Annotated in this window: 49 protein-coding genes, 2 tRNA genes, 3 rRNA genes and 1 riboswitch (2 of these 55 running past the window's edge); of the genes, 36 read left to right on the top strand and 18 right to left on the bottom strand. The window is 55.8% G+C overall.

The window, feature by feature from the left end; translation table 11 throughout:
• The 17 genes from nrdR to AC1XYH_RS14885 form a co-directional block, all read left to right on the top strand.
• On the top strand, positions 1-396 hold the 3' portion of the coding sequence (gene nrdR, locus AC1XYH_RS14965; protein WP_483323930.1) for a transcriptional regulator NrdR. Its footprint begins 78 nt before the window's first position; only the last 396 of its 474 coding nucleotides appear in the window; the start codon falls outside the window, past its left edge; its stop codon occupies positions 394-396.
• Complete coding sequence (gene ribD, locus AC1XYH_RS14960; RefSeq protein ID WP_483323929.1) at positions 380-1,519, top strand: bifunctional diaminohydroxyphosphoribosylaminopyrimidine deaminase/5-amino-6-(5-phosphoribosylamino)uracil reductase RibD; 1,140 nt, start codon at positions 380-382, stop codon at positions 1,517-1,519. The genes nrdR and ribD overlap by 17 nt, the downstream gene beginning before the upstream one ends.
• A 12-nt stretch (positions 1,520-1,531) precedes the next feature.
• Positions 1,532-2,788, top strand: a complete 1,257-nt coding sequence (gene nhaD, locus AC1XYH_RS14955) for a sodium:proton antiporter NhaD (protein WP_483323928.1) — start codon at positions 1,532-1,534, stop codon at positions 2,786-2,788.
• Between the two features lie 28 nt (positions 2,789-2,816).
• Positions 2,817-3,479: a riboflavin synthase gene (locus AC1XYH_RS14950; RefSeq protein ID WP_483323927.1), complete on the top strand. Its 663-nt coding sequence runs from the start codon at positions 2,817-2,819 to the stop codon at positions 3,477-3,479.
• Between the two features lie 23 nt (positions 3,480-3,502).
• Entirely contained in the window at positions 3,503-4,597 is a 1,095-nt protein-coding gene (gene ribBA / locus AC1XYH_RS14945) for a bifunctional 3,4-dihydroxy-2-butanone-4-phosphate synthase/GTP cyclohydrolase II (protein WP_483323926.1), read from the top strand.
• Between the two features lie 61 nt (positions 4,598-4,658).
• Positions 4,659-5,135, top strand: a complete 477-nt coding sequence (gene ribH / locus AC1XYH_RS14940; RefSeq protein WP_123891205.1) for a 6,7-dimethyl-8-ribityllumazine synthase — start codon at positions 4,659-4,661, stop codon at positions 5,133-5,135.
• The gene (gene nusB / locus AC1XYH_RS14935; protein WP_483323925.1) at positions 5,136-5,609 is read left to right on the top strand and encodes a transcription antitermination factor NusB; all 474 of its coding nucleotides are present in this window, start codon (positions 5,136-5,138) and stop codon (positions 5,607-5,609) included. It abuts the gene before it with no gap.
• Positions 5,610-5,648: 39 nt separating this feature from the next.
• A complete protein-coding gene (thiL, locus tag AC1XYH_RS14930; protein ID WP_483326394.1) occupies positions 5,649-6,638 on the top strand; it encodes a thiamine-phosphate kinase in 990 nt (329 codons plus the stop codon).
• Positions 6,631-7,125, top strand: a complete 495-nt coding sequence (locus AC1XYH_RS14925; protein WP_483323924.1) for a phosphatidylglycerophosphatase A family protein — start codon at positions 6,631-6,633, stop codon at positions 7,123-7,125. Before thiL ends, AC1XYH_RS14925 begins: the two co-directional genes overlap by 8 nt.
• A 44-nt stretch (positions 7,126-7,169) precedes the next feature.
• On the top strand, positions 7,170-7,847 hold the full coding sequence (locus AC1XYH_RS14920) for a retropepsin-like aspartic protease family protein (protein ID WP_483323923.1): 678 nt from the start codon (positions 7,170-7,172) through the stop codon (positions 7,845-7,847).
• A gap of 164 nt (positions 7,848-8,011) precedes the next feature.
• Positions 8,012-8,635, top strand: a complete 624-nt coding sequence (ribA, locus tag AC1XYH_RS14915) for a GTP cyclohydrolase II (protein ID WP_483323922.1) — start codon at positions 8,012-8,014, stop codon at positions 8,633-8,635.
• A complete protein-coding gene (locus AC1XYH_RS14910; RefSeq protein ID WP_483323921.1) occupies positions 8,628-9,053 on the top strand; it encodes a hypothetical protein in 426 nt (141 codons plus the stop codon). Before ribA ends, AC1XYH_RS14910 begins: the two co-directional genes overlap by 8 nt.
• A complete protein-coding gene (locus tag AC1XYH_RS14905; protein WP_483323920.1) occupies positions 9,054-9,887 on the top strand; it encodes a cobalamin-binding protein in 834 nt (277 codons plus the stop codon).
• 304 nt (positions 9,888-10,191) lie between these two features.
• On the top strand, positions 10,192-10,710 hold the full coding sequence (locus tag AC1XYH_RS14900; RefSeq protein WP_483323919.1) for an Hcp family type VI secretion system effector: 519 nt from the start codon (positions 10,192-10,194) through the stop codon (positions 10,708-10,710).
• A gap of 111 nt (positions 10,711-10,821) precedes the next feature.
• On the top strand, positions 10,822-12,912 hold the full coding sequence (locus AC1XYH_RS14895) for a type VI secretion system Vgr family protein (protein ID WP_483323918.1): 2,091 nt from the start codon (positions 10,822-10,824) through the stop codon (positions 12,910-12,912).
• A 5-nt stretch (positions 12,913-12,917) separates the two neighbouring features.
• Positions 12,918-13,760, top strand: coding sequence for a DUF4123 domain-containing protein (locus AC1XYH_RS14890; protein WP_483323917.1), 843 nt, complete (start codon positions 12,918-12,920; stop codon positions 13,758-13,760).
• A 12-nt stretch (positions 13,761-13,772) separates the two neighbouring features.
• Entirely contained in the window at positions 13,773-16,322 is a 2,550-nt protein-coding gene (locus AC1XYH_RS14885; RefSeq protein WP_483323916.1) for a LysM peptidoglycan-binding domain-containing protein, read from the top strand.
• A 14-nt stretch (positions 16,323-16,336) separates the two neighbouring features.
• On the opposite strand, the gene AC1XYH_RS14880 is transcribed toward AC1XYH_RS14885, so the two are convergent.
• On the bottom strand, positions 16,337-17,329 hold the full coding sequence (locus AC1XYH_RS14880) for a formylglycine-generating enzyme family protein (RefSeq protein ID WP_483323915.1): 993 nt from the start codon (positions 17,327-17,329) through the stop codon (positions 16,337-16,339).
• 223 nt (positions 17,330-17,552) lie between these two features.
• Here AC1XYH_RS14880 and AC1XYH_RS14875 point away from each other — a divergent pair, with 223 nt between their 5' ends.
• A complete protein-coding gene (locus AC1XYH_RS14875) occupies positions 17,553-18,092 on the top strand; it encodes a type 1 glutamine amidotransferase domain-containing protein (RefSeq protein ID WP_483323914.1) in 540 nt (179 codons plus the stop codon).
• Positions 18,093-18,175: 83 nt separating this feature from the next.
• Here the strand turns inward: AC1XYH_RS14875 and AC1XYH_RS14870 are convergent, their stop codons facing one another.
• The 10 genes from AC1XYH_RS14870 to crp form a co-directional block, all read right to left on the bottom strand.
• On the bottom strand, positions 18,176-21,811 hold the full coding sequence (locus AC1XYH_RS14870; RefSeq protein WP_483323913.1) for an ATP-binding protein: 3,636 nt from the start codon (positions 21,809-21,811) through the stop codon (positions 18,176-18,178).
• Positions 21,811-22,470, bottom strand: coding sequence for a DUF4194 domain-containing protein (locus AC1XYH_RS14865; RefSeq protein ID WP_483323912.1), 660 nt, complete (start codon positions 22,468-22,470; stop codon positions 21,811-21,813). The genes AC1XYH_RS14870 and AC1XYH_RS14865 overlap by 1 nt, the downstream gene beginning before the upstream one ends.
• Positions 22,463-23,902 carry a Wadjet anti-phage system protein JetA family protein gene (locus AC1XYH_RS14860; RefSeq protein WP_483323911.1) on the bottom strand — a complete coding sequence of 480 codons (1,440 nt, stop codon included), beginning with the start codon at positions 23,900-23,902 and terminating at the stop codon, positions 22,463-22,465. The genes AC1XYH_RS14865 and AC1XYH_RS14860 overlap by 8 nt, the downstream gene beginning before the upstream one ends.
• 163 nt (positions 23,903-24,065) lie before the next feature.
• Positions 24,066-25,898, bottom strand: coding sequence for a TonB-dependent receptor domain-containing protein (locus AC1XYH_RS14855; RefSeq protein ID WP_483323910.1), 1,833 nt, complete (start codon positions 25,896-25,898; stop codon positions 24,066-24,068).
• 129 nt (positions 25,899-26,027) lie between these two features.
• A riboswitch (cobalamin riboswitch) is annotated at positions 26,028-26,231 on the bottom strand.
• A gap of 21 nt (positions 26,232-26,252) precedes the next feature.
• Positions 26,253-28,169 (bottom strand): 1-deoxy-D-xylulose-5-phosphate synthase, encoded by a 1,917-nt coding sequence (gene dxs, locus AC1XYH_RS14850; RefSeq protein WP_483323909.1) that lies wholly within the window; start codon positions 28,167-28,169, stop codon positions 26,253-26,255.
• 94 nt (positions 28,170-28,263) lie between these two features.
• On the bottom strand, positions 28,264-29,151 hold the full coding sequence (locus AC1XYH_RS14845) for a polyprenyl synthetase family protein (RefSeq protein ID WP_483323908.1): 888 nt from the start codon (positions 29,149-29,151) through the stop codon (positions 28,264-28,266).
• Positions 29,148-29,387 (bottom strand): exodeoxyribonuclease VII small subunit, encoded by a 240-nt coding sequence (locus AC1XYH_RS14840; RefSeq protein ID WP_483323907.1) that lies wholly within the window; start codon positions 29,385-29,387, stop codon positions 29,148-29,150. The genes AC1XYH_RS14845 and AC1XYH_RS14840 overlap by 4 nt, the downstream gene beginning before the upstream one ends.
• 92 nt (positions 29,388-29,479) lie before the next feature.
• A complete protein-coding gene (locus AC1XYH_RS14835) occupies positions 29,480-30,202 on the bottom strand; it encodes a 16S rRNA (uracil(1498)-N(3))-methyltransferase (protein WP_483323906.1) in 723 nt (240 codons plus the stop codon).
• A 4-nt stretch (positions 30,203-30,206) separates the two neighbouring features.
• Positions 30,207-31,559 carry an adenosylmethionine--8-amino-7-oxononanoate transaminase gene (locus tag AC1XYH_RS14830; protein WP_483323905.1) on the bottom strand — a complete coding sequence of 451 codons (1,353 nt, stop codon included), beginning with the start codon at positions 31,557-31,559 and terminating at the stop codon, positions 30,207-30,209.
• A gap of 125 nt (positions 31,560-31,684) precedes the next feature.
• Positions 31,685-32,329 (bottom strand): cAMP-activated global transcriptional regulator CRP, encoded by a 645-nt coding sequence (gene crp / locus AC1XYH_RS14825; protein ID WP_483326393.1) that lies wholly within the window; start codon positions 32,327-32,329, stop codon positions 31,685-31,687.
• Between the two features lie 180 nt (positions 32,330-32,509).
• Here crp and AC1XYH_RS14820 point away from each other — a divergent pair, with 180 nt between their 5' ends.
• A complete protein-coding gene (locus AC1XYH_RS14820) occupies positions 32,510-32,932 on the top strand; it encodes an OsmC family protein (protein ID WP_483323904.1) in 423 nt (140 codons plus the stop codon).
• A 138-nt stretch (positions 32,933-33,070) separates the two neighbouring features.
• Positions 33,071-33,346, top strand: coding sequence for a DUF1145 domain-containing protein (locus tag AC1XYH_RS14815; protein ID WP_483323903.1), 276 nt, complete (start codon positions 33,071-33,073; stop codon positions 33,344-33,346).
• On the opposite strand, the gene coq7 is transcribed toward AC1XYH_RS14815, so the two are convergent.
• Positions 33,334-33,981: a 2-polyprenyl-3-methyl-6-methoxy-1,4-benzoquinone monooxygenase gene (coq7, locus tag AC1XYH_RS14810; protein ID WP_483323902.1), complete on the bottom strand. Its 648-nt coding sequence runs from the start codon at positions 33,979-33,981 to the stop codon at positions 33,334-33,336. The genes AC1XYH_RS14815 and coq7 overlap by 13 nt on opposite strands.
• Positions 33,982-34,052: 71 nt before the next feature.
• Complete coding sequence (locus tag AC1XYH_RS14805) at positions 34,053-34,391, bottom strand: histidine triad nucleotide-binding protein (protein WP_483323901.1); 339 nt, start codon at positions 34,389-34,391, stop codon at positions 34,053-34,055.
• Between the two features lie 305 nt (positions 34,392-34,696).
• On the opposite strand from AC1XYH_RS14805, the gene AC1XYH_RS14800 reads away from it, so the two are divergent.
• Positions 34,697-36,178, top strand: coding sequence for an AAA family ATPase (locus AC1XYH_RS14800; RefSeq protein ID WP_483326392.1), 1,482 nt, complete (start codon positions 34,697-34,699; stop codon positions 36,176-36,178).
• Here AC1XYH_RS14800 and hemJ read toward each other — a convergent pair whose 3' ends face one another.
• Complete coding sequence (gene hemJ, locus AC1XYH_RS14795) at positions 36,179-36,601, bottom strand: protoporphyrinogen oxidase HemJ (RefSeq protein ID WP_483323900.1); 423 nt, start codon at positions 36,599-36,601, stop codon at positions 36,179-36,181.
• A gap of 146 nt (positions 36,602-36,747) precedes the next feature.
• Between hemJ and argC the strand changes: the two genes are divergently transcribed.
• The 4 genes from argC to erpA all read left to right on the top strand — a co-directional run bounded on the left by argC (position 36,748) and on the right by erpA (position 39,392).
• Positions 36,748-37,782 (top strand): N-acetyl-gamma-glutamyl-phosphate reductase, encoded by a 1,035-nt coding sequence (argC, locus tag AC1XYH_RS14790; protein ID WP_483326391.1) that lies wholly within the window; start codon positions 36,748-36,750, stop codon positions 37,780-37,782.
• Positions 37,782-38,546 carry a DUF6776 family protein gene (locus tag AC1XYH_RS14785; protein WP_483323899.1) on the top strand — a complete coding sequence of 255 codons (765 nt, stop codon included), beginning with the start codon at positions 37,782-37,784 and terminating at the stop codon, positions 38,544-38,546. Before argC ends, AC1XYH_RS14785 begins: the two co-directional genes overlap by 1 nt.
• Positions 38,546-38,971: a bactofilin family protein gene (locus AC1XYH_RS14780; protein WP_483323898.1), complete on the top strand. Its 426-nt coding sequence runs from the start codon at positions 38,546-38,548 to the stop codon at positions 38,969-38,971. The genes AC1XYH_RS14785 and AC1XYH_RS14780 overlap by 1 nt, the downstream gene beginning before the upstream one ends.
• 67 nt (positions 38,972-39,038) lie before the next feature.
• Positions 39,039-39,392 carry an iron-sulfur cluster insertion protein ErpA gene (gene erpA / locus AC1XYH_RS14775; RefSeq protein ID WP_483323897.1) on the top strand — a complete coding sequence of 118 codons (354 nt, stop codon included), beginning with the start codon at positions 39,039-39,041 and terminating at the stop codon, positions 39,390-39,392.
• Between the two features lie 21 nt (positions 39,393-39,413).
• On the opposite strand, the gene AC1XYH_RS14770 is transcribed toward erpA, so the two are convergent.
• Both AC1XYH_RS14770 and AC1XYH_RS14765 read right to left on the bottom strand, forming a co-directional pair.
• Positions 39,414-40,496: an anhydro-N-acetylmuramic acid kinase gene (locus AC1XYH_RS14770; protein WP_483326390.1), complete on the bottom strand. Its 1,083-nt coding sequence runs from the start codon at positions 40,494-40,496 to the stop codon at positions 39,414-39,416.
• A 24-nt stretch (positions 40,497-40,520) separates the two neighbouring features.
• The gene (locus AC1XYH_RS14765) at positions 40,521-41,942 is read right to left on the bottom strand and encodes an OapA family protein (protein ID WP_483323896.1); all 1,422 of its coding nucleotides are present in this window, start codon (positions 41,940-41,942) and stop codon (positions 40,521-40,523) included.
• A 237-nt stretch (positions 41,943-42,179) separates the two neighbouring features.
• On the opposite strand from AC1XYH_RS14765, the gene tyrS reads away from it, so the two are divergent.
• The 7 genes from tyrS (at position 42,180) to AC1XYH_RS14730 (ending at position 50,157) form a co-directional block, all read left to right on the top strand.
• Complete coding sequence (gene tyrS, locus AC1XYH_RS14760) at positions 42,180-43,379, top strand: tyrosine--tRNA ligase (protein WP_483323895.1); 1,200 nt, start codon at positions 42,180-42,182, stop codon at positions 43,377-43,379.
• Between the two features lie 533 nt (positions 43,380-43,912).
• Positions 43,913-45,449 (top strand): 16S ribosomal RNA (locus AC1XYH_RS14755).
• Positions 45,450-45,516: 67 nt separating this feature from the next.
• Positions 45,517-45,593, top strand: a tRNA-Ile gene (locus AC1XYH_RS14750).
• A gap of 25 nt (positions 45,594-45,618) precedes the next feature.
• Positions 45,619-45,694 (top strand) — tRNA-Ala (locus tag AC1XYH_RS14745).
• A 300-nt stretch (positions 45,695-45,994) separates the two neighbouring features.
• A 23S ribosomal RNA gene (locus tag AC1XYH_RS14740) occupies positions 45,995-48,883 on the top strand.
• Between the two features lie 135 nt (positions 48,884-49,018).
• Positions 49,019-49,134 (top strand): 5S ribosomal RNA (gene rrf, locus AC1XYH_RS14735).
• Together the 16S, 23S and 5S rRNA genes with 2 tRNA genes alongside form the textbook arrangement of a ribosomal RNA operon.
• Positions 49,135-49,515: 381 nt before the next feature.
• Complete coding sequence (locus AC1XYH_RS14730; RefSeq protein ID WP_483323894.1) at positions 49,516-50,157, top strand: porin family protein; 642 nt, start codon at positions 49,516-49,518, stop codon at positions 50,155-50,157.
• 80 nt (positions 50,158-50,237) lie between these two features.
• Here AC1XYH_RS14730 and AC1XYH_RS14725 read toward each other — a convergent pair whose 3' ends face one another.
• The gene (locus tag AC1XYH_RS14725; RefSeq protein ID WP_483323893.1) at positions 50,238-51,263 is read right to left on the bottom strand and encodes an alpha/beta fold hydrolase; all 1,026 of its coding nucleotides are present in this window, start codon (positions 51,261-51,263) and stop codon (positions 50,238-50,240) included.
• Between the two features lie 151 nt (positions 51,264-51,414).
• Here AC1XYH_RS14725 and glnT point away from each other — a divergent pair, with 151 nt between their 5' ends.
• The 3 genes from glnT (at position 51,415) to AC1XYH_RS14710 (ending at position 54,625) form a co-directional block, all read left to right on the top strand.
• Entirely contained in the window at positions 51,415-52,776 is a 1,362-nt protein-coding gene (gene glnT, locus AC1XYH_RS14720; RefSeq protein ID WP_483323892.1) for a type III glutamate--ammonia ligase, read from the top strand.
• An 85-nt stretch (positions 52,777-52,861) separates the two neighbouring features.
• A complete protein-coding gene (locus AC1XYH_RS14715; protein ID WP_483323891.1) occupies positions 52,862-53,956 on the top strand; it encodes a putative urea ABC transporter substrate-binding protein in 1,095 nt (364 codons plus the stop codon).
• 57 nt (positions 53,957-54,013) lie between these two features.
• A complete protein-coding gene (locus AC1XYH_RS14710; protein WP_483323890.1) occupies positions 54,014-54,625 on the top strand; it encodes a TetR family transcriptional regulator in 612 nt (203 codons plus the stop codon).
• Between the two features lie 56 nt (positions 54,626-54,681).
• On the opposite strand, the gene AC1XYH_RS14705 is transcribed toward AC1XYH_RS14710, so the two are convergent.
• A complete protein-coding gene (locus AC1XYH_RS14705; protein WP_483323889.1) occupies positions 54,682-56,646 on the bottom strand; it encodes an alkyl/aryl-sulfatase in 1,965 nt (654 codons plus the stop codon).
• A 319-nt stretch (positions 56,647-56,965) separates the two neighbouring features.
• Here AC1XYH_RS14705 and AC1XYH_RS14700 point away from each other — a divergent pair, with 319 nt between their 5' ends.
• A protein-coding gene (locus AC1XYH_RS14700; protein WP_483326389.1) for a carboxynorspermidine decarboxylase crosses the window boundary here: on the top strand, positions 56,966-57,671 show its 5' portion. 392 nt of this gene lie beyond the right edge of the window; the window shows 706 of its 1,098 coding nt (coding positions 1-706); the start codon lies at positions 56,966-56,968; its stop codon lies off the right edge, out of view.

Here is a 57,671-nt window from a genome sequence, read left to right as displayed (position 1 = left end):
CGTCGTCGCGAATGCCTTGCCTGTCAGGAACGTTTCACTACCTTCGAAACCGCTGAGCTGGTCCTGCCGCGCATCATCAAGCAGGACGGGCGCCGGCAACCCTTTGATGAAGAAAAGCTGCGTGCCGGTTTCCAGCGTGCGCTGGAAAAACGTCCGGTTAGCGTGGAGCAAATCGAAGCTGCCATTGGCCATATCAAGCACCGTTTGCGCGCCACTGGCGAGCGTGAGGTTAAGGCCATGGTAGTCGGCGAGATGGTCATGAGTGAGCTCAAGCAGCTCGACGAAGTCGCCTATATTCGCTTTGCCTCCGTGTATCGCCGTTTCCAGGATCTGAACCAATTCCGCGAAGAAATCGAGCGCCTGTCGCGCCGTGACCAGGATGATACTGATGCCTGAGTGGAGCTTTGCTGACCGTGAGTTGATGAGCCGAGCGCTGGAGCTTGCCGCTCGGGGTTTGTACACCACCGAGCCCAATCCCAGAGTTGGCTGCGTGCTGGTGCACGGCGAGCAGGTTGTCGGCGAAGGCTGGCACGTGCAGGCCGGCGAAGGCCATGCCGAAGTCAATGCGCTGGCGCAGGCCGGCGAACGGGCGCGCGGCGCCACTGCATACGTCACCCTGGAGCCCTGCAGCCATTTTGGTAAGACTCCGCCCTGCGCCGATGCCTTGATCAAAGCCGGTGTCAGCCGCGTAGTCGCGGCCATGCAAGACCCTAATCCACAAGTCGCTGGCAACGGTCTGCAGCGCCTGCGTGACGCGGGCATCGAGGTCACCTGTGGTTTGTTGGAAGAGCAGGCTCGCGAGCTTAATCCTGGCTTTATTAAACGCATGCAGCAGGGCTTGCCTTGGGTGCGAGTCAAGTTGGCGATGAGTTTGGATGGCCGTACCGCCATGGCCAGTGGTGAAAGCAAATGGATTACTGGTCCCGCCGCGCGCGCCGATGTGCAGCGTCTGCGGGCCCGCAGTGGCGCTGTGATCAGCGGCGCCGATAGCGTATTGCTGGACGACTCGGCGCTGACCGTGCGTGCCAGTGAACTCGGCTTGTCTGCCGATGAGGCGGCAGCCGCCGTGCAGCGTCAGCCGCTGCGGGTTTTGATCGACAGTCTGCGGCGTGTGCCGCTGGAGCAACGTTTTTTTCGTGAAGCCGGGCCCACATTGGTGATCAGCACCAGCGCTGAACAGGCTGCGGAATCCTATCAGAGCATTGGCAGTGAGCTGCTGGCGCTGCCCGGTGACGATGGCAAGGTGGACCTTGTCACCGTGCTACGCAACTTGGCCGAGCGCGGTTGCAACGAGGTACTGGTCGAGGCTGGTGCAGGGCTGTCTGGCGCTTTCTGGCGTGCCGGTCTGGTAGACGAACTTATTGTGTATATGGCGCCGCGCCTGCTGGGAAGTCAGGCGCGCCCATTGATGCAGCTCCCCTTCGAGAGCATGAGCGAGGCGATGGATATCGCCGTTACCGATATGCGAGCCATAGGCCAGGATTGGCGCATCACCGCACGCCCGATTTTCCCTTCCTGAGAGTGTAAGACAATGCAAAGCAGCGTACAGATACTGCTCCTGGTGATGGCAGTAGTCGCCTTTTTGGGCGTCGTTCTTGAAGAAGTCATTCATGTAAATAAAGCCAAGGTGGTGCTGCTGTTCGGCGCGCTATCGTGGATGGTGTTGTTTATCGCCGCGCCGGATGATGCCATGCGCGCGCGGGTGCAGGGGGCACTGAACGAGAACATTACCGATATCGCCAGCCTCTGGTTGTTCCTGCTGGCGACGATGACCTTCGTGGCCTACTTGAACAAGAAAGGCCTGATCGAAAACATCATTTACCGCATCCTGCCGGGCCGGATTACCGAGCGAAAGCTGCTGTTCCTGACCGGTATATTCTGCTTTGTTTTCTCTTCCATCGCCGACAATATCACCGCCACGCTGGTCTCGGTCGCTTTGGTGCTGAGTCTCAATCTGGAACTGCGCAAAATGCTGCGCTTTGCCACCCTGGTGGTGTTTGCCGTCAACTCCGGCGGCGTCTCGATGATTACCGGTGATGTCACCACACTGATGATTTTCATGGCCGATAAGGTCGAAATCACCAACCTGCTGTTGCTCAGTGCGCCGGCGCTGCTGGCGGTGTTGCTGTTGGCGGCCCTGCTGTCGGTTGGCCTTAATAGCGAAGTGGTGATTGAAAAAAATGCGTTGCATGAATTGCGCGGCGTGGACAAGGTCATTGGCGGGCTCTTTCTAGTAACGATTTTCGCCACCATTCTGTTGAGCCTGTTCTTCGCGATTCCGCCAGTGCTGACCTTCCTCACCGGTCTGGCAACCATGTTCCTGATTGCGCGCTTCTTCAATGAAGACATCGACAACGACCCGATTCTGGAATACATCCGCGTCATCGAGTTCGAGACGTTGCTGTTCTTCCTTGGCGTGCTGTTGCTGGTCGGCATGCTGCAATTTATCGGCACGCTGCAGAGCCTGACCTCGCTGTATGACGTCATGCCGACCCTGTTGGCCAATTTCTTGATGGGCATGTTGTCGGCGCTGATCGATAACGTTCCGCTGACCGCCGCATTGCTCAAGGCAAACCTGCAGATGAGCGTCGCCGAGTGGATGGGTCTGACCTATGCTGTCGGTGTGGGCGGTTCCCTGCTTATAATTGGTTCCGCCGCCGGCATCGTTGCTATGAGCAAGATGCCTGGCCTCACCTTCATTACCTACCTGCGTAGCTTCGGTCTGTTGTTGATGGCCTTTGCTTTCGGCTTTATTGGCGTTTACGGGTTAGGACTGCTGGTCGCCTGACCAGCACGGATCACGTACGAGGCAGTTTATGTTTACCGGTATTATCGAAGCAGTTGGTCAGGTTCAGAGCATGCAGCCCAGTGGTGGCGATGTACGTCTGTACGTCAAAACCGGCAAGCTGGATCTAGGCGACGTCAAATTGGGCGACAGCATTGCCGTTAACGGCGTCTGTCTAACTGCGGTGGAGCTGCCAGGCGATGGCTTTTGGGCTGATGTCAGCCAGGAGACTATTCGCCGTACCGCGTTATCGCGGCTAAAACCGGGCAGCCGGGTCAATCTAGAGAAAGCACTGACGCCGACCACGCGCCTCGGTGGCCATTTGGTCAGCGGCCATGTGGACGGCGTCGGTAAGGTGCTATCGATGCACGAAGATGCGCGTTCCTGGCACTTTCGCATTGAGGCGCCTGCTGAGCTGGCCAAGTATATTGCCGAGAAAGGCTCGATTACGGTCGATGGAATCAGCCTGACCGTGAACGCGGTAGAGGGCGCCGTATTCCACCTGAACATAGTGCCGCATACCCTGCAGGAAACCATCATGGGCGACTTCCAGAATGGTAGCCCGGTCAACCTTGAAGTTGATCTGATTGCCCGCTATTTGGAGCGCTTGCTGCTCGGCGAGAAAGCCGCAGAGCCAACCGCTGGCGGTATAAGCATGGGCTTTCTGGCCGAAAATGGTTTCCTCAAATCCTGATTAACCAGCCCCTGGAGGGCCGGATGAAACTGAACAGCATTGAAGAACTGATTGAAGATATTCGCGCGGGCAAGATGGTCATTCTGATGGATGACGAAGACCGCGAAAACGAAGGCGATCTGATCATGGCCGGCGAGGCCTGCCAGGCCGAGCACATCAACTTCATGGCGCGCTTTGGTCGTGGTCTGATCTGTATGCCGATGAGCCTGGAGCGCTGCGAGCGCCTCAAGTTGCCGCTAATGGTGCAGCGTAATGGTTCGGGCTTTGGCACCAAGTTCACTGTGTCTATCGAGGCTGCCGAAGGTGTTAGCACCGGTATATCTGCGGCTGACCGTGCGCGCACTGTACAAGCTGCAGCAGCAGCGAATGCGGTTGCCGATGACATCGTCAGCCCTGGTCATATCTTCCCGCTGATGGCACAGCCCGGCGGCGTGCTGGCGCGTGCTGGGCATACTGAAGCTTCCTGCGACCTGGCGCGCATGGGCGGTTTTGGTGAGTCGGCGGTCATCTGTGAAATCATGAACGATGACGGCAGCATGTCGCGTCGCCCTGATCTCGAGACGTTCGCGAAGCAGCATGACCTGAAAATTGGCACCATTGCGGACCTGATTCATTACCGCTTGCTCAACGAACGCACGGTTGAGCGCGCAGATGAAAAGCTACTGAAGAGCGAGCTGGGCGAGTTCCGGCTGGTGGCCTACCGTGATCGCACCGACGATGTGGTGCATATGGCGCTGACTCTCGGCGACATTCAGCCAGAAGAGCCAACGTTAGTGCGCGTGCATAACGTTGATCCGTTGCGTGATCTGTTTCTGGTGCCTGAAACGGGTCGTTGGAGCCTGCAAGATGCCATGCGCCGGGTCGCCGCTGAAGGCACCGGTGTGGTGTTGCTGTTGGGTAATCAAGTCGATGCTGATTCGCTGCTCGCGCACGTCAGCAACCTCGGTGAAGGCAATGCATCGCCACGTCGCCCTTCGACCTACAATACCGTAGGTGCCGGCTCGCAGATTCTGCGCGACCTGGGTGTGCGCAAAATGCGCTTGCTGTCTGCGCCGATGAAGTTCAATGCCATATCCGGTTTCGACCTGGAAGTAGTAGAATACCTGCCCTGCGAATAAATCCGTTGATTCACGACAATGCCCGAGCGCGTTGCCGGTTCTTTAATTGAGAGAGAGTGCTATGACTGCTATCCGTACCATCGAAGGCGATTTTGTAACTGGCCAAGGCCGCTATGCACTGGTTGTTGGCCGGTTCAACAGCTTTGTCGTCGAGAGCCTGGTAGAGGGCGCTGTAGACTCGCTCAAGCGTCACGGCGTGAAAGAGTCTGACATCACCATCGTTCGCGTGCCGGGCGCTTTTGAAATTCCGCTGATGGTCAAGAAAGTGGCTGACCTGAAGCAGTACGACGCCATCATCACCCTCGGCGCCGTCATCCGTGGCGGTACACCGCACTTCGAATACGTCGCTGGCGAATGCGTTAAAGGTGTGGGCTCGGTTTCGCTGGAGTACGGCATTCCCGTCGCTTTCGGCGTGTTGACCGTCGACAGCATCGAGCAGGCCATCGAGCGCTCCGGCACCAAAGCAGGTAACAAAGGCGCTGAAGCGGCCATGTCGGCCTATGAAATGGTCAGCGTGATCAAGCAGCTGGAGGCCTAAGTGGACAACCCCGAGCAGCAAGCAGTACCCGCTCGCCCCAAGGCATCTGCCCGTCGTAAGGCCCGCAGCCTGGCGTTGCAAGCGCTATATTCCTGGCACATGGCTGGCCAGGCGTTGAGCGATATCGAAGCGCAGTTTCGTACCGATAACGATTTCAGTAAGGTCGATAGTGCCTACTTTCACGAGCTGTTGACGGGCGTGCCGCGCAACCTGGATGAACTGGATAATCAGCTAGGTGCGGTGCTGGATCGTGATATCAAAGAGTTAGACCCGGTAGAGCTGACCGTGCTGCGTATTGGCGTTTACGAGTTGCTCAAGCGTATCGACGTGCCTTACCGCGTAGTGATCAACGAAGCTATTGAGATGGCTAAGTCGTTTGGTGCCACTGACGGCCACAAGTACGTCAACGGCATTCTCGATAAGTTGGCTCCGCGTTTGCGCAAGGCCGAGGTTAGTGCCGCGCGTAACAGGTAAAGTAGTACTGCTCAGCGGTCGAGGAGGGCGAGCATGGCCATGGATGAGTTCGCACTGATTGGCCGCTATTTTCGTACTGCGCAGCTGGAGCGCGCGGCCGATGCCTCGGCCGTTGTGCTCGGCATTGGTGATGATGCGGCGCTGCTGCAAATGGCTGCCGACCAACAGTTGGTGATTTCCACCGATTCGCTGCTGGCGGGCATCCACTTCCCAGAACGTTACCCCCCCGCCGAGCTGGGTTACCGAGCATTGGCGGTCGCTGTTAGCGACTTGGCTGCCATGGCGGCAACCCCTCTTGCCTTCACGCTTGCCTTGAGTCTGCCCGCAGTCGATGAACCTTGGTTGCAGGCGTTTTCTCGCGGCCTGGCAACCGCCGCACATGACTTTGCGATCAACCTGATTGGCGGCGATACCACGCGCGGACCACTCAACATAGGCGTGACTGTGCTGGGGCAAGTACCGAACGGCCAGGCCCTAACGCGCGCTGGTGCGCGAGTAGGTGACTTGCTCTGCATTGGTGGCCCACTGGGTGACGGCGCAGCGGGCTTGGCGGTGGTGCAGGGTAAAAACGTACCAACGGGCTTGCCGATGGCAAAGCAGGATTATCTACAGCAACGCTTCTGGCGCCCACAGCCGCAGCTGGCGCTTGGCTTACAGCTGCGCGGTGTCGCCAGCGCCGGTCTGGATGTGTCTGATGGGCTGCTGGCTGACGCTGAGCATATTGCCAGCGCCAGTGGCGTGGCCCTGCATATCGACGCTGTTCGGCTGCCAGGCAGCGAGGCCTTGGCAGCTTGGCCAGAGCTGCAGCAGCTGGACTGGATGCTGCGCGGCGGCGATGACTATGTGCTGCTTTTTACGCTGCCGGCGTTAGCGAAGCCGCGCATTGCGCACTGGCGGGCAGCAGGCCATGCAATCAGCGTGATCGGTAGTGTGCACGCCGGCAGCGGCGTGTTGCTGGATGTCGGCAAGGGCTACGCGCCGCTCACTGGAGCGCGTGGCTATCAACACTTCAGGAGTTTGGATGACTGATTCGCAGGAACGCACCCCCGCCTCGGTATGGCGCAACCCCATTCATTTTCTAGCCTTTGGTTTCGGTAGCGGAGCACTGCCCAAGGCGCCCGGTACTTGGGGCACCTTGGCCGCGCTGCCGTTTGTGCTGATCTGGCAGCAGCTGCCTTTTGGCGGCTATGCGTTGTTGCTGGTGTTGAGCACGTTGTTGGGTATTTGGTTATGCCACCGCACCGCTGCTGATCTGGGCGTACACGATCATGGCGGTATCGTCTGGGATGAGTTTGTTGGTGTGTGGATCGCGCTGTGGTTGGCACCGGTCGGATGGCTCTGGTTACTTGCTGGCTTCCTGTTGTTCCGCCTGTTTGATATCTGGAAACCTTGGCCGATAGGCTGGATCGATCATCATGTGGGCGGCGGCCTTGGCATCATGCTGGATGACATCATCGCAGGCTTTATGGCCTTGGCTGTGCTGTTGCTTGGCGAATACCTATTGGCTATGGTCTAGCTGGCCTATAGCATCATCTCCCGCACGCAGATAAGGATAACCGCATGCACCGCGCAGCCATCAGCCTCATCAGTACCGGCGCTCGCCGACTTTCAATCGCCCTGTTGTTGGCGGGCATGGCAACGGCCGCCTGGGCTGATCCCGTGGTGCGTGTGGTGGGTTTGTTTGCGAATGCGGCGGTAGTCAATATCGACGGCCAACGGCATATGCTGCGCGCCGGCAAGCCCGGGCCGCAGGGCGTCACACTGATCTCTGCCGACAGCAAGAGCGCCACTATCAGTATCAACGGCCAGCGTCGTCAATTTGGTCTGCAGCGTGAGTACACGCAAGGTTTTGCAGAGCGAGAAACACAGCAGGTGAGTATTGGGCGGGGCGACGGCGGGCACTTCATCACGCATGGCTCAATCAACGGCCAAAATGTGCAGTTTATGGTCGATACTGGCGCCACTAGCGTCGCGATGAATGCGTTTCAGGCGCGTCGGCTGGGTATCGACTTCCTGGTTACGGGTACCGAAGTACGTGCCAACACGGCCAGTGCTAACGTTAAGGCGTACCGAGTGCGGCTGGATCGGGTCAAGGTCGGGGATATCGAACTCAATGGCGTTGATGGCCTGGTATTGGAAGGAGGTTTCCCGACCGACGTACTGCTCGGCATGAGTTGGCTCAGCCGCGTGCGCATGGAAGATCAGGGCAGCACCCTGGTGCTGGAGCGCAAGTATTAAGGCCTTTTGCTGCGCAATCACGGGCGAGCTGGCTCTGGTCTTACTCGGTGCTACCGCTTTAGCTTCATTCATCGGGCTGATTCGCGTGTCTTGAAGATCGCTCGAGGGGCGTTCTCCTGCTAATATAGCCGCCCCTTTATGCAGCAGCTGTACAGGAGACCGGTGTGACAGTCACCTTCATTGCGTCATCTCAGCTACCCACTCAGTGGGGCACATTCACCATGCACGGTTTTCTCGAAGAGGGCACCGGCAAGGAGCATGTCGTCCTGACTATGGGTAACGTCGCAGATGGCGAGCCAGTGCTGGGCCGTCTGCACTCCGAATGCCTGACCGGCGATGCGCTTTTCAGCCTGCGTTGCGATTGTGGCTTCCAGCTCGAAGCCGCGCTTGCGGCGATCGCCAAAGAAGGTCGCGGCGCGCTTTTATACCTGCGTCAGGAAGGTCGCGGTATCGGATTGATGAACAAAATCCGCGCTTACCATCTGCAGGACGGCGGCGCTGATACCGTTGAAGCCAACGAGCTGTTGGGCTTTGGTGCAGACCAGCGCGATTACGGCATCTGCAAACCGATGCTCGCACACCTGGGGATCACCAGCCTCAAGCTGCTCACCAACAACCCGCGCAAGGTTAAAGCCATACAGAGCTTTGGTGTTGAGATAGCTCAGCGTTTGCCGCTTCAGTTCGGTAAGAATCCGCACAACAGCAAGTACCTGGCGACCAAGGCCGGTAAGTTGGGTCACTTGCTGGGCCAGTTACATCAGGCCGAAGCGGAGCCGGGCGATGTTTGATGCCAAGCCGCAATGGCGCACATTGCGTACCGTTTGGCGTATGCAGACGGCCAGCGCACTGCTGATTCCGGTTATCGTCGTGTGGTTGATGGGCGATTGGAACGGCGTATTTGAAGCCGCCGCCATTCCCTTGTTTACCGTCGCTATGGCCAGCTTGTTCGTTACTCTTTGGCGTTTCCGTCGCTACAAGCGCGCGCTGATTCAGGCCGAAGGCTTGGGCAATGACGACGGCGCGCAGGCGGCCTGGTCGGTTTTACACCGTGAGCAGATGTTTGGCCTGCTCGCCGCCGAGCTGCCGGGTTTCATCGGTGTGTTTCACTTTTTTTGCACCGGTGAGTGGATCCCATTGCTGTTACTGGTGATTGTTAGTCTGGGTGCCATGTTGCTCTATCGGCCGCCGGCGGCCTGGGTTCAGTAAATGCGTTTCGGGCTGAGCACCGGTTTTTTTACCTCGCTGCTCGCCTGTGTACTCAGTTTTCCTATTCAGGCTGCGTCGCAGCGTATCGTTAGTCTCGCGCCTTTCCTTACCGATATGGTGCTGTTACTGGATGCTGGCGATCAATTGGTCGGCGTGCTGGATGACGGCCAACTGAAACCTGAGCTGGCTCAGGTGCCGCGCATTGGCGCCTACCAAACGTTGTCAGCGGAAAGCATAGTCGCACAGCGCCCTGATCTGGTTCTCGCCTGGACCTCTGGCAACCCGCCAGAACTACTGCAGCGGCTACGCAGTTGGGGCATTCAGGTTGCTGAATTCGACCCACAAAGCCTCGCCGATATTGCCACCGCCACTGAAACCATGGGTGGGCTGCTAGATAAGCCTGACCGCGCTACTCAAATACTCTCCGCTTATCAGCAGCAGCTGCTGGCGCTTGAACCACCTGTTGGACAAGCGGTGCAACGGGTATTTATCCAGCTGTGGGACAACCCCATGTATACCGTTGCCGGTGGCCAATTGGTGTCAGATGCGCTGCAGCATTGCGGCGCGCAAAATGTGTTTGCCGAGCTCCCGGGGCTGGCGCCGCAGGTCGGACGGGAAGGCGTGCTGGCAGCCAATCCGGATGTGATTATCGCGCTGGCCGATCAAACTGTTTCTGCGCAGCCATGGCTGGACGACTGGCGGCGCTTTCCGGAGCTCAAGGCCGTGGCGACCAACCGGTTATACACCTTGGCGAGTGATCAACTGGTGCGCCCTACGCCGGAGGTGGTACAAGGCGTAGCAGCGCTCTGCGCATTGGTTACTCCACAGCACTGAATTTGCGAGTGGTTAGCGCGTAAGTTGGCAACAAGTTGCACAACGCCTCGCGGCTTTGCCCTCCCCAAGCCCCCTCAACCCCTTGCCGCTTCTAGGCTACAGCCAAGTGCGCAACAACTTGCACAGCAGTGCGCAGCTTCTTGCGCAACTTTGCGTGAACTCTGTCACAAACGGCTTTTTTCAGGGTTTAGTGCTGTTGTTAATCGATTGATATTAAAGCACTTTCACATCATGGCACGGCACTTGTTTGTTAATAGGCCAACCGGGCAACGCCGGTCACCCTAATCACAGCAAGGAGAGCACCATGCCAACACCCGCGTATCTCAGCATCGAAGGCACCAAACAAGGCCTGATCACCGCCGGCACCTTCACCGAAGATTCCGTCGGCAATATCTTCCAGGAAGGTCACGAAGACCAGGTTCTGGTTCAGGGCTATAACCACCAAGTCATCATCCCGCGTGACCCGCAGTCCGGCCAACCGACTGGCCAGCGCGTACACAAGCCGCTGATGATCACCAAAGTATTCGACAAGTCCTCACCGCTGATCTTCAACGCCCTGACCTCCGGCGAGCGCCTGAGCAAGTGTCGTCTGGAGTGGTACCGCACCTCCGCTACCGGTACTCAAGAGCACTACTTCACCATCGAACTGCACGACGCCATCATCGTTGACGTGCAATCGCAGATGCCGAATTGCCAAGACCCGAACATGTCGCATTTCACGCACCTGGAAGACGTCTACTTCACCTACCGCAAAATCGTTTGGACCCACGAAGTCTCAGGGACTTCCGGTTCTGATGACTGGCGCACACCCATCGCCGCCTGAGGTCTTTACAATGCCTCGCCATCGGCTAGCCGTTCGTTAATGTTCGGGCCAGTCGATGGCTTTTTGCGTTTTGTCTGTCTGCCCGTACCCGCCTAGCGAAAGGAACAATGGATGTTCTCCCCAGCCAACGAAGCCGCCTTTACCCTGCACATCGACGGTGCCGACCACGACTTCAAGGTACTGGCCTTCACCGGCACAGAGGCCCTCAACCAGCCGTTCGCCTTTGAGCTGGAGCTGATCAGCGAACGCCCTGACATTGACCTGGCCTCACTGCTGCACCATACCGCGTACCTCGACATGGGCCAGGGAGCCGGCATTCACGGCTTTATCGACCGCCTCGCCCAAGGCGAAGCCGGTAAACGCCTCACCCGCTACCACCTCTGCCTGCGCCCCCAGCTCAGCTACCTGGCGCACAGAACCAATCAACGCATCTTCCAGCACATCACGGTTCAAGCCATCATCAGCCGCCTGCTGGAAGAACACGGCATTCAGGGCGACGCCTACCGCTTTCAACTCAACGCCACTTACCCTGAACGCGACTACTGCACCCAATACGACGAGACCGACCTGCAGTTCATCCAGCGCCTGTGCGAAGAAGAAGGCATTCACTACCACTTCGAACACAGCCAAACAGGTCACATCATCGTCTTCGGCGACGACCAAACCACCTTCCCGCAGCTACAAAAAATCGGCTACAGCCAGGGCACCGGCCTGGTTGCCGATCAACCGGTGGTCAAACGCTTCGGCCTAAGAGTCGAAACCCGCCCCAGCCGCGTCACGCGCCGTGACTACGACTTTGAAAAGCCACGGCTGCTGATGGAAGCGGCTTACAAAGCCGAAAGCAATCCAGATCAGAACCAACAGAGTCAACAGCAACAAGCACCCCAACCCGATCTCGAAGATTACGACTACCCCGGCCGCTTCAGCGACCGCGAACGCGGCAAACAGCTCAGCCAAATTAACCTCGAACGCCATCGCGCCGAACAGCAACTGGCCGATGGCCTAAGCGACCAGCCGCAACTGCGCAGCGGCCACTTTATGCCGCTCACCGGTCACCCGCGCGGCGACTGGAATGACCTCTGGCTACTCACCGAGATTCAGCACGAAGGCAAACAGCCGCAAGTGCTCGAAGAAGGCGTTACCAGCGATACCAAAGAAAGTGATGGCTTCACCCAAGGCTACCGCAACCACTTCAAGGCCACGCCCTGGCAGATCATCTGGCGCCCGCAACTCAACGACAAAAAGCCCAAAATACTGGGCAGCCAAAGCGCCGTGGTCACCGGCCCGCAGGGTGAAGAGATTCACTGCGACCAGTACGGCCGCATCAAGGTGCAGTTCCACTGGGATCGCGAAGGCCAAGCCGACGACAAAACCAGCTGTTGGCTACGCGTCGCTTCCAGCTGGGCCGGCGACCGCTACGGCGGCATCGCCATCCCCAGAGTCGGGATGGAAGTGCTGATCTCATTCCTTGAAGGCGACCCAGATCAACCGCTGGTTACCGGCTGCCTGTACCACAAAGAACACGAAGTCCCGTACGAACTGCCTGCGCACAAAACCCGCAGCGTATTCAAAACCCTCAGCAGCCCCGGCGGCGGTGGTTACAACGAACTGCGCATTGAGGATAAGAAAGGCGAAGAACAGATCTACCTGCACGCGCAAAAGGACTGGGACGAGAGCATAGAGAACAACCAAACCATCCGCGTGGGCAACGAACGCCACGACACGGTCCAGGCCAACAGCTACAGCGAGTTCAAGGCCGAAGAACACCACACCACCCACAGCGATCGCAAAACCGAAATCAAAGCCAACGACCACCTCACCGTCGGCGCCAGCCAGCATGTCAAACTCGGCGACAGCCAACTGGTAAAAGCCGGCCGTGAGATTCACCTCAAGGCCGGCCAGAAAATGGTCATTGAAGCAGGCACTGAAATCACCCTCACGGCGGGTGGCTCCTTTATCAAGATTGATCCAAGTGGGGTCACGCTAATAGGGCCGAATGTGAAGCTGAATGCCGGTGGCGCGCCCGGTAGAGGCACCGGTGCGGTTCCAACTCTACCAAAACAAGCAGCGGCAGCGGAGATGGCTGAGGCCGGCATGGTGCTTGAGCAGTACCGTGCTCAGGCTTTGGCAGGCAGCCTGCTGCCAGCGGATGGCTGCGTATTTGATGCCAGCGGTAAATGCACGATTCACACGCACGGATAAGAGCGATGACCCAAGAGATTTCTTCTCCCTTCGAGCGCTCTCCTGCAGGGGTATCAGGTAAGCGTTGCGTGGTTCTGGATGCCACTGCAGATGCTGAGCTATGGCGCTGGATTTATCAGTTGGCTCCCCAGGGGACTCCTCAATGGGCGTCCTTGTTTCATGGCACTGAATATGCTGCTTTGAGCGAGCACGGCCCGGCACTCGTGCTTTCCGAGCAAGCGGGCGATTGGGATGACTACGCCAGCGCCTTGTTGGAACAGAGCAATGCCGGCTGCGTGCTGTATCTGGATACCCCGCAGGATTGGTCTGCTGCGGTTAAACATTGCCAAAGCCTGCTTACAGTGACCACGGATGACGGCTGCAAGCAGTTGATGCGTTTTTTTGAGCCACGCTGGCTTGAGCCTTTGTTCGCGAGTTTGGCGCCGGTCGAACGCGACGAGTTTCTCGGTCCCTTTTCTGGTATGGCGTGGCGCAATGAACTGGGTTGGCGGTATGTCGCACGGGCTGACACCTGGAGTGGCGTAATGCAGAAACCCGGCTGGTTGCATCTAGGCTCGCAGCGGCAACAGCGAATAACCCAGGTGCGGCTAAAGGTAATCGCAACTGAACTAGCGCTCGATTACCAATCCGTACTCAGCATGCCTGAGCCAACAGACTTTGTTTTTAACAAACTGCTTGTCGCGCAGGCTGCCGGAGCGGAAAAAAAGGCCCACTACGAGCGTTGGCTCAGATTGGCGCTTTGTAGTGAGGGTGCCGATTGGCCATCGCAGGCAGCACATGATGTGCTTGCTCGTACTGATCTGGTGATGACCGGCAAACTGGATGAACTGGAACGCCTACAGGGCTAGGGACGAAAGGATATGTCAAACAGCAACGAGTACATTGTGCAGCCCGGCGACACCCTCACCGCGATTGCTCGGAAACACGGCATCAGCTCAGGGGAGTTGCAGCAGCGCAATCCCATCATTCGCAACCCTGATAACATTCAGCCCGGCTGGAAGCTTAAGCTGCCCCCGCAGACGGCTGCAGCCAACGATGCTTCGATTGTGAGTGCTCCCGCCTCAGCAGCCCCTTCCAGGTCCTCCCTACCGCCTGCTAGACATACAAATGATTGCAGTAGCACTCAGACCCAGGCTGGTAGTCCCTGCACAGCTGAACTGGTGGATGTGGTGCACGTGACAGGTGACCCGTATCTTTATGTGCTTACCGAAGCACAGACTCAGGAGCTGAGACGCGAGATTGACCGGGTCCAGTCACTGATGGATGAACTGGAGGCCTCACTCGCTGCAGCCCGGCAGCGTGTGGACTGCCAGAAAGAGCAGAGTCCAGACGCCGAATGTGCATGTGCGCGCTGCAAAAAGGATGAATGGAGCAAGAAAGCAGAAGAGGCAGGTCTGTTGAGCGTTGATGCTCCCGCCGAGCAGCCCCAGCCCACGTTGACCAGCGAGCTGGACACACAGGGTCAGCTCACCAAACTACGCCAAGCGAAAGAATGGTATATCGCCTATAGCCCGGTGCGTGCGTTAGATACCGGCAACATGCTGGAAAGCAACTGGGAGCCACTGCGCGCAGAGAAAATTAAACAGCTGGATGCTGAAATTGTTCGGCTGCGTGGCAAGCTGAAAAGTGAGCCTGAAGACAGCTCTACGTTGGCAAATGGTGCTACGCCAAATTTAGGTCATGCGCGGCGCGGTCGCCAAACTCAGTCTGAAAGGGGCTCCAGCCGACGCAGCGGCATTACTGTGATCGAGGTCAGCGTGTTCGGCCATCCAGAACGCCGCCACTATATAGCGGCACGTTTTCACGAGCAGGTTGATTGGAAAACCAAAGTCAGTACCCGCGTGCTGAGGGGAAAGCCTTTTGGCAAACAGTTGGCCAAACAGTTGCTGGATGACATACGCGATGACCTGGGTAACGACCGCCGAGCCAGCCCGCTGGGTAGCCTGGAGGCCAAACTGGTTAGTTGGAGCAGCAAGGAAGACAACCTGCTCAACGCCCTGCACAAGGAAGCCGCATGGACCAGCAATAGTGATGATGCTGCGCCTTATGCGGTATCCGCAGAAGCGCATGCGTTGCGCTTTGCCGCCAGCGCCAGTGCTGGCGTCAATAGCTGGAATCCGGCCGAAGGGAATATTGAGGTAGGTGCCAAAGGCAGTGCTGCGTATTCGCTGGGCGAAGCTGCAGTGGCATTTACTGCTTTTTTCCCTTCTCAGGGCGGAAGAACCATGCAGTTGGCCTATCGCAACGCCAATGGTGAGACGGTGTTGCATCCGTTCGGCGTGTTCCGGCTGCAGGGCAAGCTGGAGGTGTCCTGTTTCGTGGGAGCGCAGTTGCAAGGCAGGGCTCAGGCGAAAGCGCAGTACAAACCGAGCGACGAAGGCCCAAGTGGCGCAACGGCCTTGCTTGGCTCACCACGACTCGAGACCAGTCGAGGTGGATATATCGGGGTTAAAGGCGATGCTTTTGCCGGCGCCCAGGCCGGCGGGGCCCTCAGCGGAGCGCTGCAATGGATTGAGCCAAGCAAGGTGGGGCGGGGCAAGGTGGCATCTGGGCAGTCCAATGCCGGTGGTAGTTGGACCAGTCTGGCGGAGATCAAGGGCGAGGGTAATTTAGCTTTGGGTATTGGGGCTGGTTTTGATTATGGCCTGACGATCGAAATGGATCGGCTAGCGTTTAATTGCAGCGGTCGTTTGGTATTCGGTCCTGGTGCAGGTGGTGGTTTTGCGACTGTGGTTGATCTAGAGAATACGTACAAGCTGGTAAAGCTGTTTTGTGACGCTTTGTCGGAAGTGGATTATCACTATTTGCTTAGCGTAGACGATGACGCATTCCAGTACCTCGCTCAAGGACTTTACCAAATTGCCTCCCAGCCGGGGCGCGCTGCGGTGAGCGCTTTTGATATGGGGCAACGTAAGATGCAAGCTTGGTGGCAACTGCGTCAGTTTTCTAAAGATGAGGCGGAAAATCTAGCCCGTTATTTGATTGGTCATAAGGCGGTAATAATCAATGGTCAAAGATTGGCTATAGATAAGTTGCCGCCTGAGACACTTGGTCCGATGGCCTACATGTTGAGCGAAAGATTTGTAGAGAGCTGGCACGAGGACCAAGAGGTAGCGCTCGTGCTTTTGCTTTCGCATGTCAGGAGTTGGAGACAAATGCTTAAGCTTTTGGAACACTGCTCACCAAAAGGCGAGGCAGTCAACGGGATGAAAAGCCTTGATCGCTTAAACCGCTTGGTGGATGGGTCGCAGCAACAAGAGTTTAATAGTTTCATTGAATCTCTGGCTGTGAATCACAGCTCTGCTCCCCAGTCATTGGGTATCTTGGCATGGACTCCTTCTGATCCTCTAAGGAAACGCCGGGTGCTCATGGCGGCGCGAAGCAGTGGCCTATTTGAAGGTTTGGCATAACTGCACTCTGAGCGTTATAGCTTTTGATCAGATTGAAGGGAGCAACGAAAACTGTTTCCTGGATAGTAGCCATCGCTCACGGGGTTTTCTGGCCAGCGGCGAACACTGTTGGCGTTCATCCAATTCGCTTCTGCATAGTACGATCCTCTGTGCACTTTCTGCGTACCGCTTTTTGGCCCAGCAGGGTTTCTGAGTGGGGAATTAGCGTAGTAATCCTCTGCGTACCAATCGTTTACCCAGTCAGTTGCATTGCCGGCCATATCATAGAGACCGAGGGGGGTCGGAGGAAATTGACCGACGGGGGTTACAAAAGTCTTTTCGTCTTGAAGAATGTTTTTCCCGTTATCCAAATTCCCGTCATTGGTAGGGTACTGTACGTACTGGCCGCGGTTGCGGGCTGCAAATTCCCACTGAGCCTCTGTGGGCAGGTCCACAGGATAATTGCCAAATTTACCTAGCCATAAGCAATAGTCTTTGGCCTCCTGCCAATCTTTGACTGGTGCCGGGTTATTAGGGGCGAAATAGTGAGTCAAGTCCTGGCGCTCACGCTCCTCAGCATTAAACAGAGGTAGTCCTTGGCTTGTGCGGAATAAATCAAAGTCTTCTTGACGAGTCTGATAACGCGATAGGTGATAACTGCTTAAAAGCACCTGGTGCAAATAGTCATCATTGTTAAAGCGCGTAATCGGGCAAAGCCGCTCCGGTTCCTGCCCATAGGGCCAAGTGCCCATGTTCGCCGGGTCGTACTCGCACAGCGTGCCAAAGTCGCCCATCTCAAACTCGCCGCCTTCAATAAACACCATGTCATCCAGTGAGCGCACTACGGTAGCTAGAATTTGCTCACGCAAATCGCGCGACAGGTCGGGATAGTTGGTTTCAACGCTCTCAGCGATAGCTTTGACTTTGTCGGTGCTGAGCTTTTCGCTTTCGGGGAGCGGCTGAGACTGGGCTTCGCAGCCTGTCAGCAGGGCGAAAAAGGATACCGAAAGTAATAGGCGGGCTTGCATGGACACGTCCTTGTTTTGTTGCAGGTCACTTGGGCTTTAGGTGAATGAATTTATCAGTTGAGCCGTAGAAAAACGTCGGACCTGTTCACGAATGAAAGATTTACTGCTTTGACGGTATGCATAGTTTTTTGCTGAAGGTTGAAGCGAGCAGTTAAAAAAATGTCGGAACCACTGTCTGAATACGCGGCCCTAACAAGAACATGTATCCGAACAGGGGAAGCATATGAGCAACTCACTGAAGGGCAAAAGCATCGCGTTTCTCGCCACTGATGGCGTTGAGCAGATTGAGCTCACCCGTCCCTGGCAAGATCTGAAGAACGCGGGTGCGACTGTGCATCTGGTGTCACTTGAGGGTGGTAAGGTCAAAGGCTATAACCACTTGACCGAGGCGGATTCTTTTACCGTCGATAAAAGCGTGAAGGCGGTTTCGGCCAGTGATTACGATGGCTTGGTACTGCCCGGTGGCGTGGCCAATCCGGATGCGCTGTGGATGGATAAAGATGCGGTGGCTTTTATCAAGTCGTTCTTCACCGCGGGCAAGCCGGTCGCGGCTATCTGCCATGCCCCGTGGACGCTGATCGAAGCGGGTGTGGTCAAGGGCCGTACACTGACTTCCTGGCCTAGCCTGAAAACCGATATCGAGAACGCCGGCGGTAACTGGGTAGACCAATCTGTGTGCGAAGACGCCGGGTTGATCACCAGTCGCAAGCCTGATGACCTGGACGACTTCTGCGCGAAGCTGTTTGAGGTTTTTGCTGCGTAGCCTGATCAGCACTGCTGACAGGATGAATGACAACGCCCCGATAGCGGGGCGTTGTCGTGTTTGAGCTGCGGACAGGTGCAGATTTAGATCACATCCGCCATAAACTCCAGCGCCCCCTGCTGCCGAATCACCCGACGATGCTGCGCCCACAATTCGGCAACCTTGTCGCGGTTGAGCTGTTGGCGATCCAGCAATACGCGGGTATTCAGCTCGCCAACCGGCTGGCTGCTCGGCACCTTGCTGAACACAAACTGGTTGCTGACCAGTTCCAGGAAGGGGCCAGCTTTGCTGGTGGGCATGATGAAGGTGAGCTGTAAGCCGAGGGTTTCGGTGAGGTAGCCGATCACTTCGCGTGAGCGGGTTTCATCCATGTGCATAAAGGCTTCATCGACGATCACCATGCGCAGGTGGCTGTCGCCTTCGTTGAAACGGAAGGCGCTGGTGACGGCGGCGGCGCGGATGATGTACGCCGGGGTTTCCAGCTGACCACCTGAGCCGGTGCCGTATTCGCTGAGGCGAATGGGTTGTTTGCCGGCAGGGTGCTTGAGAATGTCGTAACGGCGATAGCGGCGGTAGTCGCTGATGCGCTCGAGTTCGCGGAGCGCCTGTTGTTCGTCACCATCCAGCAGCAAGCTGAGTAATTGATCGCGGATGCCACTGGCCTTCTCCGACAAGCTGCTATCGAACAGGCTGGCACCGTCACCCAGGTTGGGCGTTTGCATGATCTCGCGGAAGAAATCCCAGTAGGCTTTGTACTCGGGCAGCCAGTCCCAATCGAACTGGAAGCGCTCGCGGTCGGCACCAAACTGGTGGTGCTCCAGCTCTTGGTTGAGGTTTTCCAGTACGCGGCGACCGTCGTTGATGGCTTGGTGGATCTCATGGCACAGGTCACTGACAAAGGTGGTGTTAAAGCTGTCGCGCAAACTGGCGAGCTGTTCCTGTTTTTCCAATAGCACGTTGTTACGCAGACGATTGTGCAGGTTGTCGAGCTGTTGGCGCAGGCTGCCTATATGGCTGAAGAAAGCCAGGCTGTGCAGTTCGGCCGGGCTGTCGGCAATGAGGTGATCTGCCGGCTGGGCCTGTTGGTTGTACTGCTCTATGCTGCGTTGCAGATCGATGATCTGGCGGTGCAAGGTCGCCGTCAGTGCTTGGCTGTCGGCGATAAAGTCAAACTGACCGCTGCTCTGCTGCAGCATGCTATCGAGCTGTTCGAGACGGGCCTGGGGATCCAGTCCCGGCACTCTGCCGGCAGCATCGAGCAGGTGTTGCTCCGCCTGATCTTTGGCGTCCAGCAGTTGGTCGCTGTGATCGGCATAGTGCTGTATGCGTTGTTGCGCGTTGCTCAATTTTTCTTCGAGCCGCCCGTGCTGCACGCCAAGCTGTTTGGTTTGCTGTTCCAGCTCGCGATGGCGTTGGGTAACGCGGCTTTGTTCATCTTCCAGGTCGCGGTGGGCGCCAAGATCGAGAGCTTCGAGTTGCTGTTCTACTTCTCGTAGTTGGCGTTGGCTATCGAGCAGCTGCGCGGCGCGTGCGGCGTAGTCCAGCGGTTGAATCTGGCCGAGTAATTTGGCCAGTTGGCGCAACGCCAGGTGCTGCTGTTGCTGGTTGTGACGCTGCACGCTGAGGTGTTCCAGCGTGGCTTCTTGTGCGGCCAGATTGCGCTCGCGTGCGGCGGCGCCGAACACCAGCTGGCTATCGTCGATGTCGCAGCGAAACAGCGCGTAGTTGCCTGAACCCATGCCATCGCTGGTCACGCCACGACGGGTGTGGCGCAGCGCTTCGGCGTCGGACACGCGGGCGACGCTGGCGTAAGAGGCGCGCAGGTAGTATTCGGCGATCTTATGGCTGAAGCGCATTACTTTGAGGATAGAGTCGTCGGGCAGGCTGATGCGTTCGGCGTCCTGGCGTGCCTTGTGGCCCTGAATCACGCGCGCCCGGTTGCGTTCACGGCTGTTCATCTGGCGCACGATACGGATCGCCTCGGCTTCGTATTCTGCCTCGACCAATATGGCGTAGCGGCTACCGCCGATATAACCCTCAATCGCCATTTGCCAGTCGGGGTCGACGATTTCGACGTGATCGCAGAGGACGCGGGGGTCGGCTTGTGGGCACTGCTGGCGAATGGCGCGCAGTGCTTCTTCTACGTAAGCGGGGTAGCTGACGCGGCTGGATTTCAACGCGCTGATGCGCTGATTGGTTTGGTTGATTTGGCGTTCGAGCTGAACCAGTTCGGCGGCGCTTTTCTGATCCAATCGGTCTACCCGATTCAGCGGCGTAACGCCGTCGGCATCGCTCGCGCTGAGCAGGTCAGCCAATTGGTTGTGGCTGGCCTGTTGGCTGCGGATAGCGTCAAGCCCGGCATCTAGCGGGGTGAGGTCGATCCAGTCTCTGGCCAACAATTGATTCAGCTCGGCCACGGGGGCTTGCTCAGCGGCGAGTACCGCTTGGCTGCGTTCACGCCAGCCACGGCCGGCCAGTTGCGGTAGGTCCGCGCTAAGGCTGTGTTGGCTCAACAGCTGTTGAGTGGCGCGCAGGGCATCAAGGTTGCGATCGCGCTGCTGGGCTTGGGTGAGCAGTGCTGGTACAGCCGCGCGTAGTTGCTCGCTCAGCTGGTTCTGGCGTTGTTCCAGTTGGTCTTTATTCTGTAGCGCGGGAATGCCTTGTCGGCGGGCTTCCAGCTGCACCAGTTCAAGGTGTGCCTGTTGCAGGCGTTCGGTGGTCAGGCGCTGGTCATCCGTGATGCCGCTTAGCTCATCGCTCAGCTGTTTTTGTTCGTCCTTGGCGGCGAGGTAACCCTGTTGGTTTTTGTTCCAGTTCTGCGCGGCGGCGGCATAGGCCAGGCCAGTGCGCTCTAGCCAGGTTTCTTGATAGCGCTCGGCTTGCACGCCTGCGGCGGATAGCAGTTCGACGGAGGCGCGTACGCGACAGGCCTCTTGCTCCATGCCGTGGACGGTGCGTAGCAACTCGCGGATGCGCTTAATAGTATCGCCAAACTCGCGTGCTTCGAGCACTTCTTCAGCGACGAACTGGTCGATGGATTTGACTGGTTTGTAAGCCATGAAATTGGCGAAGGTACGGGCCGCGTGCTTGGCTTCACGCACGGAGACCGCATCGCGTTTACCGCGCAGTGCGCCGTAGAGGCGGGCCAGATAGGCGCTCTTTTTGTCGTACACTTCGACCTGCTGCTTGCCAAACTGCCGGCGCAGCAGATTGGGCAGTTCGGTGACGCTTACCGCGTGGCGGCCATCGTCGCGGGTCTGTACAAAGTGCGATAACGAGAGCATCTCACCCGGCACTATCATCATCAGCAACTCATCCTGCCGCGCTTGCCGGCTGCTACCGGCGGCGTCCAGATGGGCGCGCACGCCGATCACGGCGGTGAACGGCTCGGCGGTTTCGCCTTTGGTTGGATGGAATACCCCGGCAATATAACCGTCGGTATCCCAGGGGCGGGCGAAGGCGCCGTCATCACAACCGAGCACGTAGGAGGCGAGGGTGCGCACTTGTTTACCGCCGCGTCCGCGCTGGGTGGTTTCGTCTTGGCCGGGGTTGTAGTTGAACAGATTGTCGTGGGCGGCGGTCATCAGCGTTTGCAGCGCATCGGCGGCAGTGGTTTTGCCCGAGCCGTTACCACCTGAGAATAGGTTGACCGGGCCGTACTCCAGTTCTTCGACCGGCAGGTTGCCCCAGTTCACAGTAATAGAGCGTTTCAGATACATCAGTTGCTCTCCTCGGCGGGCTGCAAATCGTCATTCTCATCGGCACTGGCTAGCTGCGCTAAAGCACTGTCGGTTACCAAACTGATAATGCCGGGGCGGATCGTCAGCCAGGCTTCACCTTCGTCCAGAGCAGCGTCGCTTGGGCTGCGGATCAAACGCAGCTGACGCAGACGACGCAGCAGTGCTTTGCGCTCACCCTGTTGCTCGGGGAGTGAGCGACCCAGCAGGTTGCGACAGCTGAGATTGAGTGCTTCCAGCGACAGCATGACTTGCCCAAATTCATCGACCTGACCTTCGCGCAGGGCCTGATCGTACTCGGCGCGCAACACCAGAATCAGCGCCACTTCCTGTTGGCTCAAACGCTCACGCAGTCCGCTGCTGAAACTGTCTTCGCTGTCAGCCAGGCCCGGCACTTCGGCGCCCGGTGGAAAGATTCGCAGCAGGTTAAAACGCGGCTCATGCAGTACGCGGATGCGCAGCACCGAAAGGTAGTCTTCCACCAGTTCGGTGACTTGTAGGTAACGGTCGTACAGCTCGGCTTCGCGCTGGCTTTCATCGCGGCAGACTACGCCGCGGTCGAGCAGACGGATCATCAGCTCGGAAAAGGCTTCCGGGCTGACGCCCCGTTCGTTGAGTTGGTTATCCAGAGCGTCACGCATGGTCGTCTTGTTCCAGGTCGATGATGAAGCCATCGCGGCGGGAGAAATAGGTTTCGTCGGTGATCGGCTCACCGTTGGGCTCAATGCGCACGCGCAGGCCGTGGCTAGCGTGGTCGGCACCGGCCAGTTCGATCAAGTGGCTGAGAGCTAACAGGTCGCGGGCATTGCTGATCGGCAGGTCACGGTTATCGATGCGTTGGCCCGCACCGAGAGCGCTACGCAGATAGTCGCGCAGGTTGCTCGCATTGATGTTGAAGGCCTTGTCGAGTAGCTGCTGCACGCCCAGTTCGCGCAGGGTGGCTTCGTCTGGATGGTCGAGCTCGCTCATCAGGCTGTGTACCGGTGGGCGTTCGCGGCGTTCACGTAATCGCACGCTGGCCGGATCAACCAGGCCGACACTCACATTGGCCATTACTTCACCCGCAGCGGCCAGGCGTGCGTCGCGGTCAGCCGCGTCCAGGCTGGCAAGCTGTCGACAAATGCCAACGACATCGGTGTGCTTCTGGCTGTGCAGATAACTGAGCTGCCGGATGATGATGTCGGCGCGCTGGGTAAAGCCTTGCAGGGTCTTGCGTAGCGCCGGCAGCATGATATCGGTCGCGTTACGCAGGCGACTCTCGATGCCATCGAGCAGCTGCCAGAGTACCGAACTGTTGGTGTCGATCAGCAGGTCTGGTGCCAGACGGCGCAGATCGCGCTCGGCGTGCGCTTTCCATTCACGTGGTTTTTGGCGAATGCGGTCGATGGTGTCCTGAATGCGTTCGCGGTGTTTTTCTACGCTGTCAGCAGACAAGCGAATAGCGACATCGGGTTGAAAGCGGCGCTCCATAAAATCGAAAAACTGATCGCTGGCTTGCTGCACCAGTTGCTGAGCTTCCACTTCGCGTACCAGCTCGCGTTTGCGCTCTTCAAGTTCGGCGATGATGTCGGTGAAATCGGCAATGATGCGCTCTGAATACTCGTGGGCATCCAGCAGATCGTAGACCTCGCCGTGGTTAAGGAAAGCAGACAAGGCGTTTAGCGTATTGCGAGTATTGCGGTGCCGGGTGCGCACGCTGCGACCGTCGGCCTCGACCAGCGGTTGGGTAAACAATCGGCCCATACGGCTAAAGGGGTAGGTGGACTGGAAGGTCGCTTGATCAACCTGGCGCTCTAGCCAGCCGTGCTCTAAAAGGGTGCTCAATACCCAAGCGGCTTGCTCGCGATTATTCTTGAAGCGGCCGCTCTCATCCTCTTCGCTTTCGAGCAATGGTGCGCGTTCCAGCGCCTCGCAGAAGATATCCAATACCTGTTCGCGCTTGAGTGATTCGCCGTAATCGGCACGCGCGCTGTACAGCCGTTCATGCAGCAGGCGCAGGCATTCGACGATCTGTTCGCGGTATTTGCTGGTGAGCGGGCGGAAGAAGTGCAGGCGCTCGTCGGTAAAAAACATCAGCTGTCGAATCCGGTTCTGGCAAAGGTGCATTATGCCTTAAACGCAGCAACCAGCAGCAAGCCGCAGACGACAGGTTGTGACCTGGTTTTGTGCTTGGCTGGGTGGATTACGACTGGAAAAAGAGGGCTGCGGGCACGTTAAACTGTGCCCGCAGTTTAGATCAGAGTTGCGGTGCCCAGCTCAGTGACAGCCGTGCATTCAGCTCTTCGTTGCGGTAAGGGTTGCCGGTAAAGTCGTTGGCGAGGGCGTACTCCTTCTCCAGCACGTTGCCAACGCTCAGATCCCAGCGACTGCTATCAGTCATCTGCCAGTTGCCCCGTACTTCCAGCGTGCCAAACCCCGATAGCTCCTGAGTATTGGCCGCATCGTTGTAGCGGGTGCTGTTGGCTACCATCGTGAAGCCAACCCCGAAATCACCGTACTGATGATCGGTGTCGACGCTGAGCATGCGCTTGGGGCGACGGGCCAATAAGTTACCAGTTTGGCGGTCGCGTGGATCTAGCCAAGTGGCAGCAACGACCGTATACCAACCTAGCAGATCACGCTCGGCAGACAATTCCAGACCGTTGATACGCGCTTCGGAGATATTCTGCGGAATGAAAGCGCTATCGAGCTGGATCAGGTTGTCGATGTCGGTGCGATAAACCGAAGCCTGCAAAGTGGACTCTTGAAGCTGGCCGCGCCATTGCAGCTCGTAGCTTTTTGAACTTTCCGGCTCTAGGTTGGGGTTAGAGGATGGGCTGCAACCAAAAGGAGGGAAGCAAAAATCCGGAAAGTAGAGATCGTTAAAGGTGGGAGCGCGAAAACCTTCGCCATAGGACGCTACCAGCTGTTGATCGTTGCTCAGAGCAAAAATCAGTGCGCCGTTGAGGCTGTCTTGTTCGCCGAATTGCTCATTGTCATCGTGACGCCAGCCCAGTTCGCTGCTTACGCGCTGCCCGTCAAATCGATACTGTGCAAAAACGGCTTGATTGTATCGTTCGCTTTCATTGAACGCGGTGGAGCTGCTGAGCTTATCTTCGTACCAGTCGATGCCAGCTTGAACACGGTGTTGTTCATTGAAGCGCAGACGGTTCAGCCAGGTGGCTGAGTCGCGGTAAGTATTGAATACAGAGGGAAAGGAGCCGCTGGTATCACGTTTGTCTTCGGCATGGCCAGCCTCGATGCGAGTTTGCCACGTATCGTTCACTTGCCACTGAATATGCGTGGCTACGGTGCTGAGCGTAAAGTCATCTTCCGGGTTACCCGACAGGTCATACTCGGTATTGCCGCTCTGCTCAAGTATCTGAATGCCGGCATCCAGATTGTCCGTAAACTGATGGTTTAAGCTGGCGCTGAAAGCCCGGTTGCGGTAGCCGTCATCATCGTTGTCACTACCAATGCTATTGGTTGTGCGGTTGATGCCGGCGGTTTCGTCAAGGCTGGCCCCTAGGTTGAAGCTAGTCTGCCCGTTGCCGCCGGAAAGTCCTAGATCGCGGGTGAACGTCTGGTTGCTGCCAACGCCAAACTTCACTCGAGGATTCAAGCCTTCACTGCCTTTACGAGTAAAAATTTGAACCACGCCACCAATCGCATCGGACCCGTAGACGGCTGATCGTGGGCCGCGTACGACTTCGACCCGCTCAATCTGGTCAACATTAAGGAACTCGAGGCTTGCCTGGCCTGCACTGGCACTTGCAATCCGCTGGCCGTCCACAAGTATCAGAGTTTGTGACGCGCTGGTACCGCGTAAAGATATGCTGCTGAGGCTACCTATGCCGCCGTTGGTCGTGACCGAGATCCCCGGGACTCGGCGTAACAAGTCGGTGACGCTGACCGGCTGCAAGCGGTCAATATCATTGCGGTCAAATACGCTGGTGGCTGCTGAAGTGTCGCTGACGGACTCGGCCTGCCTTGAAGCAGTCACAATGGTATCGGGTAAATCAACGGGGTCGCTGGCTTGAGCAATAGAACTGGCAAGCAAAGCAGGCAGTAGGAATAGTGAAGGCTTCATTCTGGATCCTCAAAAGTACGGCTTTTGAGGAGGGCGGGGAGTCAGGAGGGGCCCAGGCAGCGGACAACCACGCCGACCGGTGACGCCCTCCGCGACACCTCAGCAATAAAAGCCCGCACGCGATGGCGTATGGACTTTGCGCACAGGGCCGGTCTCCGGACTCAGAGTCAGGCTGCTGTCGCCTTCCCGTGCGGTGCACAGTGGCGTTGCTGACAGCAGCTGCAGGCTAGCCTGCGACTCTTTACCGTTGCGGGGGCAGTGTCGGGGTTGCACCGACTTCCCGTTTCACCTGATCAGCGTGGCAGACCAGGCACCCAATGCGAGTACTAAGAATTGGGGCGGACTCTAGGGCTTTCAACTAAGCGGGTCAAGCCCTTGGTCGGGCTCGGGTATGGTGCTCAGGCGGTGCCGAATGGCCGCTACTATGCCGGTGGCGTCCAGCCCGCACTCGGCTAGCATCTGCGCGGGCTTGGCGTGCTCAACAAAAATGTCAGGCAGACCTAGATTGAGCACAGGGGTAATAATGCCCTCGGCCATTAGCCACTCGTTGACTGCGCTGCCAGCGCCGCCCATGACTGCATTTTCTTCGAGGGTCACCAGCAGTTTATGAGTGGCACTCAGTTTGGCTACTAGCTCAGTGTCCAATGGTTTGACGAAGCGCATGTTGACGACGCTGGCATTCAGCGTTTCAGCGGCTTTGAGCGCCTGTTGATGCAAGGTACCAAAGCATAGAATGGCAACCTCTTCACCTTCACGGGTGACTACGCCTTTGCCGATTGGGAGAGTGGTCAGCGCGGGATCAATCGGGGTGCCGGGGCCAGTGCCTCGTGGGTAGCGTACCGCAGCCGGACCGCTATGCAGAAAGCCAGTAGTGAGCATCTGCCGGGTTTCGTTTTCGTCTGCGGGCGCCATGATCACCATATTCGGCAGGCAACGCAGGAACGACAGGTCGAAGCTGCCGGCGTGGGTCGGGCCGTCTTCGCCCACCAAGCCTGCACGGTCTATGGCGAACAGCACATCAAGGTTCTGCACGGCAACGTCATGCACGACCTGATCGTAAGCGCGCTGTAAAAAAGTCGAATAGATGGCAACGACCGGTTTGGCACCTTCGCAGGCCATGCCGGCCGCAAGGGTCACGGCATGTTGTTCAGCAATGGCGACGTCGAAATAGCGATTGGGATACTGCTCGCTGAAGGCGATGAGGTCAGAGCCTTCCTTCATAGCTGGAGTGATGCCTATCAGACGGGCGTCCTGCTCTGCCATGTCGCATAACCACTGGCCAAAGATATTGGAAAACTTCGGCTTGCTGACGCCGGCAGGCGCAGCGGGTTTTGGTTCGAATTTGGTGATGGCGTGATAACCAATAGGATCGGCTTCAGCCGGGGAGAACCCTTTGCCTTTCTGTGTGACAACATGCAGAAATTGCGGGCCTTTACGGTCGCGCATGTTCTTCAGGGTATTCACCAGCGTGGGCAGGTCGTGGCCGTTGATCGGACCTATGTAGTTCCAACCCAACTCTTCAAACAAAGTGCCGGGTACCAGCATGCCCTTGGCGTGCTCTTCGGTCTTACGCGCCAATTCCCAGGCTTGCGGCAGCATAGACAGCACTTTTTTACTGCCTTCGCGCATGTGCGAATAAGTGCGGCTGGAGAGAATTTTGGCCAAATAATTGGATAAACCGCCGACATTGCGCGAAATCGACATGTCGTTGTCGTTGAGCACAACCAACATATTGGCCTGGGCGTCGCTGGCATGGTTCAACGCCTCAAAGGCCATGCCGGCCGTTAACGCGCCATCGCCAATTACCGCCACGGTGCGGCGATCGAGCCCTTGCAGGTTGGCAGCGATCGCCATGCCGAGGGCGGCGCTAATCGAGGTGCTCGAATGACCAACGCCAAAGGTGTCATACGGGCTTTCCACGCGACGAGGGAAGGCGGCCAAGCCTTCTTTTTGCCGTAGGCTGGCCATACGCTCACGACGACCGGTCAGGATTTTGTGCGGGTAGGCCTGATGGCCGACGTCCCATACCAGGCGGTCTTCGGGGGTGTGGTAGGCGTAATGGAGCGCAATGGTCAGCTCAATAACACCCAGTCCGGCACCAAAATGGCCGCCTGTCTGACCTACACTCCAGAGCAGAAACGCACGCAACTCGTCCGCCAGTTCAGGTAGCCGGCTTTCATCCAGCTCACGCAGTTGTGCGGTGTCGTCAAGACTGTCCAGCAATGGTGTACTGGGGCGTTGGTGCGGTATTTCGTGGAAGGTGCTAGGCATCAAACAAGGCTCTGAATGCCATTGGCAATGGCAGGAAAACAAGTGCGCAGTTTAACTGATGCACCTCGATAGCCCAACTCCAACAACACCTCAATCAAAATCGGCGCTGCACTATATAGTCGGCTAGCTGTTGTAGATGGACCGCTTTTTCGCCGAGTGGTTGCAGCGCAGCAACGGCTTGGTCGCGCAGGCGCTCGGCTAATTGATGGGCGCCTTCGAGGCCGAGTAACGCCGGGTAAGTAGGCTTGTCGCGGGCGATATCGGCACCCTGGGTTTTGCCTAAGACGCTGGTCTCGCTTTCGATATCGAGAATATCGTCCTGCACTTGAAAGGCCAGGCCGATGCAGTCTGCGTATACCGCCAATGTCTGCAACTGTGCGGTGCTGGCGCGCTCGCTGGCAAGGGCGCCAAGCTGAATGCTGGCGCTGATCAGCGCGCCTGTCTTGTGGCGATGCATCAATTCAAGCGTGGCTTGATCGATTTTCTCACCCACTGCGCCCAGATCGATCGCTTGCCCACCCACCATGCCTTGCGGCCCGGCGGCGCGGGAAAGTGTTTGTAGCATTTGCAGGCGGGTGGCCGGTTGCCAGTCGCCTTGATGGCCTAGCCAATCGAACGCCAGCGCCTGCAGGCCGTCGCCGGCGAGGATCGCAGTGGCCTCGTCAAAGGCGCGGTGACAGGTTGGTTGGCCGCGGCGCAGATCGTCGTCGTCCATCGCCGGCAAGTCGTCGTGAATCAGCGAGTAGGCATGTACCAGTTCAACCGCGCCGGCGGCTGGGTCAGCAGAGGCGGCGTTGCCGCCCAAGGCCTCGCAAGTCGCGTAGCAGAGCAGCGGGCGCACCCGTTTCCCGCCATTTACGACGCTATAGCGCATGGCAGCGTAGAGACGTTCAAGGCGTGGCTGAGGGGTGTCCAGCTGGCTTAGTAAAAAGCCATTGATGCGGGTCTGACAGGACTCAAGGTAGTCGGCAAATCCGCTCATTCAGCGGGGCCGTCAAAAGGTTCGGTAGTCAGCTCGCCGTTCTTTTCGACTAACTGTTGTACCTTCTGCTCGGCTTGAGTGAGCGCCTGTTGGCAATCGCGGGTCAGCGCAACGCCTTGCTCGAAGGAGCTGAGCGACTCTTCCAGGCTGAGTTCGCCGCTTTCCAGTCGTTCGACCAGCTTTTGTAGCTCGCCGAGGGACTGTTCAAAGTCCACGGTGGTTTTTTTCCGTGCCATGCGCTACCTCTTCTACGGCGTGGGTGAAACGGCTGAACATTACCCAAGGGTGGGGATGGGGTCAATCGGCGTTGCAGCACCTGCGCTGCCTGCTAGAAATCTCCCCAGCGTTGCTGGGCCATGCTCAAAGCTACTATGGGAGCGGTTTCGGTGCGCAGCACCCTCGGGCCAAAACGTGCGGCGATAAAACCGGCCGCTTCGGCCTGTTGGATTTCGTCGGCACTCAGGCCACCTTCAGGGCCAATCAGCAAGGCTAGCGAAGTCGGGTGCGGCAGCTGATCCAGATCCTGCTCGGTACGGTGATGCAGTACCAGTTTAAGGTCGCTGGTTAATGATGCCATCCAGTCCTGTAGGGCGACGGGCGGATGTATCACCGGAACCACGCTGCGCCCGCATTGTTCGCACGCACTCACCGCCACTTGCTGCCAGTGCGCCTGACGTTTATCCGCGCGTTCACCCTGTAATTTAACTTCGCAGCGCTCGGTAAGCAGCGGGGTTATCTGATTGACGCCCAGTTCAACGGCTTTCTGAATCGCCCAGTCCATCCGGTCGCCGCGCGACATAGTCTGACCGAGATGGGTGTGCAACGGCGATTCTGGCATGCCTTCGACGGGCGCTTGCAGCTTGACCACAACCTCACGTTTACCCGCGGCGACGACCTCGCCTGGCCATTCCTGGCCACTGCCGTTGAATATCTGCACGGGCGCGCCCGGCCCTAACCGCAAAACGCGCGCGATGTAATGCGCGACGTCACCAGTCAGTGTTTGTTCGCCTTGGTTAAGCGGCGTATCGAGGTAAAAACGGGAAACGCGCACCGATTCAGTCCCGCGTCGCCAGTTGAATACCTTCCCAGGCAACGCTGGCGAGGTGGTCTATCTGGTCCGGGGTGATCACGTAGGGCGGCATAAAGTAAACCACGCTACCGAGCGGACGTAGCATGGCTTCATTTTTCAACGCGTGCTGATACACCCGAATGCCGCGACGCTCCTGCCAGGGGTAAGCTTCCTTGGTCGCTTTGTTCTTGACCATTTCAATTGCCAGCACCATGCCGGTTTGACGCACTTCCGCCACGTGCGGGTGATCAACAAAGTGTGCGGTTGCTTTGGTCATGTGGGCAGACAGTGTTTTGTTGGCTTCAATCACGTTGTCGCGCTCGAGTAGGTCCAGCGTCGCCAGTGCGGCGGCGCAAGCGAGCGGGTTGCCGGTGTAGCTGTGTGAGTGCAAAAAGGCGCGCATGCTCTCGTAGTCGTCGTAGAAGGCTTGGTAGATTTTGTCGGTGGTCATGCATACGGCCATTGGCAGGTAGCCAGCGGTCAGAGCCTTCGACAAGCAGAGAAAGTCAGGCGCTATATCGGCCTGCTCGCAGGCAAATAGCGTACCGGTACGACCGAAGCCAACGGCGATCTCGTCATGAATCAGGTGCACGCCGTAGCGGTCACAAGCCTCGCGCAACAGCTTGAGGTAGACCGGGTGGTACATGCGCATACCGCCGGCGCACTGGATCAGGGGCTCAACGATAACCGCTGCCACGTCCTGATGATTCTCTTCCAGCGCTTTCTCCATATGCGCAAACATTTTGCGGCTGTGTTCTTCCCAGCTTTCGCCTTCTTCGCGGTCGTAGCAGTCGGGGGAGGGTACGGTTATCACTTCCATCAGTAGCGGCTGATAAGTTTCTTTGTACAGCGCCACATCGCCTACCGCCAGCGCGGCTAGCGTTTCACCGTGATAACTGTTGGAGAGCGTAATAAAACGCTTTTTCTCCGGCTTACCGATGTTCAGCCAGTAGTGAAAACTCATCTTCAGCGCGACTTCAATGCACGACGAGCCATTGTCTGCGTAGAAACAGCGGGTCAGGGCGGCGGGCGTCATTTTCACCAGGCGCTCAGACAACTCAATCACCGGTGGGTGGCTGAAGCCGGCAAGAATTACGTGCTCGAGAGTGTCGAGCTGATCCTTGATGCGCTGATTGATATAAGGGTTAGCGTGGCCAAAGATGTTGACCCACCAGGAGCTGACGGCATCCATGTAGCGGTTGCCTTCAAAATCGTGCAGCCAGATACCTTCGCCCCGTTGGATTGGGATGATCGGCATGTGCTCATGGTCTTTCATTTGGGTGCAGGGGTGCCATAGCACCGAAACGTCGCGTTGCATCCAGTCGTTATTCAAGCCCATGTTCACCTCGTTGTCAGAAACCGTAGTCGCTGAATTGTACATGAGGCGGGCAGTGGCTGCCGAGGTCGAAGGAGGGTTGGTTTTCAGCGTGCAGGGTACACAGACCCAGCACGCAGGGTGCGGGCTCAGCGGGTGCCGTAGACCACCATGGTTTTGCCTTTGACTTCGATCAGGCCCTGTTCTTCCAGGCTCTTGAGCACGCGGCCGACCATTTCACGCGAGCAGCCGACAATACGACCGATCTCCTGGCGGGTGATTTTGATCTGCATGCCGTCCGGATGGGTCATAGCATCGGGCTGTTTGCACAGATCCAGCAGGGTGCCGGCAACGCGGCCAGTCACATCAAGAAAGGCCAGGTCGCCGACCTTGCGGGTGGTAGCGTGCAGGCGTTCAGCCATTTGCTTGCCGACCGCGTACAGCAGGTCCGGGTCGCGCTGAGTAAGCTCGCGGAATTTGGCATAGGTGATTTCAGCCACCTCGCACTCACATTTTGCGCGTACCCACGCGGTACGGTCATGCGGCGCGGGCGTCATATCGAATAGGCCCATCTCGCCGAAAAAGTCGCCCTGGTTTAGATAGGCGATGATCATTTCGCGACCCTGATCGTCTTCAATCAGGATGGTGACCGAACCTTTGATGATATAGAAAAGACTGTCGGACTGATCGCCAGCATGGATGACCGTGCTGCGTGCCGAAAAGCGGCGTCGATGGCAATGCGCAAGGAATGCATCGAGGTTTTTTATTTTAGGTGTCAGGGTGATCGAAACCATTAAAGTGTCCTGGCCGTATTCGCGCAAACCGAAGATGCGGGGCATCCGTGTCAGCCTCAGCATGAGACCAATCGAGATTATGTCCAGTTTTTACAGTCATGGCCAGCGCGGCGGTCCGCCATGTGACGGCTGTGGTATTCTGCGCCTCATCTGAGATGATTGAACGGCGGGATTTAGAAGATGAAAGCGCATATCAAGTGGGTCGACGGGGTGATGTTCCTGGGTGAGTCTGGGAGCGGTCACACAGTGGTGATGGATGGTCCGGAAGAGTCGGGCGGTCGCAATATGGGCATTCGCCCAATGGAAACCGTATTGGTCGGGCTGGGCGGTTGCGCCAGTTATGACGTGGTCAGCATTCTGAAAAAGTCGCGGCAAGATATTCGTGATGTGCACACCTTGCTGGATGCCGAACGGGCCGATATCGAACCCAAAGTGTTCACCAAGATTCATCTGCGCTTTGTAATAACAGGCAAGAATTTGAAAGAAACTCAGGTCAAGCGCGCGGTTGAGTTATCGGCTGAAAAGTATTGCTCGGCTTCGATCTTGATGGCGCGTGCCGGCGTTGAGGTGACGCACGATTACGAGATCATTGAGATCGACTGAAGTGTACGTATGGAGTTGGCACATTCGGCCTGACGAATGGCGAGTCAGGCCCTTATGCTGTGTGCTGCAGGGTTTACCATGGCGCGGGTAGATAGCCGCTCAACGGTTGCCGTTAACCCATAAGATAGGAACAAGAAAATGCGCGTGGTCTTTCTCATCGGTAAATTATTGACCTTGGCTTTCTGGCTGCTGGTCATCCTCAGCTTGTTGGGCCTGGTTCAGGTGCCCAACCCTCAGCGTCTCAACTGGCTGGCGCTGACCATTGTGCTAATTCATTTGGTTGAATGGGCGCTGGTAGGCAAACAGCTGAAGAAGCTGGGCTCCCCGCTTAAGCAGTTCGCCCTGGTTATGTTGTTTGGCGTTTTCTACGTCAAAGCGCCAGATACCCGCGCAGCGGTGAATCAAGCCTTGTAAGTGATCTTGGTCATGACCTTGGACAGTAGCGTCATGGCCTGTTTCACCGGTGCTGGAAATACCACCCCGCCCGCTTCGAGCGCCTGATTGCCGTGCTCAATCTCGTCTTCCCGCATTTGTTCGAGAATGGCGCGTGACTTGATGTCCTCTTGCGGCAATTGGTTCAGGTGGTCGTCTAAATGGCGCTCTACCTGTTCTTCTGTTGCGGCAACAAAGCCGAGGCTGATGCGATCACTGATCAGCCCGGCTGCGGCGCCAATACCAAACGACAAGCCGTAGAACAGCGGATTGAAGACACTGGTGCGGCTATTCAATTCGGTCAGACGCTGTTCACACCACGCCAAGTGATCGATTTCTTCGGCTGCCGCGTGCTCCATTTTTTCACGTACATTGGGGAGCTTGGCAGTCAGCGCCTGGCCCTGATACAGCGCCTGCGCGCAAACTTCGCCGGTGTGGTTGATGCGCATCAGTCCAGCAATATGCAGGCGCTCCTCCTCGTCCATGGGCACGTTGGCCAGATGCTGCGCGGGTGAAGGTCGGTTTGGTTGAGCGGCACCGGGTACGAGCGTGCGCAATGACTGGTCTGCCTGATTAAGCAGGCGATCAAGAAAGCTATAGTGACGTGATGTGCTCATCTTCTGTCCCTCGTTGGCGAGTGCAGAGTATGGAAAAGGTGCGAATTAATACGCTGGGATTGGGTTGATTCTTAGCCCGGCGGCCACGTCATCTGCCGCTGCCCCAGCACGTGCAGATGAATATGGTAGACCGTCTGGCCACCCTGTTCGTTGCAATTGAATACGGTACGAAAGCCTGCGTCGCAGCCTAATTCTTTTGCCAGCTTTTGTGCTGTAAAGACCATATGGCCAACGGTGGCGCGGTCTTCCTCGGTCATGTCATTCAGGGTCGCGATGTGCTTTTTCGGGATAACTAGAAAATGCACTGGTGCTTGCGGGTTGATGTCATGAAAGGCGACGGCGTGCTCGTCTTCATATATCTTTTTGGACGGAATCTTGCCGTCGACGATTTTGCAGAACAGACAATCCACACTGAGCTCCTTACAAGGCAACATGATGCCGGGGTGTCCGGGTTCGATGGTCTCAGTGTAACGGCAGCAGATTAGAATGGCACTATGAGCCTGCCGGACTTAACACTGCCCTGTTGCGGAAAAGCCGAGTTGGGTCATTTTCTGCGCTCTTTTTTGTTGAATAGAATGACTATTCGCCTCAAAAGACCACAAAAACTGCCTCCAATCGGGCTTTCCTTCGCTACGGGCGGTTAAGGCCGACAGGCTCCTGGTTCAACCAGCGGCAGCTGAGCGTGGCGCTGAAAATGCAGCAATGGAGTGTGCGTTTGAAAAACGATATTCATGATTTGGCATTGGTACTGGATTCACGCGTGCGTCTGGTGGTCATCGAGTCTTGGGAAGAGGCGAGGGTGTTGCAGACTATCGCCACGCTCGCGGTCCGGCGTGCGCAGACGTATTACACCTGGAACCATATAGATGGCCTCAGCCGGCTGGGTTTTGGTGTCGAGATGGATGCTGAGCAGGACACTCGCGACGCGGAAACCGCGTTGGAACAAATTCGCCGCGAGGGCGAACCGGCCCTGTACGTGCTCTGCGACCTGCACCCCTTTCTCGACTCGCCACGTATTGTCAGACTGCTGAAGAGTTTGGCGATGGCGTCTGAAAAGGCGGCCCCCACGCTGATTCTCGTCAGTCACGCTCTACCCTTGCCGCCAGAGCTAAGCCGTTTAGCCGCGCGTATCAGTTTGAGCATGCCGTCGGACGAACAGCTGGCGGCCATTGTGCGTGACGAGGCAACACGCTGGAGTGAGCAGAACCGCGGCGAACGGGTGCGTACGGATAACCAGACTTTGCAGCAAGTCGTGCGTAATTTGCGTGGCACTACCCATGAAGAGGCTCGCCGTCTGGCGCGCAATCTGATTGTTGATGACGGTGCTATCACCCAGGAAGACCTGCCGACGCTGAACAAAGCCAAGTTTGAGCTGCTGGATATGCACGGTGTGCTCAGCTATGAGCAGGAAACTGCGCGCTTTGCCGAGGTTGGTGGTTTAAAACAGTTGAAGCGCTGGTTGACTGAGCGGGAGAGCGCATTCAACGGTAATGCGAGCATAAAAGACATACCGCGCGGTGTGTTGCTGGTGGGTGTGCAGGGCGCCGGTAAGAGCCTCGCAGCCAAGGCGGTAGCAGGTTTGTGGGGGCTGCCGTTGCTGCGTCTGGACGTCGCTGGCCTGTATAACAAATACATAGGTGAAACCGAAAAGAATCTGCGCGATGCGCTGCAACTAGCCGATGCGTTGGAACCTTGTGTGCTCTGGATTGATGAGATAGAGAAAGGGTTGGCGGCCGATGGCAGCGATCAGGGCGTGTCACGTCGGCTGCTCGGTACATTATTGACCTGGATGGCAGAGCGCAGCTCGCGGGTCTTTTTGGTCGCGACCTCAAACGATGTGACGCAGCTGCCACCTGAGCTGATTCGTAAAGGTCGCATCGATGAGCTGTTTTTTGTCGACCTGCCAGATGCAGCGATTCGTGCGGATATTTTCGGTATTCATTTAGCAAAACGTGAGTTGGCAGCAGAGCAATTTGACTTGGCCGCTTTAGCCTTGGCCAGTGATGGGTTCTCGGGTGCTGAAATAGAACAGGCGGTGGTCAGTGCAGTTTATTGCGCCGCCGCCAGTGAGCAGTTAGTCAAAGAAGAGCATGTGCTCAAGGCGCTTAGCGAGACATCGCCGCTGTCGGTGGTCATGGCAGAGAAGTTGGGCGCGCTGCGGGCCTGGGCAAAGGACCGCGCGGTGCGCGCCGATTGATCAGAAGGGCTTCACTACTACCAGCAACACTATGCCAACCAATGCCAATACTGGCGCCTCGTTGAACCAGCGATAAAAAACGTGGGAGCGGGTATTGGCATCGGCAGCAAAGCGTTTAAGCATCGCGCCACACATGTGGTGGTAGCCAATCAGCAACACGACCAACGTGAGTTTTGCATGCATCCAGCCTTGGCTCAGCCAGGCGGGTTGTAGATACAGCAGCCAGATGCCCAAGGTCAGAGCGATCAGCATCGACGGGGTCATGATGCCGCGATACAGTTTGCGCTCCATCACCTTGAACCGCTCGCGGCTGATACTGTCTTCACTCTGTGCGTGATACACGAACAGGCGTGGCAGGTAAAATAGCCCGGCGAACCAGGTCATAACGGCCATGATGTGGAAGGCCTTGATCCAAAGGTACACGGATTGCTCCTGTCGGGAGTGGGACTCACGCTGGTAATTTACATCAGCGCTTTTATCATAGGCTGCTGTTGCGCATATCCCTTATGTCGGGAAGGCGCGTAGCATAGGTTATTCAAACACCATTCAACCGTATTCAGGAAGTAATGATGATTAAAGTAGGCATTGTAGGCGGAACCGGTTACACCGGGGTAGAGCTGTTGCGGCTGTTGGCCCAGCATCCCGAGGCGCATGTCGAGATCATTACATCCCGATCCGAGGACGGCGTTAGTGTTGCCGATATGTATCCCAATCTGCGCGGGCACTACGACAACCTGCGTTTCAGCGTGCCGGATGTGCAGCTGCTCGGTGCCTGTGACGTAGTGTTTTTCGCTACCCCGCACGGCGTTGCGCACTCATTGGCAGCTGAGTTGCTGTTGACGGGTGTGAAAATTATCGACCTTTCGGCTGACTTTCGCCTGCGCGACCCGGATGAGTGGAGCAAGTGGTACAACCAGCCGCATGGGGCGCCTGAGTTGTTGGGTGAGGCGGTGTACGGCTTACCTGAGGTTAACCGCGAAGCAATTAAGCATGCCCGCTTGATTGCAGTGCCTGGCTGTTACCCGACAGCGACGCAGCTGGGCTTTTTGCCGTTGCTCGAGGCGGGGCTGGCTGATGTGGCGCACCTGATTGCCGACTGTAAGTCTGGTGTCAGCGGGGCCGGCAGAGGTGCCAGTGTGCCGTCGTTATTCTGCGAAGCTACCGAGAGCATGCGGGCCTACGCAGTGGCCGGGCATCGCCACTTGCCAGAGATTCGTCAGGGTTTGCAGTTGGCCGCAGGCCAGCCCGTCGGCCTTACCTTTGTGCCGCACCTGACGCCAATGATCCGCGGTATTCACTCCTCGCTGTACGCCACCGTCGCCGATACCAGCGTGGATTTGCAGGCGCTCTATGAGGCGCGATATTCCGACGAGCCTTTCGTGGATGTGATGCCCGCCGGCAGTCATCCGGAAACCCGCAGCGTGCGTGGCGCTAACGTATGCCGTATCGCGGTGCACCGCCCGCAAGGTGGCGACAAAGTTGTAGTGCTGTCGGTGATCGATAATTTGGTCAAGGGGGCCTCTGGGCAAGCGGTACAGAATATGAATATTCTCTTCGGGATTGATGAGCGCATGGGATTAGCGCACCCGGCTTTGATGCCCTGATGATGGACTTCAAACGGCGACGCCCGCTGCGCGAGCACAGCGTCACCATTCACCCGCGTGACTCTAAGGCGTTTAGACGCTGGAAGCGCGGCGTGATTATCCTATTGCTGATACTCGTGCCGGTCAGTGCCTGGCAAGGCTGGGAAGCCGCGATGCGAGCGCAGCAGCCGCATGAACTAGAGCGTCAGGCGTTGATAGAGCGTCAGGGGCAGCTAGTCACCGAGGTTGAAGACTGGAGGCAGCGCTATCATCAGCTGGAAGTGGATATGCTGGTGGCGAAAGACGCCGCAGTAGAAGGGCGTGAAGCTGTGCATGAGCTCGAAGCGCAGCTTTTCAAGCTGCAACAAAACTTAGCTCAGTATCAAGGTGTGTTGGCGCCTAGCGCGATGGACCCCGGTATCCGTATTCAAGCCTTTGAGTTGCATAGCACAGAAACCGCAGATATTTTCCGTTATAAAGTAATGGTCAGCCGAGTTGGCAACGAAAGCGATACGGTGCAGGCCACATTGCAGCTTGAGGTGTTGGGCGAGCAGAATGGCGAGGCCGCCACGCTTGGGCTTGAAGCCCTAGGCGGGGATGTTGGCGCGGCCGGGCTGACATTGGACTTTCGTTATTTCCAAGTGGTGCCGGCCAACAGTGAGCAAGCCAAATTGACGCTACCCGAGGGCTTTGTTCCTCAGCAGGTTAAGCTGACAGCAAGTAAAGGGGGTAAAACCCTGGTCGAGCAGGTTTTTGATTGGACAGTCACAGGAGCAACACCCTGATGTGGGGAGCAGATAAACATAAGAAAGCGGACATCAGTCAGTTTGGTGGCAAGACCACTATCATTGCCCAGGATGCCGAAATCACCGGCGACATGCGGTTTTCCGGCGCGGTTCAAATCGATGGGCGGGTGATTGGTAACGTCGAGGCCGAGGAAGGCTTGGTAAGGGTCAGCGAGCATGGATATGTAGCGGGTGTGATACGGGCGCCGCATGTGCTGATTAACGGGCAGGTGAACGGTGACGTGTTCGCGTTGGAGCACTTGGAGCTGGACGCAAAAGCACGCATCAGTGGCGACCTGCACTACCGTTTCATGGAAATGGTCATGGGCGCACAGATCAGTGGTCAGCTGAACTATTTGGGCCAAGAAGCGGGTCAGCAACTACCTCTGGACCAGAGCTTGCTGCTCAATCCGGAGAATAGTTGACCAAATCACTCGGGAAAAAGGATAATGGTGGCATTGTTGTGCTGCGGCACTTGTCGCTGGAGGTTGTATGTCTACTGCTGAAGTCTATATTCCCACGCCGCTAATCTTTAGTGATAACGCCGTGGGCAAGGTGCGTAACCTGATTGAAGAAGAGGGTAACGAACGTCTCAGCTTGCGTGTTTTCGTTACGGGTGGCGGTTGTTCGGGCTTTCAGTACGGTTTCACGTTTGATGACGAGCTTGCCGAAGACGACACCATCGTTGAGCGCGAAGGCGTCAAATTGATAGTCGACCCGATGAGCTTTCAATACTTGGCTGGCTCGGAAGTGGATTATCAGGAGGGGCTAGAAGGCTCTCGCTTTGTGATCAACAACCCGAACGCAGCTACTACCTGTGGCTGCGGCTCGTCTTTCTCGGTTTAATTACCTTCGAGTAATTAGCGATTAGGCCGGGTAGAGCGCGCCCAGTACGCGCTCACCTTTGGCCCCAGTAACACTAGGTAGATTGCTCGCCAAGCGCTCCTCAAAGCGCCACGCCAGCCAAGCAAAAGCAATCGCTTCCATCCAGTCTGGATCAACCCCCAATACTTGCGTTGTCTCTACTTTTTGCTGCGCAAGCAGGCTCTGCAGCTGTTCAAGTAGCAAGGTATTGCGCGCGCCACCGCCGCAGATATAGACCGCCGTGCTGTCGCTTGCTGCCCGTTTGACGCTGTCAGCTATCGATTGAGCGGTGAGGGTCAGCAAGGTGGCCTGTACATCTACTGCTAAAGCTGTGTTTTGCAGTCGGTTTAGGTAACCATTCAGCCAAATTGGATTGAAGTATTCTCGGCCGGTGCTTTTGGGGCCCATGCGAGAAAAATACGGGTCGCTCAGCGCTGCTTGCAACAGTTCCGGAATTACTTGGCCTTGGCGAGCCCAGTCACCTGACTGATCAAATTCCACGCCTTTATGTTGCTTAATCCAGCTGTCCATTAAGGCATTGCCAGGACCGCTGTCGAATCCTCCGGGCGACTGATTTGGGCGCATTATGGTCAGGTTGGCAAAGCCACCAATATTGATCAGCGTGCGAGTTTGTTTGGGGTCGCTCAACAGCCAGTTATGGAATGCCGGCACCAGCGGCGCGCCCTCGCCTCCGGCAGCCAAATCCCTGCTGCGAAAGTCGCTTATGACGTTGATCCCGGAGCGCTCTGCTAGCAACGCAGGTGCGCCGATTTGGGTACTGAAACCGAGTTCGGGGTGATGGCGAATGGTTTGCCCGTGGCTGCCTATGGCGCAGATATCTGAAGGGGTGAGCCGGTTGCGCTGCAATAACTGTTGTACGCCGTCCGCTGCAATGCTGGCCCAGCGGTTGCCGGCTTGCCCAGCACGCACCAATTCGTTGCCAGCAGGGGTGCATAGGCTGAGTAACTGCTCTTTCAAGTCGTCAGGGATACTCAAGCACAGCGCATCCAGGCAATCGGCGTGCTGTAGTTCAGGATTAAAGCGGGAGAGGGCTATATCGATACCATCCAGGCTAGTGCCTGACATGATACCGATATAGAGAGCGCACACTTACTGCTCCAGCGCAGCAATCTGTGTATTGCGGTTCTGATCCATATTGGCCATCAGCTTATTGCTGACGCCCAGGAACGCAGTACGTTCGCGTTGTGGTATGGGGTCGGCAACCGGCAGCTTCACCCCGAGTGGGTCCACGTGGCGACCGTCGACTCGGAATTCATAGTGTAAGTGAGGGCCGGTGGCCAGCCCTGTCATACCTACGTAACCGATGACCTGGCCCTGAGTGACGTTGGTGCCGGCGCGGATGCCGCTGGCAAAACGGCTCATGTGGCCATACAAAGTTTGATACTTTTGGCCGTGCTGGATGACTACCGCATTACCGTAGCCGCCTTTACGGCCAGCTGAAACAATGCGGCCGTCGCCAGTGGACTTAATAGGTGTGCCGGTGGCGGCAGCATAATCAACGCCCTTATGCGCGCGGATGCGATTTAGTACTGGGTGCAGGCGACCTGGATTAAAGCGTGAGCTGATACGTGCAAAATCAACAGGCGTGCGAATAAAGGCTTTGCGCATGCTGGTGCCGTCTGCGCGGTAGTAACTAGTAAAGTTATTTTTGTCGGTATAGCGCACTGCGGTGAAGGTCTTGCCGCGATTAACAAAGCGCGCAGCAAGAATGTTATTGGTACCAACGACCTTATCGCCGACGCGCAGCTCTTCAAAGGTCACCTCAAAATGATCGCCTTTGCGGATGTCGCGGGCAAAGTCCACGTCATAACCAAAAATGCCGGCCATCTGCATGGTCAGGTTGTGTGTTAGGCCTGCGCGCTGAGCAGCCAGGAACAGTGAGCTGTCGATTGTTCCCTGTACGTAACGCTCGCGGACTTCGGGCTCAATTAGCTCTTTGGTAAAGCTGTAGCCGTCTTCGGTGTGGTCAATGCGGATGGTTTCAAGATCGTTCAGTTTGGAGCGCATGGCGAGCAATTCACCGCTATCGCCGGTCTGTAATTCTAATAGCTGACCCACCTTCAAGCGCGTGAATCGTTTGGCATCGGCGCTGCTGTTGATAACTTCATGCAAGGTGCTGGCGCCAAGCCCAGCTTTCTCAAACAGTACCGACAGGGTGTCGCCGCTATTAACGGTCAGAGTCTGCCATTGTGGGCCGGCAAGTTTTGCCTCAGCGACCGCTTCAGCAGGCAGCAGGGGCGATGCGGCTGGGGTTTCGGTCGCTTGTTTGGCGATATCCAACGCTTTGGGTAATGTGACTGTTTCGCTGACAAGGTCATCCAATTGTTGTTGGGAGGCCTGATTCATGCTGGATTCTGGGGCTTGCAGCTCAAGTTGGACGAAAGTTTTCTTGGCTTCTACATCTGTGGTTGGAATAACGAGCAGAAAAATGCTCAGCGCTGCGGCGATCCCACTGGCAGCCACAAGGTGGCTTTTGGGGTATCGCGGTGACTTTGTATCTTTGGAACCCATAAGCTAAGCGCTCTTATATTAAATTCTATATAAAGTGGACTAACTTGCTAAATTATAATCGAAAAGCCTCCATGGCAAGTCTTTGACAAACCCGTCCGTCAGATTTGCAGCGTCAATCTTGCGGCCACTCCTCGCCGGCCTCCCGCCGAGCTTGTAATTGGTCGTTAATGTTGTATGGTTTGTTCCCCTAATTTTTCCCCTTTTTTAATGCCTTGAAGACACAGGATAACTGGATCTATGAAGCCCGTTGACGAGCAATTGGCGCTGATTAAGCGCGGTGCTGATGAAATTCTGGTGGAGAGCGAGCTGCGCATTAAGCTCGAGCGCGGCACTCCGTTGCGTATTAAGGCCGGATTTGACCCTACTGCACCTGACCTGCATCTCGGTCACACGGTACTCATCAATAAGCTACGGCAGTTCCAGGACCTGGGTCACGAAGTGTTGTTCCTGATTGGCGACTTCACCGGCATGATTGGTGACCCTTCAGGCAAGAACGTTACTCGTCAGCCATTGACGCGTGAACAGGTGTCGGCCAATGCAGACACCTATAAAGAACAGGTATTCAAAATCCTGGACCCGGCCAAAACCACGGTCATGTTCAATTCCACCTGGATGGACAAGATGAGCTCGGCTGAAATGATTCAGCTGGCGGCAAGTCACACTGTGGCTCGCATGCTGGAGCGCGATGACTTTGACAAGCGCTACAAAGGCGGTCAGTCCATCGCTATTCACGAATTCCTCTACCCCTTGGTGCAGGGTTATGACTCTGTAGCTATGCGTGCAGATGTGGAGCTGGGTGGTACCGACCAGAAATTCAATCTGTTGATGGGGCGTGAGCTGCAGCGACAATATGGCCAAGAGCCGCAGATCACCTTAACGATGCCCATCCTGGAAGGTCTGGATGGTGTTAAGAAGATGTCCAAGTCGTTGAATAACTATATAGGCATCAACGACGCACCAGGTGAAATGTTCAGCAAGCTGGTTTCCATGCCGGACAGTCTCATTTGGCGTTATTTCGAACTGTTGAGCTTTCGTAGCATGGAAGATATCGCTCAGCTTCAAGCTGACGTTGAGGCGGGAGCCAATCCACGCGACATCAAGATCATCTTGGCCGAAGAGTTGGTCGCGCGTTTTCACGGAGAAGAGGCGGCTGCGAATGCGCACCGATCCGCAGGCAATCGTTTGAAGGAAGGTGAGTTGCCTGACGACCTGCCGGACGTGGAGCTGGATGCTGAAGGTGAGCTTCCAGTGTCGGCAGTGCTTAACCGTGCTGGTATGGTCAAGAATGCTGCCGCCGCGCGGGACCTATTAGCCGCAGGCTCGGTTAAGGTCGATGGCAAGGTGATTGACCGCGATTTTGTGTTCCAGCCGGGTGTTTCTTATGTCTGTCAGGCAGGCAAGAAAAGGTTTGCGCGGATTCTGCTAAAAAAGCCTTGACGCGGCGTGTGAGATCTCTATAATTCGCCCTCTCGCTGAGCAGGAAGCTCTAAGTAAAGCGCTTATGAATCAATAAGTTAGCTTGAAAATAAGGGTTGACAGGCAAGCGAGATGGCGTAGAATGCGCCGCTCTGGTTCGGGGCTGAAGTTAAGGTCTGAATCAGTGGATGGGAAGCTCTCATCAAGTTTGACGGAAGGTGTTGACAAGGGGCTTAGCTCCTGTAGAATGCGCCTCCCTGACACGCAACGGCAAAGCCGGAACGAGTCACTCAAGCGGTGTTTGAAGCGGTTAAAAACTTCAAATAAAAGCTTGACGGAACAGAAGGTTAGCGTATAATTCGCGGCCTTGGTTAGGCGGAGACGCTGACCGAATCGCTCTTTAACAATTTGAATCAAGTAATTCGTGTGGGTGCTTGCTGAATGGATGTGATGATCCGAAAGATTATCAGCCTAGCAAGTTACTCTGTGAATTCTAGAGTTTTTTGTAAAAGCTGAGCCTAGTTTAGGGTTTTCACAAAACCCAATCAGTATTAAAACTGAAGAGTTTGATCATGGCTCAGATTGAACGCTGGCGGCAGGCCTAACACATGCAAGTCGAGCGGTAGAAGGAAGCTTGCTTCCTTTGAGAGCGGCGGACGGGTGAGTAATGCCTAGGAATCTGCCTGGTAGTGGGGGATAACGTTCGGAAACGGACGCTAATACCGCATACGTCCTACGGGAGAAAGCAGGGGACCTTCGGGCCTTGCGCTATCAGATGAGCCTAGGTCGGATTAGCTTGTTGGTGAGGTAATGGCTCACCAAGGCGACGATCCGTAACTGGTCTGAGAGGATGATCAGTCACACTGGAACTGAGACACGGTCCAGACTCCTACGGGAGGCAGCAGTGGGGAATATTGGACAATGGGCGAAAGCCTGATCCAGCCATGCCGCGTGTGTGAAGAAGGTCTTAGGATTGTAAAGCACTTTAAGTTGGGAGGAAGGGTTGTAGTTTAATACGCTGCAATCTTGACGTTACCGACAGAATAAGCACCGGCTAACTCTGTGCCAGCAGCCGCGGTAATACAGAGGGTGCAAGCGTTAATCGGAATTACTGGGCGTAAAGCGCGCGTAGGTGGCAAAGTAAGATGGGTGTGAAATCCCCGGGCTCAACCTGGGAACTGCATCCATAACTGCTTCGCTAGAGTACGGTAGAGGGTAGTGGAATTTCCTGTGTAGCGGTGAAATGCGTAGATATAGGAAGGAACACCAGTGGCGAAGGCGACTACCTGGACTGATACTGACACTGAGGTGCGAAAGCGTGGGGAGCAAACAGGATTAGATACCCTGGTAGTCCACGCCGTAAACGATGTCAACTAGCCGTTGGAATCCTTGAGATTTTAGTGGCGCAGCTAACGCATTAAGTTGACCGCCTGGGGAGTACGGTCGCAAGATTAAAACTCAAATGAATTGACGGGGGCCCGCACAAGCGGTGGAGCATGTGGTTTAATTCGAAGCAACGCGAAGAACCTTACCTGGCCTTGACATGCTGAGAACTTTCCAGAGATGGATTGGTGCCTTCGGGAACTCAGACACAGGTGCTGCATGGCTGTCGTCAGCTCGTGTCGTGAGATGTTGGGTTAAGTCCCGTAACGAGCGCAACCCTTGTCCTTAGTTACCAGCACATAATGGTGGGCACTCTAAGGAGACTGCCGGTGACAAACCGGAGGAAGGTGGGGATGACGTCAAGTCATCATGGCCCTTACGGCCAGGGCTACACACGTGCTACAATGGGGGATACAGAGGGTTGCCAAGCCGCGAGGTGGAGCTAATCCCACAAAGTCTCTCGTAGTCCGGATTGGAGTCTGCAACTCGACTCCATGAAGTCGGAATCGCTAGTAATCGTGGATCAGAACGCCACGGTGAATACGTTCCCGGGCCTTGTACACACCGCCCGTCACACCATGGGAGTGGGTTGCACCAGAAGTAGCTAGTCTAACCTTCGGGAGGACGGTTACCACGGTGTGATTCATGACTGGGGTGAAGTCGTAACAAGGTAGCCGTAGGGGAACCTGCGGCTGGATCACCTCCTTAATCGATAGATCACACGACACTCTTCAAGCACTCACACGAATTACTTGATTCATAAAGAAAGGCGATTGGGTCTGTAGCTCAGTTGGTTAGAGCGCACCCCTGATAAGGGTGAGGTCGGCAGTTCGAATCTGCCCAGACCCACCAATTGTCGAGGTGTGCCGGTCTGAAAGGGGCCATAGCTCAGCTGGGAGAGCGCCTGCCTTGCACGCAGGAGGTCAGCGGTTCGATCCCGCTTGGCTCCACCAGGACGACGCAGCAGACAGTAATTCGCCATAGATTGGAACTCAGAGTTCATACATGAATGATCAGCCTAGCTGGATCATTGATGTCTGGTCTCTGTACCAGACGCTCTTTAAAAATTTGGATATGTGATAGAAGTACAGACACATGGCATGTATCACTGCATGTTGTGTGGCTAAGGTAAACTTGTAATTTCAAGTGCAAGTTCCGGAATTGTCGTTAATTCTGTAGTACACCTAATATCACTCAATAATCTAAGCGAAGGTTAAGTAATTAACTGAGTTTAAGATTGTTTGGGGTTATATGGTCAAGTGAATAAGCGCACACGGTGGATGCCTTGGCAGTCAGAGGCGATGAAAGACGTGATAGCCTGCGAAAAGCTTCGGGGAGGTGGCAAATGACCTTTGATCCGGAGATCTCTGAATGGGGAAACCCACTTAGCATAAGCTAGGTATCACACACTGAATACATAGGTGTGTGAGGCGAACCAGGGGAACTGAAACATCTAAGTACCCTGAGGAAAAGAAATCAACCGAGATTCCCCAAGTAGCGGCGAGCGAACGGGGAGTAGCCCTTAAGCAATTTTGAGTTTAGTGGAAGGCCCTGGAAAGAGCCGCCATAGTGGGTGATAGCCCCGTACACGAAAGACTCTTAGTTGTGAAATCGAGTAGGTCGGCGCACGTGAAACGTTGACTGAACATGGGGGGACCATCCTCCAAGGCTAAATACTCCTGACTGACCGATAGTGAACCAGTACCGTGAGGGAAAGGCGAAAAGAACCCCTGTAAGGGGAGTGAAATAGATCCTGAAACCGTGTGCGTACAAGCAGTGGGAGCCCACTTGTTGGGTGACTGCGTACCTTTTGTATAATGGGTCAGCGACTTATATTCTGTGGCGAGCTTAACCGTCTAGGGGAGGCGTAGGGAAACCGAGTCTTAATAGGGCGTTTAGTCGCAGGGTATAGACCCGAAACCGGGCGATCTATCCATGGGCAGGTTGAAGGTGCCGTAACAGGCACTGGAGGACCGAACCGACTACCGTTGAAAAGTTAGCGGATGACTTGTGGATAGGAGTGAAAGGCTAATCAAGCTCGGAGATAGCTGGTTCTCCTCGAAAGCTATTTAGGTAGCGCCTCGCGTATCACCACTGGGGGTAGAGCACTGTTTGGGCTAGGGGGTCATCCCGACTTACCAACCCCATGCAAACTCCGAATACCAGTGAGTGTCAGCGCGGGAGACACACGGCGGGTGCTAACGTCCGTCGTGAAAAGGGAAACAACCCAGACCGTCAGCTAAGGTCCCAAAGTTATGGTTAAGTGGGAAACGATGTGGGAAGGCTTAGACAGCTAGGAGGTTGGCTTAGAAGCAGCCATCCTTTAAAGAAAGCGTAATAGCTCACTAGTCGAGTCGGCCTGCGCGGAAGATGTAACGGGGCTCAAACCATACACCGAAGCTACGGGTTCATCTTATGATGAGCGGTAGAGGAGCGTTCTGTAAGCCTGTGAAGGTCAATTGAGAAGTTGGCTGGAGGTATCAGAAGTGCGAATGCTGACATGAGTAACGACAATGGGAGTGAAAAACTCCCACGCCGGAAGACCAAGGGTTCCTGCGCAACGTTAATCGACGCAGGGTGAGTCGACCCCTAAGGCGAGGCCGAAAGGCGTAGTCGATGGGAAATGGGTTAATATTCCCATACTTCTAGTTACTGCGATGGAGGGACGGAGAAGGCTAGGCCAGCACGGCGTTGGTAGTCCGTGTTTAAGGTGGTAGGCTGATTTCTTAGGTAAATCCGGGAGATCAAGGCCGAGAACTGATGACGAGCGTTCATTAGAACGCGAAGTGGTTGATGCCATGCTTCCAGGAAAAGCTTCTAAGCTTCAGGTAACTAGAAATCGTACCCCAAACCGACACAGGTGGTCAGGTAGAGAATACCAAGGCGCTTGAGAGAACTCGGGTGAAGGAACTAGGCAAAATGGCACCGTAACTTCGGGAGAAGGTGCGCCGGTGAGGGTTAAGGACTTGCTCCGTAAGCCCCCGCTGGTCGAAGATACCAGGCCGCTGCAACTGTTTATTAAAAACATAGCACTCTGCAAACACGAAAGTGGACGTATAGGGTGTGACGCCTGCCCGGTGCCGGAAGGTTAATTGATGGGGTTAGCTTCGGCGAAGCTCTTGATCGAAGCCCCGGTAAACGGCGGCCGTAACTATAACGGTCCTAAGGTAGCGAAATTCCTTGTCGGGTAAGTTCCGACCTGCACGAATGGCGTAATGATGGCGGCGCTGTCTCCACCCGAGACTCAGTGAAATTGAAATCGCTGTGAAGATGCAGTGTATCCGCGGCTAGACGGAAAGACCCCGTGAACCTTTACTATAGCTTTGCACTGGACTTTGAATTTGTTTGTGTAGGATAGGTGGGAGGCTTTGAAGCGTGGACGCTAGTTCGCGTGGAGCCAACCTTGAAATACCACCCTGACAACTTTGAGGTTCTAACTCTGGTCCGTTATCCGGATCGAGGACAGTGTATGGTGGGTAGTTTGACTGGGGCGGTCTCCTCCCAAAGAGTAACGGAGGAGTACGAAGGTGCACTCAGCACGGTCGGAAATCGTGCGTAGAGTATAAAGGCAAAAGTGCGCTTGACTGCGAGACCAACACGTCGAGCAGGTACGAAAGTAGGTCTTAGTGATCCGGTGGTTCTGTATGGAAGGGCCATCGCTCAACGGATAAAAGGTACTCCGGGGATAACAGGCTGATACCGCCCAAGAGTTCATATCGACGGCGGTGTTTGGCACCTCGATGTCGGCTCATCACATCCTGGGGCTGAAGCCGGTCCCAAGGGTATGGCTGTTCGCCATTTAAAGTGGTACGCGAGCTGGGTTTAGAACGTCGTGAGACAGTTCGGTCCCTATCTGCCGTGGACGTTTGAGATTTGAGAGGGGCTGTCCTTAGTACGAGAGGACCGGGATGGACGAACCCCTGGTGTTCCGGTTGTATCGCCAGATGCATTGCCGGGTAGCTACGTTCGGAAAAGATAACCGCTGAAAGCATCTAAGCGGGAAACTTGCCTCAAGATGAGATCTCACTGGGAGCTTGACTCCCCTAAAGGGCCGTCGAAGACTACGACGTTGATAGGTTGGGTGTGTAAGCGCTGTGAGGCGTTGAGCTAACCAATACTAATTGCCCGTGTGGCTTGACCATATAACACCCAAGCAATCTGGTGTTATCAGGGCACACAGAATGACAGTTCTAGAACTTGTCGAAATTACTGTTTATTGCTTCTATCACTTATTCAAGCTTTTAAGCTGTTCGGCTTTGCCGGGCAGTAACGAATTGCTTGACGACCATAGAGCATTGGAACCACCTGATCCCATCCCGAACTCAGTAGTGAAACGATGCATCGCCGATGGTAGTGTGGGGTCTCCCCATGTGAGAGTAGGTCATCGTCAAGCGCTTATACCGAATACCCTGATCAGCAATGATCAGGGTATTTTTTTGCGCGTAATAAACTACTCGGTGAGAGTACCGGAGTGCCGGCCACCGGGCTGCCGGCCACCGGAATTCCAATCAGAAATAAGGTCGTGTGGTTTATCTTTGCGCGGCGGAAAATGGTCCGGCGAGTACTCTGTCAGCAAGCCTATCACCACCAAATCAATTTTAGGTTTCAGAGCTTTCAATTCTCGGGCACAACAATTTTTTGTGATCGTCTTGTGATGGATCGTTAATTTTCACGCTAATTTCCTGCTTTCAGGGGATGGCACGGCAGCTTTATTTTGTTCTATGATTTACGCGCCCGACGCAGGATCGCTCGGTGTAAAGGACCCTCCGCCAAGATGGCGGTTATTGTGATGAAATGGAGACTTACTAGGATGTTTAAAAAAGCACTATTTTCTGCCGCACTGATTAGCTTCGCATCTGCCTCTACAGTTCTGCATGCCCAAGAAGCCAAGCCATACTTATTCGTAAGTGGTGGTCAGTCTGATGCTGATGTGCCCAAGAGTGATCTAGATAACTTTTGGGGTGTTGTTCCTGGCATTAGCTCCTCCCTCGACACTGAAGATACCGCTTGGAAGATCGGTGCTGGATTGAAACTTAACCAGTACGTTGCTTTTGAGGCTGAGTACATTGATTTAGGTGAAGCAGCGTATAGCGCCACTGACGGAATCGATATTGCGCGCACTACCCTCGCTACCAAAGGTTATGGACTTAACACGGTTATCACCATGCCTTTAGATCGTTTTAGCCTTTCCGCAAAAGCGGGTTACCATCGGTTGGAAACGGAAGCTGACTTCAGCTTTTCTGGATTTGACGTGATGAGTGAGTCGGTTGAGGAGTGGGTGTTGTCATGGGGGCTTGGTGCTGGTTTTAACTTGACCGAACACTTTATGGTTGTCGCGGAATTTGAGCGCTACCGTGATGTTGCGGATGAATATGATGTTGATCTGATGTCGGCAGGTTTGCGTTACAACTTCTGATCAGCTCTAATTGGAAATGCTCCAAAAAAGAGAGGCTTTAGCCTCTCTTTTCATTGGCGTTGAGGATCAACGTTGAATGCTCAAGACTTGCTCATGAGTTGACGCAGCGCTTCAAGAATGTAGCGAGTATCCGCTGAGTTACGCCCAGGCGCTCCGGCGCAATGCCCCCATTCGGATTGCAGCGGATGAAAGGTCGCATCGACCATTTGTTCGGCTTCGTTTTGCGCATCTTCTGCGGTGAAATAAAAGTCGGTGGAGCTGGGCATGATAAGGGTGTTGGCTTTTATGGCTTTCAGTGCCTGAGCCATGTCTCCGTTGAAGCGGGAGTTATTACTGATGTCGCCGCATTTCCAGGTATGCAGCACAGCAAGCAGGTTATTGGCATCTTGTTGCAGGTGATCCGCTTCCCAAAAGTTTAGCAGTTGCTCGATTGAGTCGAAGCCAAGCTCTCTATAGGTTTGGTTGCGGAAAAACGCTTGGCTGTATGCCCAGCCCGCATAGACTCGGCCGAAGGCTTTCAGGCCGGCGGCGGGTGGCTTTTGATAATTCCCTCCCTGCCAAGCGGAGTCGCAAGTTAGCGCGGCTTTTACGCCTTCCAAGAAGACCTGGTTATGTGGCCAACAGCGCGCTGTGGCGCAAATGGCGGCAACCCGCTTCACCTGTTGCGGGTAAAGACATGCCCACTGCAGCGCTTGCATACCTCCCATGGACCAGCCTGCGACAAGAGCTATGTCGGCAACAGAAAAACAACTTTCCAGCAGTTGATGCTGCAACTGTACGTTGTCGTACAGGCTGACGTACGGGAAGTTTGGTCCGCGCTGTGATGGATGTGCATTGCTGGGGGAGGTTGATTGTCCGTTGCCGATCAGGTTGGGGATGACAATGCAGTGGCGTTCGGGGTCGATGGGGCCTTGCGCACCAATCAGGGGCAAGTTACCTGTGTGTGTGCCACCGTAGTACGTCGGCAGTAGGATTAGATTGTCGCGCGAGTCATTCAGTTCGCCGATTTGAAGGTAGTGCAGACGTGTATCAAGCAGTATTTTGCCGCTTTGAAGGACGAAGTCACCGGCGTGGTAGGTTTTTTCAACTGGCTGAATTGACTGCATAAAATTAGTTTCTCGTGTTACTTGTGAATGGATTCCGATGGCACTGTATGCAGTTACTTGATTTTTATACATGCATGCTGGCATGTATATTGTATGGAAGATTCATACCAGATGCCGCAGTGGGTGCGGCCAGAAACGTTGGAGTACCAGCATGAGCCAGCAAGCGACAACCGAGCAACTCAAACAGACGCTGCAGGAGCAGGGCGTGAAATATGCCTTAGGTGGCTATGTCGATATACACGGCATGATCAAGGGTAAGTTTGTACCTCTGGAGCACCTCGGAAGGATGATGAAGGGGTCTGAACTGTTTACTGGTGCTGCACTGGACGGCGTACCGCAGGAAATAAGTGATAACGAAGTGGCGGCGATGCCTGATCCGGCAACTATGACCGTCTGCCCCTGGAATAATGAGTTGGCGTGGTTTGCGAGCGACCTATATTTGGATGGTGCACCATTTGAAGCCTGTTCACGCAACATTCTCAAGCGGCAGGTAGCGCAGGCAGCGGAAATGGGCTTTACCTTCAACCTGGGTATCGAGACAGAGTTCTTCCTGTTTAAAGACACTGCCGACGGTGGTTTCGAGCCAATTAGCGCACGCGATACCTTAGCCAAGCCCTGTTACGATCCGCGCGCTTTAATGGATAACCTACCGATTGTCGGTGAGTTGGTCGAAGCTATGAATGCCATGGGTTGGGATGTTTACTCCTTCGATCACGAGGATGCTAACGGCCAATTTGAAACCGACTTCACCTATACCGACGCTGTGGGTATGGCGGACCGTCTGGTTTTCTTCCGTCTGATGGCCAACGAAATTGCGCGAAAGCACGGCGGTTTCGCCAGCTTTATGCCAAAGCCCTCTGCAGATCGAACCGGTAGCGGTGCGCATTACAATATGTCGCTGGCAGATATCGAAACCGGTAAGAACCTGTTTGATCCCGCCAACGGTAATGACCCCCACGGTTGTGGTGTAACCGAGATGGCGTATCACTTTATCGCTGGTGTGATGAAGCACGCGAAGGCGATTAGTGCGGTAATCGCGCCCACGGTTAACAGCTACAAGCGCTTGGTGCGAAAAGGCAGTATGTCAGGTTCCACCTGGGCTCCAGTGTTCGTGTGCTACGGCAACAACAATCGCACCAATATGTTGCGTATTCCATCGCAGGGCAGTCGCGTTGAATGTCGCGCAGCTGATATCGCCTGCAACCCCTACCTCGGCGCTGCAATGATTTTGGCTGCCGGCCTCGAAGGTATTCGCGAAAGCATGAACCCGGGCGAACCGCATCGGGAGAACATGTACAACTACACGGATCAGGAGGTGCGCGATATGGATATCGAGATGCTGCCCCAGAACTTGGGCGAGGCCGTCGAGGCGTTCGCTGCCGATCCGCTGTCCAAGGCTGTATTCGGTGAAGCGATGTTCGATAGCTTTGTTGCCTATAAGCGCCAAGAGTGGACTGAGTATCACACCCACGTGTCCGATTGGGAGCTGGATCGCTACCTGAAGTTTTTCTGATTCTACTGGGCTGTGCGTTTGGCGGCCCAGTTTTTGCTGTCTGCCTACATCAAGGGTGATAACTAAAACCATCTGGAGTAGAACCATGAAAAAGTCCGTACCTTTTGCACGACGTTTCAAGCAGGTCATTTCCGGTGCATTAATTGCGTTGGCTGCATCCACAGTGATGGTTCCGGGGGCTTCTGCCGAAGAGAAGGATAGTTTCAAGCTGGCCTGGAGTATTTATGCGGGCTGGATTCCCTGGAAGTACATCGATGAATCCGGCTTGATGAAAAAGTGGGCCGACAAGTACGGCATTGAAGTCGAGATAGTGCAGATCAACGACTATATCGAATCCATTAATCAGTACAGCGCAGGCCAGTTTGATGGTGTTGTTGCCACCAGTATGGATGCGCTTTCGATCCCATCTGCCGGCGGAGTGGATACGACTGCGCTGATCGTAGGCGACTACTCCAACGGTAACGACGGCCTCGTGATGAAGGGCAGCAGCGATCTCAGGGACCTCAAAGGTCAGCGGGTGAATCTGGTCGAGCTGTCGGTTTCCCACTATTTGTTGGCACGCGCCCTAGACTCAGTGGGAATGAGTGAAAGTGACGTTACTGTGGTTAACACCAGCGATGCTGACATGGTGGCTGCTTTCAATACGCCTGATGTGAAGAACGTCGTGACTTGGAACCCGCTGCTTGATGAAGTTCTGAGCATGCCGGGCGCTAACCGGGTGTTTGATTCCAGTCAGATCCCCGGCCACATCAAGGATCTGACCATCGTTAATACCCAGACACTGAGAGATAATCCTGCACTGGGTAAAGCCTTGGTCGGTGCCTGGTTTGAACTGATGACAGAGATGGGTACAGATAGCGAGGCAGGTCAGAAGGCCCGGGCTTTCCTTGGCGAAGCATCAGCTACCGACCAAGCGGGTTACGAAGCGCAATTGGCCGGCATGAAGATGTTCTGGCAGCCTAGCGATGCATTGAAGTTCATTAGCAGCCAGGAAGCGGTTGATGCGATGGACAGCGTACGTCAGTTCTCCTTCCAGAAAGGATTGTTAGGTGAGGGTGCTGATTCCGCTGATTTTGTTGGTATTGAATTGCCGAATGACAAAATCCTTGGCGATACCGGTAATATCAAACTGCGTTTTGATACCGAGTACATGCAGATGGCGGCAGACGGCGCTCTCTGATTTAGCCTGATTGCTGCCGGCGGCCCCTGGTCGCCGGCAGCGCCTGTTGGAACACCCATGCGTAGAACCAAAGAAGACGCGGAAAAAACCCGCCTGAAAATTATTGAAGCCGCGCTGACGCTTTTTAGCCGTAACGGTTACTCGAACACAACGCTGGCGATGATAGGTACTGAGGCAGGTTATAGTCGGGGCCCTATTTATTGGCACTTCAAGAACAAGGATGATTTGTTTCAGGCTGTGCTGGCCTATTCGCAAGAGCCGCTGGGACAATTGGTTGCGCAGGCGCGCACGGGAGAACTAGCACCGCTTGCAACTATTGAGCGCTTTGTACGGCGTTGGTTTGATCTGCTGGTTGATGACCCCTGGTTTCGTCAGTCGTTTGAGATTCTGTTGAATAAGACTGAGCTGACCGACGCTATGGCTGCCACGCTCAAGCGTGAGCGCAAGCTGACACGAAGCATGATAAGTACCTTGCAGGAACTCTTGGTGGCAGCGAAGCGAGATGGAAGCGTGCCAGACGCGCAACCGACCGAGCAGTTGGCACTGATGATTTATACGCAACTGATGGGGGTGACGCAAAGCTGGTTATTTGCGCCGCGTCTATTCAATCTGGGTAAGCAGCGCGGGTTTTTTACCGAGCGCTTATTGGTTGCTTTGCAACAGCCATAAAAAATACCCCTCTGCAGTTCGCCTGCAGAGGGGTATCTATTGCCGCGTGGGACGGTTTAGTGCTTGACCGGCTCGACGATGGGGAAGACTCCCGACGGCACTTCCAGCATTTGCAGCAGCCCAAAGAACGCATTGGGCTCACCCGATACCTTGATCTGACCAGACTTGACTGCTTCCGGGAATGTTGTACGGCGCAGCAGAATCTGATTCAAGGCTTCTCTGGTCATAACCACAGTCGCTTGTGCAGCATCATCCTGTTCGTCTGCGCGGTAGGTCAGCGTGGAGTGCTCCAGGTTCAGGCGGTAGTTCTCTTTGGTGTCGCTTAGCTGCCAGTTGATTACCAAGTGCTTGCCGGCCGCCTTGTTGGCGTCCAGACGCACTGCCATTAAGTCGAAGAACATGCCGGTATCCAACGCTTGTAGCACGTCTGGCGATAGCGAACCGTCAGTTGGCTTGCCTAGTCCGTCGCGCAGTTCCATCGCGCCGGTGAGATAAGCGCCGCGCCAAGTACCCGCTTCAGCCTGATAGCCGAGCTGCTCCAGTGCGTCTGCACCCAGCGCTCGCGCGGCCTGATTGTCGGGCTCAGCATATACCACCTGACTCATTACCGAGGCAACCCAGCGATACTCGCCGTTCGCGTAGTCCTTACGGGCCTGTTCGATAACCTTGTCAGCACCACCCATGTACGAAACGGTTTTGGCAGCGTTCTGCTCAGGGGGTAGCGGGTTGAGGTTGGCAGGGTTGGCGTCGTACCAGCCCATGTAACGCTGATAAATAGCTTTGGCGTTGTGGCTCAGGGTGCCGTAGTAGCCGCGTGCGTACCATTCCTGATCAAGACTCTCGGGCAGTTTCAATTGCTCGGCGATGTCGCCCGGCAGATACCCTTTGTTGATCATGCGCACCGATTGGTCGTGCATGTATTTGTATAGATCACGCTGTACCGACAGGAAGTGTTTAGTGTCTTCTTGATTCCACACGGGCCAGTGATGTTGACCGACCAGGATGTCGGTCTTGTCGCCAAAGCGCTCAAGCGCCAGATCAATATAGTGTGACCAGGCACTGGCATCGCGTACTGCGGCGCCGCGAATGGTGTAGACGTTATGCATGTGCTGGCTGGTGACTTCGCCCGTGTCCAAAACCTTGAATTTTGGGAAGTACATCATCATTTCCGACTCGGCCTCGGAGCCATGCGCCATCTGGAACTGCACTTCGATGCCGTCGATATTCAGGGTGGCGTTGTCCGGCACGGTGTCGGTGGGTGCGATCAATGAGCGAGAGCCGCGTGACAGCGCTTTGCCCAAGCCGGTGTCCACATGCCCACGTTCGCCCGGTGGCAACATGGCACCAAACTGATAAGTCGCCCGGCGGCTCATGGCGGGGCCGGCAATCACGTTTTCGGACACGGCGTGCTCCATAAAGCCTGCCGGTGCGTAGACGTGTGCTTTGCCGGCTTTGACATCGGCTTCGTCTAGGACGCCTTTTACGCCGCCCCAATGATCAACATGGTTGTGGGTATAGAGCACGGCGACGACAGGCTTTTTCGGACGGTTCTGGTAGTAGAGTTCCAGTCCGGCTTTAGCGGTAGAAGGGGATAACAGTGGATCGATGATGATCAGACCGGTATCGCCCTCGATGATGGTCATGTTCGCTAGGTCCATGCCGCGAATCTGATACATGCCATCGGTCACTTTGAACAAGCCATGAATGTTGTTCAATCGCGCTTGGCGCCAGAGGCTGGGGTTCACGGTGTCCGGCGCGGCTTCTTTGTTAAGAAACTCATATTGGCTCATATCCCAGGCTACCGAGCCATCTTCATTCGTCACTTTGCCATCTGGCAGTTGTGCAACAAAACCCCGTTGGGCATCGGAAAAAGCTTGCTGATTGGCAAAAGGAAGTTGCTCCAGTACGGCCTTGTTGCTGGCGACGGTGCTGTCGGTAGCGGGGTTGGCGGCGGCGAGGGTGCTCAGGCTGATGCTGGCAGCCAAGGCGCTCAGGCAATGAATGAAAGTACGTGCTCGCATCGGGTGTCTCCGTGGATTGGCTGGCGTCGATTGGATGACGCGCTCTTGTTTTAGTCAGACAGCATAGAGATTGCTGCATTAACTATAGGTAGCGGAGCTGCGATCTGGCTAATGCATTTTTATTGTGGTTTTAATGCTATTAGCGCATGCGGGCGGGCGCTGAAGTGAAATTGACGCATTGCCGGTGTACCCTTGGTTTCCACGTGTGGGTATTGGTGATGGATTTTTTTATCGAAGCAGCGGCTTCGTTAAACTATAATCGCGCGCTTTCAAACGCCCGAGCGCAATGGGGTTTCGACAGCTGGAGGTAATAACCGAATTGATCAAGACGCCGTACTATCTCATCGACAAAAGTAAGCTTAAGCAGAACATGGAGAGGATCGCCTACGTGCGTGAACACTCCGGCGCCAAGGCCCTGTTGGCCCTCAAGTGTTTCGCCACCTGGTCCGTGTTCGACTTCATGAGTGAGTATATGGATGGCACTACGTCCTCGTCATTGAACGAGGTCAAGCTGGGCCGCCTCAAGTTCGGCGGCGAAACCCATGCTTATAGTGTGGCCTATGCCGACGATGAGATTGAGGAAGTTCTGAGCAATGCGGACAAGATCATCTTTAACTCGATCAGCCAACTGACCCGTTTCAGCGACGCGTCCAACGACACTGTTCGCGGCTTGCGTTTGAACCCGGGCGTCAGCAGCTCTGACTTTCTGATCGCAGATCCATCGCGTCCTTTCAGTCGTCTGGGCGAATGGGATGCGGACAAGATTGAAGCGGTATTGCCGTTGATCTCCGGTTTTATGATCCATAACAACTGCGAGAACGGCGACTTCGCATTGTTCGACGGTATGCTGCAGCAGATCGAAGAACGTTTTGGTCACCTATTACAGCAGGTTGAATGGGTCAGTCTCGGTGGCGGTATTCACTTCACTGGCGACGACTATCCGCTGGATCAGTTCTGTGCGCGGCTCAAAGCGTTCTCCAAGAAGTATGGCGTGCAAGTGTATCTGGAGCCCGGCGAAGCAGCGA

Source organism: Pseudomonas sp. GW-45, assembly GCF_056896675.1.
Note: the sequence above shows the minus strand (reverse complement) of the source record. Positions and strands in the feature narration are given on the sequence as shown.

Bases quoted from the DNA above. Each gene is read 5' to 3' on its own strand.
- AC1XYH_RS14925 (WP_483323924.1), top strand. From the start codon at position 6,631: ATGACTGATTCGCAGGAACGCACCCCCGCCTCGGTATGGCGCAACCCC.
- AC1XYH_RS14705 (WP_483323889.1), bottom strand. From the start codon at position 56,646: ATGCGAGCACGTACTTTCATTCATTGCCTGAGCGCCTTGGCTGCCAGC.
- AC1XYH_RS14845 (WP_483323908.1), bottom strand. From the start codon at position 29,151: ATGAGCGGATTTGCCGACTACCTTGAGTCCTGTCAGACCCGCATCAAT.
- AC1XYH_RS14860 (WP_483323911.1), bottom strand. From the start codon at position 23,902: ATGTTTTTTACCGACGAGCGCCTGCACTTCTTCCGCCCGCTCACCAGC.
- AC1XYH_RS14780 (WP_483323898.1), top strand. From the start codon at position 38,546: ATGTGGGGAGCAGATAAACATAAGAAAGCGGACATCAGTCAGTTTGGT.
- AC1XYH_RS14870 (WP_483323913.1), bottom strand. From the start codon at position 21,811: ATGTATCTGAAACGCTCTATTACTGTGAACTGGGGCAACCTGCCGGTC.
- ribH (WP_123891205.1), top strand. From the start codon at position 4,659: ATGACTGCTATCCGTACCATCGAAGGCGATTTTGTAACTGGCCAAGGC.
- AC1XYH_RS14865 (WP_483323912.1), bottom strand. From the start codon at position 22,470: ATGCGTGACGCTCTGGATAACCAACTCAACGAACGGGGCGTCAGCCCG.
- AC1XYH_RS14815 (WP_483323903.1), top strand. From the start codon at position 33,071: ATGCGCGTGGTCTTTCTCATCGGTAAATTATTGACCTTGGCTTTCTGG.
- dxs (WP_483323909.1), bottom strand. From the start codon at position 28,169: ATGCCTAGCACCTTCCACGAAATACCGCACCAACGCCCCAGTACACCA.
- AC1XYH_RS14905 (WP_483323920.1), top strand. From the start codon at position 9,054: ATGCGTTTCGGGCTGAGCACCGGTTTTTTTACCTCGCTGCTCGCCTGT.
- AC1XYH_RS14875 (WP_483323914.1), top strand. From the start codon at position 17,553: ATGAGCAACTCACTGAAGGGCAAAAGCATCGCGTTTCTCGCCACTGAT.
- AC1XYH_RS14765 (WP_483323896.1), bottom strand. From the start codon at position 41,942: ATGGGTTCCAAAGATACAAAGTCACCGCGATACCCCAAAAGCCACCTT.
- AC1XYH_RS14725 (WP_483323893.1), bottom strand. From the start codon at position 51,263: ATGCAGTCAATTCAGCCAGTTGAAAAAACCTACCACGCCGGTGACTTC.
- AC1XYH_RS14715 (WP_483323891.1), top strand. From the start codon at position 52,862: ATGAAAAAGTCCGTACCTTTTGCACGACGTTTCAAGCAGGTCATTTCC.
- AC1XYH_RS14840 (WP_483323907.1), bottom strand. From the start codon at position 29,387: ATGGCACGGAAAAAAACCACCGTGGACTTTGAACAGTCCCTCGGCGAG.
- nhaD (WP_483323928.1), top strand. From the start codon at position 1,532: ATGCAAAGCAGCGTACAGATACTGCTCCTGGTGATGGCAGTAGTCGCC.
- AC1XYH_RS14950 (WP_483323927.1), top strand. From the start codon at position 2,817: ATGTTTACCGGTATTATCGAAGCAGTTGGTCAGGTTCAGAGCATGCAG.
- AC1XYH_RS14730 (WP_483323894.1), top strand. From the start codon at position 49,516: ATGGCGGTTATTGTGATGAAATGGAGACTTACTAGGATGTTTAAAAAA.
- AC1XYH_RS14820 (WP_483323904.1), top strand. From the start codon at position 32,510: ATGAAAGCGCATATCAAGTGGGTCGACGGGGTGATGTTCCTGGGTGAG.
- thiL (WP_483326394.1), top strand. From the start codon at position 5,649: ATGGATGAGTTCGCACTGATTGGCCGCTATTTTCGTACTGCGCAGCTG.
- erpA (WP_483323897.1), top strand. From the start codon at position 39,039: ATGTCTACTGCTGAAGTCTATATTCCCACGCCGCTAATCTTTAGTGAT.
- AC1XYH_RS14920 (WP_483323923.1), top strand. From the start codon at position 7,170: ATGCACCGCGCAGCCATCAGCCTCATCAGTACCGGCGCTCGCCGACTT.
- AC1XYH_RS14890 (WP_483323917.1), top strand. From the start codon at position 12,918: ATGACCCAAGAGATTTCTTCTCCCTTCGAGCGCTCTCCTGCAGGGGTA.
- glnT (WP_483323892.1), top strand. From the start codon at position 51,415: ATGAGCCAGCAAGCGACAACCGAGCAACTCAAACAGACGCTGCAGGAG.
- tyrS (WP_483323895.1), top strand. From the start codon at position 42,180: ATGAAGCCCGTTGACGAGCAATTGGCGCTGATTAAGCGCGGTGCTGAT.
- AC1XYH_RS14880 (WP_483323915.1), bottom strand. From the start codon at position 17,329: ATGCAAGCCCGCCTATTACTTTCGGTATCCTTTTTCGCCCTGCTGACA.
- coq7 (WP_483323902.1), bottom strand. From the start codon at position 33,981: ATGAGCACATCACGTCACTATAGCTTTCTTGATCGCCTGCTTAATCAG.
- ribD (WP_483323929.1), top strand. From the start codon at position 380: ATGATACTGATGCCTGAGTGGAGCTTTGCTGACCGTGAGTTGATGAGC.
- argC (WP_483326391.1), top strand. From the start codon at position 36,748: ATGATTAAAGTAGGCATTGTAGGCGGAACCGGTTACACCGGGGTAGAG.
- AC1XYH_RS14830 (WP_483323905.1), bottom strand. From the start codon at position 31,559: ATGGGCTTGAATAACGACTGGATGCAACGCGACGTTTCGGTGCTATGG.
- AC1XYH_RS14900 (WP_483323919.1), top strand. From the start codon at position 10,192: ATGCCAACACCCGCGTATCTCAGCATCGAAGGCACCAAACAAGGCCTG.
- crp (WP_483326393.1), bottom strand. From the start codon at position 32,329: ATGGTTTCGATCACCCTGACACCTAAAATAAAAAACCTCGATGCATTC.
- AC1XYH_RS14785 (WP_483323899.1), top strand. From the start codon at position 37,782: ATGATGGACTTCAAACGGCGACGCCCGCTGCGCGAGCACAGCGTCACC.
- ribBA (WP_483323926.1), top strand. From the start codon at position 3,503: ATGAAACTGAACAGCATTGAAGAACTGATTGAAGATATTCGCGCGGGC.
- AC1XYH_RS14710 (WP_483323890.1), top strand. From the start codon at position 54,014: ATGCGTAGAACCAAAGAAGACGCGGAAAAAACCCGCCTGAAAATTATT.
- AC1XYH_RS14855 (WP_483323910.1), bottom strand. From the start codon at position 25,898: ATGAAGCCTTCACTATTCCTACTGCCTGCTTTGCTTGCCAGTTCTATT.
- AC1XYH_RS14895 (WP_483323918.1), top strand. From the start codon at position 10,822: ATGTTCTCCCCAGCCAACGAAGCCGCCTTTACCCTGCACATCGACGGT.
- AC1XYH_RS14910 (WP_483323921.1), top strand. From the start codon at position 8,628: ATGTTTGATGCCAAGCCGCAATGGCGCACATTGCGTACCGTTTGGCGT.
- AC1XYH_RS14885 (WP_483323916.1), top strand. From the start codon at position 13,773: ATGTCAAACAGCAACGAGTACATTGTGCAGCCCGGCGACACCCTCACC.
- AC1XYH_RS14770 (WP_483326390.1), bottom strand. From the start codon at position 40,496: ATGTCAGGCACTAGCCTGGATGGTATCGATATAGCCCTCTCCCGCTTT.